The organism is Serratia nevei (assembly GCF_024160145.1).
GTDB lineage: Bacteria > Pseudomonadota > Gammaproteobacteria > Enterobacterales > Enterobacteriaceae > Serratia > Serratia nevei_A.
In genome coordinates this window covers 1-44,651 of sequence record NZ_JAMYWQ010000039.1, presented here as the reverse complement: position 1 = coordinate 44,651, position 44,651 = coordinate 1, and the positions used below count along the sequence as shown (strand labels likewise).

Sequence of the window (44,651 nt, the reverse complement as noted above, 5' to 3'; positions counted from 1 at the left end):
TCGCGAGTGCCAGACACCGGTTGAATACCAGCGTGCTGGAAGGGATGAACAATAAGATAAAGGTGATGAAGCGGATGGCTTATGGATACCGGGATAACGCTTACTTCTTCCTGAAAATCAAAGCAGCGTTCCCCGGTAAAACGCGATGAACCAAAAAAAAGCGCGGCCTCAGGCCGCGCTTTGTCGTTTTGCGCCAACGGCGAATTATTTCTTCTTCGGCGCGCGCGGTGGGCGGCCGACGGTGGCCTGATACACCTTGAAGCGGCCGTTCTGCGCCAGCACTTCGTGGCTGCCGAAGGTGGCGTCCAGAATGTCCGGGTACGGCAGGAAGGCGTTGGCGACGATGCGCAGCTGGCCGCCGATCGGCAGGTGTTTCACCGCGCCGCGGATCAGGGTTTCGGCGGCGGTCAGGCTGGTCTGCAGCCCGTCGTGGAACGGCGGGTTGGAGATGATCATGTCGAAACGGCCGGTGATGTCGGAGTAAACGTTGCTGACGATCACGTCGCCTTCGATGCCGTTGGCGGCCAGCGTTGCGCGGCTGGATTCCACCGCGGCGGCGTTGACGTCGCTGAGGGTCAGTTTCACCTTCGGCGACAGCTTGGCCATCACCGAGGCCATCACGCCGGCGCCGCAGCCGATGTCCAGCACCTTGCCTTTCATGTGTTTTTCCAGCGTCGACAGCAGCAGCGAGCTGCCGACGTCCAGGCCGTCGCGGCTGAACACGCCCGGCAGCGTTTTCACTTCCAGATCGTGCAGCTGATAGCTGTCCCACCAGTCGTTCAGGTCGAACTCGGTCTGCGCGTCCAGGCGGCCGTGATACAGGCCGCAGCGGCGCGCGCTGTCGATTTTCACCAGCGCCACGTGGCCTTCCAGCGTTGGCTCGGCGCTGCGCACGCCGCTGCGGTTTTCACCGACCACGAACACGTCTACGCCCACCGGCAGCAGCGCCAGGATGTTGCACAGCTGGAATTGCGCTTCCTGCTTGCTCTTCGGCCAGTAGTAAACCAGCGTGTCGCAGTCGGCGACGAAAGCGGGATCGACGGTCAACCCGAACTGCACGTTATCGCCCATCGTCCGGTTCAGTAACTGCCAGTGATGGTATTGCTGAGTGTGGACGCGCACGTCCGCGGCCTCGAATTGGGCCGGCAGGCTGTCCTGCAGGTCGCCGGCAAACAGCACGCGGCGTTCGATAAATTCATCACTGTGGCGCAGCATGACTTCACTGGCGGGGGTTAATGCAGACATCAGATATTGGCTCCTGGAAATGAGACCGGGGATTATAGAGCTTTGTGGCGATATGTTCGACGGGTTTGTTGGCGCGGGCTGCGCGGGTTTGTTAGCATAGCGCGGCGCATGGCAGGCATGGCGCACCACAACGGGTAGGAATCGGCATGGCATCAAAACGCGACTGGCTGTTACAACAACTGGGGATTACGCAGTGGACATTGCGCCGCCCGGGCGTGTTGCAGGGCGAAGTGGCGGTCAGCTTGCCACCCGAGGCGCGCCTGCTGGTGGTGGCGCAGACGCTGCCCGCGCCCGACGATCCGCTGTTTTGCGACGTGCTGCGCAGCCTGGGGCTGACACCGGCGCAAACCTGCAGCCTGACGCCGGAGCAGGTGGCGATGCTGCCTGAAGAGACCGCATGCAACAGTTGGCGGCTGGGCGTGGCGGAACCGCTCGCGGTCGCCGGCGCGCAGCTACACAGCCCGGCCCTGGCCGAGCTTTCCCAAGACGCGGGGGCCAAACGCGCCCTCTGGCAGCAGATTTGTCATCATGAACACGATTTCTACCCTGACGGCGGCCGACCTGGCCACGGCCTACAAGATTGAGCAAGCCAGCCACGCTTTTCCCTGGACGGAAACCACCTTCGCCGGTAATCAGGGCGATCGCTACCTTAACCTGAAGCTAAGCGCCGACGGGGAGATGGCGGGGTTCGCCATCACCCAGATCGTGCTGGACGAAGCCACGCTGTTCAACATCGCCATTCATCCGCAGTGGCAGCGCCGGGGTTTTGGCCGCCTGCTGCTCAGTGCGTTGATCGAACAGCTGGAGAGCCGTGGCGTGGTGACGCTGTGGCTGGAGGTGCGCGCCTCCAACCAGGCGGCGATCGCACTGTATGAAGATCTCGGTTTCAACGAGGTCACCGTGCGCCGCAATTATTACCCGAGCGCCCACGGCCGCGAAGACGCGATCGTGATGGCACTGCCGCTGGCGTAATCCGCCCGGCCGGTAAAAGCATTGATTGTCACCGGTTGGCAAATCGGCGAAAATGCCCGGCTGTTATCTTTTATTCACCGCTTTGCCCGGCGCCGCGATCGGCGCGTTCTGATGATGTCGCAGGGCGGACTAACCGTAGAACCTGAAAACCATGTCTCCTAGTGAATTTGCCCGCGAAGTCTCCAAAAGAAGAACTTTCGCCATCATCTCGCACCCCGATGCCGGTAAAACCACCATTACCGAAAAAGTGCTGCTGTTCGGACAGGCGATCCAGACCGCCGGTACGGTAAAAGGCCGTGGCTCCAGCCAGCACGCCAAATCCGACTGGATGGAAATGGAAAAGCAGCGTGGGATCTCGATCACCACCTCCGTGATGCAGTTCCCGTACCGCGACAGCCTGGTTAACCTGCTGGATACCCCGGGACACGAAGACTTCTCCGAAGATACTTACCGTACCCTGACCGCCGTCGACTGCTGTCTGATGGTGATCGACGCCGCCAAGGGCGTTGAGGATCGTACCCGTAAGCTGATGGAAGTCACCCGTCTGCGCGACACGCCGATCCTGACCTTCATGAACAAACTGGACCGCGACATCCGCGATCCGATGGAGGTGATGGATGAAGTCGAGCGTGAACTGAAGATCGCCTGCTCGCCCATCACCTGGCCGATCGGCTGCGGCAAGCTGTTCAAGGGTGTTTACCACCTGTACAAGGATGAAACCTATCTGTACCAGACCGGTAAAGGCCACACCATCCAGGAAGTGCGCATCGTCAAAGGCCTGAACAATCCGGAGCTGGATACGGCGGTGGGTGAAGATCTGGCGGCGCAGCTGCGCGATGAGCTGGAGCTGGTGCAGGGGGCTTCCCACGAGTTCGATCAGGAGGCTTTCCTGAGCGGCGAGCTGACCCCGGTGTTCTTCGGTACCGCACTCGGTAACTTCGGCGTGGATCACATGCTGGACGGTCTGGTGGCCTGGGCGCCGGCGCCGATGCCGCGCAAAACCGACACCCGCGAAGTGACGGCGGCGGAAGAGAAATTCACCGGCTTCGTTTTCAAGATCCAGGCCAACATGGATCCGAAACACCGCGACCGCGTGGCCTTCATGCGCGTGGTTTCCGGCCGCTACGAGAAGGGCATGAAGCTGCGCCAGGTGCGCACCGGCAAAGACGTGGTGATCTCCGACGCGCTGACCTTTATGGCCGGCGACCGTTCGCACGTGGAAGAAGCCTACCCGGGCGACATCATCGGCCTGCACAACCACGGCACCATTCAGATCGGCGATACCTTCACCCAGGGTGAAGACATGAAGTTCACCGGTATTCCGAACTTCGCGCCGGAGCTGTTCCGCCGCATTCGCCTGCGCGATCCGCTGAAGCAGAAACAGCTGCTGAAGGGGCTGGTGCAGCTGTCCGAAGAGGGCGCGGTACAGGTGTTCCGTCCGATCGCCAACAACGATCTGATCGTCGGTGCGGTCGGTGTGCTGCAGTTCGACGTGGTGGTGGCGCGTTTGAAGAGCGAGTACAACGTGGAAGCGCTGTACGAATCGGTCAACGTGTCGACGGCGCGCTGGGTCGAGTGCGACGACGTGAAGAAGTTCGAAGAGTTCAAGCGCAAGAACGAGATCAACCTGGCGCTGGACGGTGGGGACAATCTGTCCTACATCGCGCCGACCATGGTGAACCTCAACCTGACGCAGGAACGTTATCCTGACGTGACCTTCCGCAAAACCCGCGAACACTGATCGCTCGGCAGGGCGCCCAGTGCGCCCTGCACGCTTCTCCTATCCTCACTGCACTAATTAATAAATCTTCCTCATATTTTATCCTGCGAACCGCTATCGCCAGGCGATGTTCGTTAGCCCTGCGTTTTCCGTCTGATGGTCTATCTTTAACGAGATGTCCGCCCATCGCTTGAGAGTAAATCACTGTAATACGTTGCTTGTTTGGTGAGTTATTCTGATGTGTTGCCGATAGGAGACAGTCAGTGTCTTTAAATATCAATGAGATAGCTTTGTTTCAGTTTTGTGTAACTTAGCCTGTCGCCAATAGACGACGGTTTTTTGGCTAAAAGTTCGACTTCTGAATTTTTTTCTTTGATTTTTAAGGTGTTTTTTGAGTTGGCACGGCCGTTGCTATACTCCTGTCGTGAACGCTTAATCGTATAGCGATGATGAAGTATTTACCGAGAAGGCCGCGTGAAGGTGGCCGCAGGGTTCCGGCGCTCTGGCGCTGAGGGCCCCCAACAAAAGGAAGAGATCGATGAAAAAGACCAAATTTGCACGCTCGCTGATGGCTGTCGTATTGGGTTCTGTTTTGGTAAGCGGCAGTGCGCTGGCCGAAGACAGTCTGCTCAACAAGGCGTCTAACGCCGCGGACAGTGCCGGTGCCAAAATCGATAGCTCCATGAAAAAAGTTGACGGTTACATGGATGACAGCGCGATAACGGCTAAAGTTAAAAGTGCGTTGGTGGAAGATAAGACCATCAAAAGTTCTGACATTTCGGTGAAAACCGAAAAAGGCACCGTGACCCTGAGCGGGTTCGTCGGCAGCCAGGCGCAGGCGGAGCATGCGGTCGCGCTCGCCGGTAAGGTAGAAGGCGTCAAGACCGTCAGCGACAAGCTGCATGTGAAAGATGAATCCACTCAGTCGCTCAAATCGTATGCCGGCGATACCGCCACCACCAGCGAGCTGAAAGCCAAGCTGTTGGCCGATGACATCGTGCCGTCGCGCAATGTGAAAGTGGAAACCACCGATGGCGTGGTACAGCTTTCCGGTGAGGTGAAAACGCAGGCGCAGTCTGAGCGTGCGGAAAGCATCGCCAAGGCCATCGACGGCGTGAAAAGCGTGAAAAACGACCTGGTGATCAAGCAGTAATTCCGCCAGGTGCCCGTAACCAGCAACAACAAGCCGCATCTGCCGGGCCGTGAAGATGGCCCGGCATGTACCACCAAAAAAAGAAACTGATTTGCCGTTGGTCTCCCGTTGTCGGGGCGCTAGGCGGCAGCGAATTTTTTCACAATGGTAAGGAGAAGCTTATGTTTCGTTGGGGCATTATCTTTTTAGTCATCGCGCTTATCGCTGCGGCGCTGGGGTTCGGTTCGCTGGCGGGCACCGCTGCATGGGCCGCCAAAGTGGTGTTCGTCGTCGGTATCATCCTGTTCCTGGTCAGCCTGTTCACCGGCCGCCGGCGCCCTTAGCCGGCCGGCATTTTCCCGCAAACTGTAACAAAGCTTAACTCCTTTTCTCACGTCGGGGAGGGCCGGCCATGAACAGCGACATCATCGTCGGGCGCTGGAAACAGCTGAAAGGCCAGGTATGGCAGGCGTGGGCAGCAGGGGGCGGCAGCGATGGCGCCTGGCTGGCCGGCAGCAACGATTTCCTCGCCGGCGTACTGCAAGAGGATTACGGAAGAGCGCGAGACGCGGTATCCTCGGAAAAAACGTCTCACTGAGGATGCCAAGTTGGGATACAGAATACCCATCACGCTCGGTAATATAGAACCGCTGGCCTCTAAACCCTTTCGGCCAGGCAAGATGGCGCTGGTCTGCGAAGGCGGCGGCCAGCGCGGCATTTTCACCGCCGGCGTACTGGACGAGTTTCAGCGCGCAGGCTTTAACCCTTTCGATCTGCTGATCGGCACGTCGGCCGGCGCCCAGAATCTGTCCGCCTATATCTGCGGGCAGGTGGGCTACGCGCGTCGGGTGATCACCCGTTACACCACCTCGGCCCAGTTCTTCAATCCGCTGCGCTTCGTGCGCGGCGGGCATCTGATCGATCTCGATTGGCTGGTCGATACGGCGGCGGCGCAGATGCCGCTGGCGATGGACGTGGCGGAACAGCACTTTACCGACGGGCGTGAATTCCTGCTGTGCGCCTGCCGCAGCGATGATTTCGAGCCGACCTATCTGCCGGCGCAGCGCGAACGCTGGCTGCCGGCCATCAAGGCATCCAGCGCCATTCCCGGTTTTTATCGCCAGGGCGTGGAGTTGGACGGCGTCAGTTATCAGGACGGCGGCATCAGCGATGCGATCCCGGTGGAAGAGGCCTATCGTCGCGGCGCCGACACCATCGTGGTGATCCGCACCGTGCCTTCGCAGATGTACTATACCCCGCAGTGGATGAAACGCATGGAGCACTGGCTGAGCGACAGTAGCCTGCAGCAGATGGTGCGCATCCTGCAGCATCATGAGCAAAGCTATCACCGCATCCAGCGCTTTATCGAAAAGCCGCCGGGCAAGCTGCGCATCTTCGAGATATTCCCGCCGAAGCCGCTGGCCAGCAATGCGCTGGGCAGCCGGTTGGGTTCGCTCAATCAGGATTATCACCTGGGGCGCCGCTGCGGACGCTACTTCCTGGCCACCGTCGGGCAGTGGATGGCGCAGCAGGAACCGGACGGCATGAAGGTCAAAAAAACGCTGTCGCGTCGCCTGATCCAGCCGGAAAACGTCAGAATGCCTTCGCCGATCGTGACCGACATCGCCATGCCGCACGATTTGAGCGCGCAGCCGGAGGCCGCGGTAGCGGCGCCGAAGATCATTCTGCCGAGCGATCTGCCGCCGGGTGAAGGGGGCGCGCTGTGAGTTACGCCTTTACCGATACCCACTGCCATTTCGATTTTCCGCCCTTTACCGGGCATGAGGCTGAGAGCCTGACGCGGGCGGCCAGCGCCGGCGTGCAGCGCATCATCGTCCCGACGGTCACCGCCGATCGCTTTGCCCGGGTGTTGCGGCTGGCGCAGGATCACGCGCCGCTGTTCGCCGCGCTGGGGTTGCACCCGCTGTATATCGCGCAGCATCATGAGCCGCAGCTGGAACAGCTGGCAACGCTGCTGGCCGAACGGCCGCGCAAGCTGGTGGCGGTGGGGGAGATCGGGCTCGATCTGTACATGGACAACCCACAGTTCGAGCGCCAGCAAAGCGTGCTGCTGGCTCAGCTGAGGCTGGCGAAACAGCATGACCTGCCGGTGATCCTCCATTCGCGCCGCACCCACGATCAGCTGGCCGCGGCACTGCGGCGCGTGCAGCTGCCGCGCTGCGGCGTGGTGCACGGCTTCGCCGGCAGCCTGTCGCAGGCGCAGGCCTTTATCCGCCTCGGCTATTACATCGGCGTGGGCGGCACCATCACTTATGAGCGGGCGCAGAAAACGCGCGGCGTGATGGCGCAGCTGCCACTCGAGGCGCTGTTGCTGGAGACCGATGCGCCGGACATGCCGCTGGCCGGCTATCAGGGGCAGCCGAATCGCCCCGAACGCGCCGCCGAGGTGTTCCGCACGCTGTGCGAGCTGCGGCCGGAACCGGAAGACGAGATCGCCGCCCATCTGCAGCGCAATACTCAAGCGCTGTTTGCCATGCCAAATTGATGCAGTCATAACGTGACTTGCATCACGTTATAAGATTTTCATTTGCGTCTTGTTGTATGCATTTGTGACATAAATCGGTGCGAGGGTGACCTCGCCCAGTATAATCCCCCCCGAAACACTCCAATAGCAGACCTCTCTTCATGAGCAGGGATGTACTTTATTTTTTGCAACAGGGAAACTTTGCATGCAACTCATCATGAGTCTGGTCGGTATGGCGGTGCTGATCGCCATTGCGGTGCTGCTCTCCAGCAACCGCCGGGCGATTAAACTGCGCACCGTCGTGTGGGCGTTCATCATCCAGATCGGCATCGGCGCGCTGGTGCTCTACGTGCCGCTGGGCCGCAGCATCCTCGGCAGTATGTCTAACGGCGTGGCAAACGTTATCGCCTACGGCAATCAGGGCATTTCGTTCATTTTCGGTGGGCTGGTGTCCGACAAGATGTTCGAGGTGTTCGGCGGCGGCGGCTTCGTATTCGCGCTGCGCGTGCTGCCGGTGATCGTGTTCTTCTCCTCGCTGATTGCGGTGCTGTACTACCTCGGCATCATGCAGTTGGTGATCCGCGTGCTGGGCGGCGGCCTGCACAAGCTGCTGGGCACCTCGCGCACCGAATCGCTGTCGGCGACCGCCAACATTTTCGTTGGCCAGACCGAAGCGCCGCTGGTGGTGCGCCCGTATATCGCCACCATGAGCCAGTCAGAACTGTTCGCCGTGATGTGCGGCGGCCTGGCCTCGGTGGCCGGTTCGGTGCTGGCGGGCTACGCGCAGATGGGCGTGCCGCTGGAATACCTGATCGCCGCGTCCTTCATGGCCGCGCCGGGCGGGCTGCTGTTCGCCAAGCTGATGGTGCCGGAAACCGAGCAGACCCACGATAAAGACGATGCGATGAAGCTGATCGCCGAAGAGGATCGCCCGGCCAACGTGATCGACGCGGCGGCTTCCGGCGCGGCTTCCGGCATGCAGCTGGCGCTGAACGTCGGCGCGATGCTGCTGGCGTTTATCGCGCTGATCGCCTTGCTTAACGGCATTCTCGGCGGCATCGGCGGCTGGTTCGATTATCCGCAGCTGTCGCTTGAACTGATCCTTGGCTGGGTGTTCTCGCCGATCGCCTTCCTGATCGGCGTGCCGTGGAGCGAAGCGATGACTGCCGGTTCGTTCATCGGCCAGAAGGTCATCGTCAACGAGTTTGTCGCCTACATGAACTTCGGCGCCTATCTGCGCCCGGACGACGTGGTGGCGGCGGAAGGCCTGCAGGTGCTGTCGGCCCACACCAAGGCGATCATCTCCTTTGCGCTGTGCGGCTTTGCCAACCTCTCCTCGGTGGCGATCCTGCTGGGCGGTTTGGGCAGCATGGCGCCCAACCGTCGCCATGACATCGCGCGCTTCGGTCTGAAAGCCGTGGCGGCGGGCACGCTGTCCAACCTGATGAGCGCCACCATCGCCGGCTTCTTCCTGGCGCTGTAAGCCATCACGGGGCCCGCGACGGCGCGACCGATCGCGGGACTCCGCCTATACTCTAAGCAACGCGGGGGCTTGCCGTACCCGCGATCTTCAGCCGCTTCTTTAGCGAATTTGTGAACGATATCGCGTTATTTTGTGATGCTCTTCACATATAATTCCGGTCTGTTACAGTGCTATTTCATATAGTGTGACGATGAACGCGAATCGCCTCCGGCATTCGTGTTCAAATAGCTATTACTGGCCGGCCGCAAGGCGGAGGCCATGTGCGGTGAGAAGGATCTCAGTTGCCGCCGCGGGAACGCCGTTCCCCAGCGCTATCTTCATGGAACCAAGTCCGCTCGCCAACACCCAGGTACTCAGTTGGAGAGTTTTATGACCGAATTAACCGCAGCAGCGCAACGTGCGCTGAACCTGATGGATTTAACCACGCTGAATGACGATGACACCGACGAGAAAGTGATCGCGCTCTGTCGTCAGGCCAACAGCCTGGCCGGCCACACGGCGGCCATCTGCATCTACCCGCGTTTTATCCCGGTGGCGCGTAAGGCGCTGCGCGAGCAAGGCACGCCGGACATTCGTATCGCCACCGTGACCAACTTCCCGCATGGCAACGACGACATCGACATCGCGCTGGCGGAAACCCGTGCGGCCATCGCCTATGGCGCGGACGAAGTGGACGTGGTGTTCCCTTACCGCGCGCTGATCGCCGGTAATGAGCAGGTCGGCTTTGAGCTGGTGAAACAGTGCAAACAGGCTTGCCAGGCGGCCAACGTGCTGCTGAAAGTGATCATCGAAACCGGTGAGCTGAAGCAGGCCGATCTGATCCGCAAGGCGTCCGAGATCGCCATCAAGGCCGGGGCGGACTTTATCAAGACCTCCACCGGCAAGGTACCGGTCAACGCCACATTGGAGAGCGCCGAGCTGATGATGTCGGTGATCCGCGATCTGGGCGTGGCGAAGACGGTGGGCTTCAAGCCGGCCGGCGGCGTGCGCACCGCGGAAGACGCGCTGCATTACCTGCAACTTGCCGATCGTATCCTGGGTGAAGGCTGGGCCGACGCGCGGCATTTCCGCTTTGGCGCTTCCAGCCTGCTGGCCAGCTTGCTGACCGCGCTGGGCCACCAGACCCAGAGCGCCGGCGGCGGCTACTGATCGATTTCGTTGGCGGGCGCCAGGCGGCGCCCGTCTGCACCGACTCTCGGCGACACAGGGGGATGCCTTGTTCCTGGCTCAAGAAATTATTCGTAAAAAACGCGACGGCCAGCCGTTAAGCGAAGCGGAAATCCGCTTTTTCATCAACGGTATTCGCGACAACGCGGTGTCGGAAGGGCAGATCGCCGCGCTGGCGATGACCATTTATTTCCACGACATGAGCATGCCGGAGCGCGTGGCGCTCACCATGGCAATGCGCGATTCCGGCACCGTGCTGGACTGGAAGAGTCTGGCGTTGAACGGCCCGATCGTCGACAAGCATTCGACCGGCGGCGTGGGCGACGTGACGTCGCTGATGCTCGGCCCGATGGTGGCGGCCTGCGGCGGCTATGTGCCGATGATCTCCGGCCGCGGCCTGGGGCATACCGGCGGCACGCTGGACAAGCTGGAAGCCATTCCGGGCTTCAATATTTTCCCGGACGATAACGCCTTCCGCAAAATCATTCAGGACGTCGGCGTGGCGATCATCGGCCAGACCAGCTCGCTGGCGCCGGCGGACAAACGTTTCTACGCCACCCGCGACATTACCGCTACCGTGGATTCGATCCCGCTGATCACCGCCTCCATTCTGGCCAAGAAGCTGGCGGAAGGGCTGGATGCGCTGGTGATGGACGTGAAGGTCGGCTCCGGCGCCTTTATGCCGACCTATGCCCTGTCGCAAGACTTGGCGCAGGCGATCGTCGGCGTGGCCAACGGCGCGGGCTGCAAGACCACTGCGCTGCTGACCGACATGAACCAGGTGCTGGCCTCCAGCGCCGGCAACGCGGTGGAAGTGCGCGAAGCGGTGCGCTTCCTGACCGGCGAATACCGCAACCCGCGCCTGCTGGAAGTGACGCTGGCGCTGTGCGTAGAGATGCTGCTGTCCGGCGGCCTGGCGCAAGACGAGGCCGACGCGCGCGCCAAACTGCAGGCGGTGCTGGACAACGGCAAGGCGGCGGAGGTGTTTGGCCGCATGGTGGCGGCGCAGCAGGGGCCGATAGACTTCGTCGAACGCTACGATAGCTATCTGCCGGCGGCAACGTTGAGCAAGCCGGTGTATGCTGAAAAGCCGGGCATCATCAGCGCCATGGATACCCGCGCGCTGGGCATGGCGGTGGTTTCGCTGGGCGGCGGCCGCCGTCGGGCGAGCGACGCCATCGACTACAGCGTTGGCCTGACCGAGGTGGCGCGCCTGGGCGATAAGGTGGATACCCAGCAGCCGCTGGCGATGATCCATGCCAACGATGAAGAGAGCTGGCAGCAGGCGGCCGATGCGGTGCGCAGCGCAATGACGCTGAGCGACAAGGCGCCGGCGACGACGCCGGTGGTGTATAAGCGCATCACTCAAGCGTGATGACCCTCGTCTTTCAAGCCGTAGCGTTGTTGGCTGCACGCGTGCACCCCAGTCACTTACTTGAGTAAGCTCCTGGGGATACATGTGCTAGCCGCCTAGCTACAACTTGAAATCCATTGGGTATAAATTTAGAGAATAAGGGCGATTGCAGCTTTGCGGTCGCAATAGCGTGAGAACACGCAGGAGAGCACAGATGAAACGCACATTTATTATGGTATTGGACTCCTTCGGCATCGGCGCCAGCGAAGACGCCGAACGTTTTGGCGACCAGGGTTCCGACACTCTGGGCCACATCGCCGAGGTTTGCGCGCGCGGTGAGGCCAACGTGGGCCGCCAGGGGCCGCTGACGCTGCCTAACCTGAGCCGTCTGGGCCTCGGTAAAGCGGCGGAAGAGTCCACCGGCAACTTCCCGCAGGGGCTGGACCGCAACGCCGACATCATCGGCGCCTACGCATACGCCAGCGAGCTCTCTTCCGGTAAAGACACGCCGTCGGGCCACTGGGAAATCGCCGGCGTGCCGGTGCTGTTCGACTGGGGCTACTTCACGGACGAGCACAACAGCTTCCCGCAGGCACTGCTGGACAAGCTGGTTGAGCGCGCCAAGCTGCCGGGTTACCTGGGCAACTGTCACTCGTCCGGCACCGTGATCCTCGATCAGCTGGGCGAAGAGCACATGAAAACCGGCAAGCCGATTTTCTACACCTCCGCCGACTCGGTGTTCCAGATCGCCTGCCATGAAGAAACCTTCGGCCTGGATCGCCTGTATGAGCTGTGCGAAATCGCGCGTGAAGAGTTGACCGAAGGCGGGTACAACATCGGCCGCGTGATCGCGCGTCCGTTTGTCGGCGACAAACCGGGCCACTTCCAGCGCACCGGCAACCGTCACGATCTGGCGGTAGAGCCGCCGGCGCCGACCGTGCTGAAAAAGCTGGTGGACGAGAAGGGCGGCGAAGTGGTGTCGATCGGTAAAATCGCCGATATCTACGCCAACGTCGGCATCACCAAGAAGGTGAAGGCGACCGGCATCGACGCATTGTTCGACGCGACCCTGATCGAAATGGAAAAGGCCGGCGACAACACCATCGTGTTCACCAACTTCGTGGACTTCGACTCTTCCTATGGCCACCGCCGCGACGTGGCGGGCTACGCCGCCGCGCTGGAGCTGTTCGACCGCCGCCTGCCGGAGCTGCTGAAGCTGGTGAAAGACGAAGACATCATCATCTTCACCGCCGACCACGGCTGCGATCCGACCTGGCCGGGCACCGACCACACCCGCGAGCACATCCCGGTGCTGGTTTACGGCCCGAAAGTGAAGCCGGGCTCGCTGGGCCACCGCGAGACCTTCGCCGACATCGGCCAGACCGTCGCCAATTATTTTGGCCTGTCGCCGATGGATTACGGTAAGAGCATGTTCTAAGCCCTGTCTTTCAAGCCGCAGCGTTGTTAGCTTCACGCGTGAACCCCAGTCACTTACTCAAGTAAGCTCCTGGGGATTCACCCGCTAGCTGCCTGGCTGCAACTCGAAATTCAAGGCTTAGATGTTTGACGTTTTTATTAAATAAGATTTCTAAAGGAAGAAAATTATGGCTACGCCGCACATTAATGCTGAGATGGGTGATTTCGCTGACGTAGTACTGATGCCGGGCGATCCGCTGCGTGCAAAATACATCGCCGAAACCTTCCTGGAAGGCGCGGTGGAAGTGAACAACGTGCGCGGCATGTTGGGCTTCACCGGCACCTACAAAGGCCGCCGCATCTCCGTAATGGGCCACGGCATGGGTATCCCGTCCTGCTCCATCTATGCGCGCGAGCTGATCGCCGAATTCGGCGTGAAGAAGATCATTCGCGTGGGTTCCTGCGGCGCGGTGCGTGACGATATCAAACTGCGTGACGTGGTGATCGGCATGGGCGCGTGCACCGACTCCAAGGTGAACCGTCTGCGCTTCAAGGACAACGACTACGCGGCGATCGCCGACTTCGACATGGTGCGCAACGCGGTCGACGCGGCGGCGGCGCAGGGCATCCCGGCGCGCGTGGGCAACATCTTCTCCGCCGATCTGTTCTACACCCCGGATCCGGACATGTTCCAGGTGATGAAGAAGTACGGCATCCTGGGCGTGGAAATGGAAGCGGCCGGCATCTACGGCGTGGCGGCGGAGCTGTACGAAGAGTTCGGCTGCAAGGCGCTGACCATCTGCACCGTGTCCGACCACATCCTGCGTCACGAAGCGACCACGGCGGCGGAACGCCAGACCACCTTTAACGAAATGATCGTTATCGCGCTGGAATCCGTGCTGCTGGGCGACAAAGCCTAATACCCCGGCGGGCGTCATCATGGCGCCCGCCCGTCAATCTATTCATTCCGCTTGGCCAGTTTTGGCTAACGCTTTACCTTTCTGCCGTTTAACGCTATTACTTCCTCTATCAATCTATTCACCAATCTATTCATCCGATGATCACCGTTGAACAAGTTTTGCGTCATGGGCCGGCTACGGCTCGTCAACTGACAGAAGCGTTAGGCATCAGCCAGCCGACGCTATCGCGCCGTATCCGCGAACTGGCGGGCGCAGTATTGATCCTCGGTAAAGGTAAGGCGACGCGCTATGCGTTGCGGCGCGGGATCGGCGGCGAGAGGCAGTTTCCGCTGTATCGGGTTGATGAACGGGGTCAGGCGCACCTGTTTGCCACGCTTTGCCCGCTGTATCCTGCCGATAACTGTGCGGTGTGCGATGAGCGCAGCGGAGAGTGGCAGCTCTATGACGGCATGCCATGGTATTTGAACGACCTGCGGCCGATTGGCTTTCTCGGGCGAGCCTGGGGAAAAGCAGCGGCGCGCGAGTTGAATTTGCCGGAGGATGTGCGGCGATGGGATGAAGGTCAACGCCTGTTGGCGCTCTGCCGTTATGGCGAAGACATGACCGGCGATCTGCTGCCTGGTGCCGACAGCTACCAGCGTTGGTTAATGCGGGAGACTGCCGTCGCCATCACGGTGGAAGATAAAACCGAGCGTTACGCCGCATTGTCTGTCCAGGCGCTGGCCGGGGAACTGGTGGGCTCTTCCGCCGGTGGCGAGCAACCCAAATTTGCCGCCTATGCTGAGCTGGCGCCTGGGCGCCGTGCGCATGTGTTGGTGAAGTTCAGCCTGGCGCCGACGCATGTCATTGCACAGCGCTGGAGCGATTTGCTGATCGCCGAGTCGCTGGCGTTGCAGACGGTCGCCGCTGCAGGATTGCCTGCCGCATCGGCGCAAGTCCTGTTCGGCGCTGACCGGCAATGCTTTTTAGAGGTAGAGCGCTTTGATCGCATCGGTGAAGAAGGGCGGGTAACGATGGTGTCGCTGGAGGCGCTGGATGCCGAGTTCAGCGGCAGCGGCCATGCCAACTGGGTCGTGGCCGCCGAGCGGCTATTGCAGCAAGGGGTGATCAATCACTCAGCCTACCAACGGATTGCCCTGTATTGGGCCTTTGGCCGGTTGATCGCCAACAGCGATATGCACCAGGGCAACCTGTCGTTCTTGCGGATAACCCAGCGGCCGGTCATGTTGGCGCCTTTGTATGATATGTTGCCGATGGCTTTTGCCCCGGCAAGCGGCGGTAATCTGCGCCACGACGCGGTGGAGATCCGTTTGAGCAACGAGGTGAGCGGCGCCGTCTGGCGGCAAGCGGAGCGATTGGCTCTCGAGTTCTGGCGGCGAACGGCGCAACATGACGACATCAGCGAGGCGTTCCGGGCGATTGCCGAGCAAATGTTGGTGCAACTGCAGAAGCTGCACGAGCGCATTCAGCGCCTGGCCTGAGTTACCCCTTCTTCGGCGCTTCCTGTGTTTTCTCCGGCGCATCCTCTTCGTCGTCTTCCACCGTATTGCCTTCTGCCAACGGCGTGTTGGCGGTCAACAGGTACGGCGACTGCTGCCAGCGGCTGCGGCGGTGTTGCAGCAGGGTGCGCGCCAGAATGATGCCGATCGCCAGCGCCAGCAGGATCATCAGGCGCAGCAGGTTGGTGGTGTTGTCCACCTGCTTGGACTCGGTCGCCAGCACGTGGGTGTCGAGGGTGATGCGGATAAAGCCGATCGGCCCGTCTTTGCCCTGAATGGATTCAACCAACTGGTGGTTGAAGTAGCTGCCGGCGCGTTTGCCGTCGAGCGACAGGCGATCGCGTATACTTATCTGTTCCCCGGCGTGGGAGACCAGCGTGCCGTCCAACTGATACACGCTGACGTCGAGAATGCGGCTGTGATCGGTGAGCTGCTTGAGGATGGCGTCGATGCGCGGGGTGTTGCCGTCGTCGTCCAGCAACGGCGCCAGGCTGTAGGCGACCTGTTTGGTCAGCGTCTGCGCCAGTTCTTCGACCTGCTCGGATCGCGCCATTTGGTGACTCAGGCTAAAATAAGAGGCGCCCTGCATCAGCAGTACCAGTAAAGCCAGGCAAATCAGGATAATAGCGGTGCGGTGCAGGCGAAATTTCAGTTTAGCGCGAGCCATGCAGGTTCCTTGGGCATCGGGGACACTTTATGTTGCCAGAACCGCTGGCGATAGGATAGCTTGATGCGTCGTTTTATCATGCAGCGTTTTTGTCCATTCAGGAGTCAATGATGTCAAACAGTCTGACCTATTGCGATCTTCCGGCGGAGATCTCTCAATGGCCGGGTCTTCCCCTTTCGCTCAGCGGCGACGAAGTGATGCCGCTTGACTACCGGGCGGGCAATACCGGGTGGCTGTTGTACGGCAGGAAGCTGGACAAGGCGCGCATTACGCAATTCCAACGCAAGCTCGGCGCGGCGATGGTGATCGTCACCGCCTGGGGCGTGGACGACTATCAGGTGGTGCGGCTGGCGGGCACCCTGACGCCGCGCGCCAAGCTGCTGGCGGCGGAGAGCGGGCTGGACGTGGCGCCGCTCGGCAAGATCCCACACCTGCGCACGCCGGGGCTGCTGGTGATGGACATGGATTCGACGGCGATCGAGATCGAGTGCATCGATGAGATCGCCAAGCTGGCGGGCGTCGGCGAACAGGTGGCGGAAGTCACCGAGCGCGCGATGCGCGGCGAGCTGGACTTTACCGCCAGCCTGCGCCAGCGCGTCGGCACGCTGAAAGGGGCGGACGCCAACATCCTCAAGCAGGTGCGCGACGAGCTACCGCTGATGCCGGGGCTGACCAGCCTGGTGGGCAAGCTGCAGGCGATGGGCTGGCATGTGGCGATCGCCTCCGGCGGCTTCACCTACTACGCCGAACACCTGCGCAACCGGCTGCGGCTGGTGGCGGCGGCGGCCAATGAGCTGGAGATCCGCGACGGCAAGCTGACCGGCGAAGTGCTGGGGCCGGTGGTGGATGCGCAGTTCAAAGCCGAGACGCTGCTGCGGCTGGCGGAGAAGCTGGCGATCCCGCTGGCGCAAACCGTGGCCATCGGCGACGGCGCCAACGATTTGAAAATGATGCAGGCGGCGGGGTTGGGCATCGCCTACCACGCCAAACCGAAAGTGTATGAAAAAGCGCAGGTGGCGATCCGACATGCGGATCTGATGGGCGTGCTGTGTATTCTCACCGGCAGCCTGAAACACGAAGTGCGATAACGAAAGATTGAGGTAAGACGTGGCAAAAGCGGCAAAACGGGCATTTGTGTGCAATGAGTGCGGGGCGGACTATCCGCGTTGGCAGGGGCAGTGCAGCGCCTGCCATGCCTGGAACACCATCACGGAAGTGCGTTTGGCCGCGTCGCCCGCAGCGGCGCGCAACGATCGCCTCAGCGGCTATGCCGGCGACGCCGGCGTCAGCAAGGTACAGAAGCTGTCGGAAATCAGCCTTGAGGCGCTGCCGCGCTTCACCACCGGCTTTCTCGAGTTCGACCGCGTGCTGGGCGGCGGCGTGGTGCCCGGCAGCGCCATTCTGATCGGCGGCAACCCCGGCGCCGGCAAGAGCACCCTGTTGCTGCAGGTGCTGTGCAAACTGTCCGAACAGATGAAAACCCTGTACGTCACCGGCGAGGAGTCGCTGCAGCAGGTGGCGATGCGCGCTCACCGTCTGGGGCTGCCGACCGGCGGCCTGAACATGCTGTCGGAAACCAGCATCGAGCAGATCTGCCTGATCGCCGAGCAGGAACAGCCGAAGCTGATGGTGATCGACTCGATTCAGGTGATGCACATGGCGGACATTCAGTCTTCGCCGGGCAGCGTGGCGCAGGTGCGGGAAACCGCCGCCTATCTGACGCGCTTCGCCAAAACGCGCGGCGTGGCGATCGTGATGGTCGGCCACGTCACCAAAGACGGCTCGCTGGCCGGGCCGAAAGTGCTGGAACACTGCATCGACTGTTCGGTGCTGCTGGACGGCGATGCCGATTCCCGTTTCCGCACCCTGCGCAGCCACAAGAACCGCTTCGGCGCGGTCAATGAGCTGGGCGTGTTCGCCATGACCGAGCAGGGGCTGCGCGAAGTCAGCAACCCTTCGGCAATCTTCCTCAGCCGCGGCGATGAAGTCACCTCCGGCAGCTCGGTGATGGTGGTGTGGGAAGGGACCCGGCCGCTGCTGGTGGAGATCCAGGCGCTGGTGGATCACTCGATGATGTCCAACCCGCGCCGCGTGGCGGTGGGTCTGGAGCAGAACCGGCTGGCGATCCTGCTGGCGGTGTTGCACCGGCACGGCGGGCTGCAGATGTCGGATCAGGATGTGTTCGTCAACGTGGTCGGCGGGGTGAAAGTCAGCGAGACCAGCGCCGATTTGGCGCTGCTGATGTCGCTGGTCTCGAGCCTGCGCGACCGGCCGCTGCCGAACGATCTGGTGGTGTTCGGCGAAGTGGGGCTGGCGGGGGAGATCCGCCCGGTGCCGAGTGGCCAGGAGCGCATCTCCGAAGCGGCCAAACACGGCTTCAAGCGTGCCATCGTGCCGCACGGCAATATGCCGAAGAAGCCGCCGGCCAACATGCAGGTGTTCGGAGTCAAGAAGCTGGCGGACGCGCTGGACGTGCTGGAAGAGTTTTATTAATGTCGCCGACGGCGAAAAAGATATGCTATTTTGTTTAGTATACTAAACGGAGGTGGCCATGCCGCAATTTGATTACCTGAAGACGTCCATCAAGCAAAAGGGCTGTACTTTGCAGCAGGTGGCGGATGCCAGCGGCATGACAAAAGGCTATCTCAGCCAGCTGTTGAACGACAAGATCAAAAGCCCGAGCGCGCAAAAGCTCGAGGCGCTGCACCGTTTTCTCGGGCTGGAGTTCCCGCGTAAAGAGGTTAAAGTCGGCGTGGTGTTTGGTAAATTTTACCCGCTGCACACCGGCCACATCTATCTGATCCAGCGCGCTTGCAGCCAGGTGGATGAGCTGCACGTTATCTTGTGCCATGACGAGCCGCGTGACCGCGAGCTGTTCGAGAACAGTTCGATGTCGCAACAGCCGACGGTCAGCGATCGCCTGCGCTGGCTGCTGCAGACCTTCAAGTACCAGAAAAACATCCATATCCACTCGTTCGACGAGCAGGGCATCGAACCCTATCCGCACGGCTGGAACGTGTGGAGCGACGGCATGAAGGCCTTTATGGAACAGAAGGGCATCGTGCCGAGCTTCATCTATTCCAGCGAAGCGCAGGATGCGCCGCGCTACCGCGAACATCTGGGCATCGAAACCATTTTGGTCGACCCCGAGCGTTCGTTCATGAACATCAGCGGCAATCAGATCCGCCAGGATCCGTTCCGCTATTGGGACTACATCCCGACCGAGGTGAAGCCGTTCTTCGTGCGCACCGTAGCGATCCTCGGCGGCGAATCGAGCGGCAAGTCGACCCTGGTCAACAAGCTGGCCAACATCTTCAACACCACCAGCGCCTGGGAATATGGCCGCGATTACGTGTTTTCGCATCTGGGCGGCGACGAGATGGCGCTGCAGTACTCCGACTACGACAAAATTGCCCTCGGGCAGGCGCAATACGTGGACTTCGCGGTCAAGTACGCCAACAAGGTGACGTTTATCGATACCGATTTCGTCACCACCCAGGCGTTTTGCAAAAAGTACGAGGGGCGTGAACACCCCTTTGTGCAGGCGCTGATCGACGAATACCGTTTCGATCTGGTGATCCTGTTGGAGAACAACACGCCGTGGGTGGCGGACGGCCTGCGCAGCCTCGGCAGCACTGCCGATCGCCTGGCGTTCCAACGCTTGCTGGAGGAGATGCTGCACGCCAACAACATCGAGTACGTGCGCGTTGAGTCCAGCGATTACGAAGAGCGTTTCCTGCGTTGTGTCGAGCTGGTGCAACAGCTGCTGACGGCGGATGCCGGCCGGTTGGCGAGCGCGCTCGCCCATCGTCACGCCGCTGGCTGAGTAAAATTAGCGGAATGTGCGATCGCGGCCGCAGAAACGGTTGCCCGAGCACATATTTAACGGCTTGTTTAAACATGGTTCACGCGAGAGCGACTAAGTTAAGATTTTCTTTACAATAACGCTTAGAAGAAGACATGTCTTATCGCTTACTCGCTCTCTGGTTGATCTGCTACGCTGCAGCCTGGACGCTGCTGACTGTTCATCTCGATCCCACCCTGCCTTACGACGCCGTCGAGGCGCTCAACTGGGGCCTCAACGGCGAATGGGGCTCACCGAAAAATCCGTGGCTGGTCGGCGCGGCGATGCATCCGACGATCTGGCTGTCGTGGCTGCCGCTGAACGTTTACTGGTATGGCGGGCACTTCGTGGCTATCGCCATCGGCATGTTGGGCGTCTGGCTGTTGGCGCGGCGCCTGAGCGGCAGCACCTCGCTGGCCTGGATGGCGCTGCTGACGCTCAACCTGTCCGGTATCATCAATTTCGACATCATTCCCTATAACGACAATTACCTGCTGGTGATGCTGTGGCCGTGGATGGCGTTGTTCTTCCACATGGCTGTCTCGCGTTCGGCCAACTGGTGGCCGGCCTTCGCGTTGGTCGCCGGGCTGGCGATGATGGCGAAATACTCGACCTTCGCCTTCGTCTACTTCGTGGCGCTATCGACGCTGTTCGTGCCGCAGATCCGCCGCTGCTATCGCCAGCCGCAGTTTTATCTGGCACTGGCGATCTGGCTGGCGCTGGTGCTGCCGAACGTGTTCTGGCTGTGGAACCACGACTTTGCCGCCTTCAAATGGGTGGATTCGCAGATCAAGATGCGGCTCAACTTTGACATGCTGCAGTCGCTGCTGTTGGTGTTCTACCCGTCGCTGGTGCTGTGGCTGATCCTGCGGCGCAGCGGGGCGGTGCTGGCCTGGCCGAAGGCGTTGCCGATGCGGGTGCTGCTGTGGATCTACCTGTTGCCGCTCGGCATTATCACCTTCTGGTTCTCCTTCAACGTCGGTGGCCGGTTGACCGAGTGGCTGCAGCCGTTCTTCATGCTGGCGCCTGCGCTGCTGGTCGGCTGCGTGCGCCAGCCGCCGGTGCGTTCGCTGCGTGCGGCGACCATCGGGCTGATGTGCGCGGCGCTGGCGGTCTATCTGGGCTATGCTGCGGTGATGCTGGGCAACGTGCGCAATGCCGGCCAGAAGATGGTGGGTATAAAGGCGTTCAGCGCCGGGGTGGAGCGGCAGTGGCAGGAACGGTATGGCGTCAGCCTGCGCTACGTCGGCGGCGAATACCTGTCGCAGTGGATGACGGTATATGCCGGTTCACGGCCGCAAACCATTACGCGCTGGTCCAATCATACGCGGCCGAATATCTATAACGTCAACATCAGCTACCCGCAGATTGCGCAGCATGGCGTCGCTCTGTTTGGCCGTTTGGGTGAAGACTGCGCGCACAGCGACTTCGGCGGTGAACTGGCCCACTGGCCGAAGATGCGCCTCGATTGGCAGCAGAATCTGACGTTCCGCGCCGATCCGCATACCGACGAGCAGACGTTGTGCGTCGGCTTCGTTCGCCCGCAGTAACGGCGGCGCGGGGCGCCGCCGCGATGCGAGCTTAGTAAGCGATAACCAGCTTACCTTGCATGTGGCCGCCGAGCAGCTGTTGATGCGCGGCGGTCAGCGTCTCCACCGTCAGCCCGTGCAGGGTTTCGCTCAGCGTGGTGCTCAGCTTGCCCTCGTCCAGCAGCTGCGCCACCTGCTGCAGGATCCGGCCCTGCTGCGCGATGTCCGGGGTGGTGAACATGCTGCGGGTGAACATCAATTCCCAGTGCAGCGCGGCGCTTTTCAGCTTCAGTGCGCTTTGATCCAGCGGCTGCGCGTTCTCGACGATGGTGCAGATATGGCCCAGCGGGGCGACCAGCTCGGTCATCGCCGGCCAGTGGCCGTCGGTATCGTTCAGGCACAGGATGTAATCCACCTGCTCGATGCCGTGTTGCGCCAGATTGCCCTTCAGATCGCGGTAGTCCACCACCAGATCGGCGCCGCGTTCACGGCACCAGGCGGCGGATTCCGGCCTGGAGGCGGTGGCGATCACTTTCACCTTGCTGCGTAGCGCAGCCAGCGGAATGGCCAGCGAGCCGACCCCGCCGGCGCCGCCGATGATCAGTAGCGTCTTGTGCTCCGGCGCGTCCTGAATGTTCAGGTGTTCGAACAGCGCTTCCCAGGCGGTGAGGGCGGTGAGCGGCATGGCGGCGGACTCGGTCCAGCTCAGGCTGCGCGGTTTGTGCGCGGCGATGCGTGAGTCGATCAGCTGGTGGCTGCCGTTGCTGCCGGGGCGGGTGATGTCGCCGGCGTACCACACTTCATCGCCGGGCTTGAAGCCGCTGACGCCGCTGCCCACTTCTACTACCACGCCGCTGGCGTCCCAGCCGAGGATGCGCGGCTGCTGCAGGCCGCTTTTCTGCAGGCCGGCGTGCACTTTGGTATCCACCGGGTTGACCGACGCCGCTTTCACCTCCACCAACAGGTCGTACTGGCCGGGAACCGGCATCTCCGGTGAGATTTCGATGAAACCGGCGGGGTTCTGCGGATCTACGGCAATGGCTTTTATCGACATGATTCTACTCCTTTCAAATGATGGCCACAGTGTAGACCGGCGGCAGTGGGGTGATAAGATGGACAATATCTAACGGAGTGTTCGTATAAGGTGAACAATGCAATTCAAACAGCTGCAGGACATGGCGCTGTTTGCGCTGGTGGCGGAGTGCGGCAGCTTCACCGCCGCCGCGCAGCGCGTCGGGCTGCCGAAGTCCAGCGTCAGCCAGCGCATCAGCCAACTCGAGCAGACGCTGGGGCTGCGCCTGCTCAATCGCACCACGCGCCAGCTGAACCTGACCTTCGCCGGCGAGCGCTATCTGGAACATTGCCAGGCGATGATGTCTGCCGCCGAACGGGCCGATCTGGCGTTGCAGCGGCTGCGCGATAACCCGAGCGGCCGCCTGCGCATCTCGACGCCCGCCGGGCTGGGAGCCACTCTGATGGCGCGGCTGGCGGCGGATTTTCAGCGCCGGTACCCGGACGTTTCGCTGGAAGTGTCGGTGTCCGACGCGATGGTGGATCTGGTGCAGGAAGGCTTCGACGCCGCGCTGCGCACCGGCAAGCCGCAGGATTCCTCGCTGATCGGTCGCCGTCTCGGGTACGCGCCGCGCTATCTGCTGGCGGCGCCGTCCTATCTGGCGCAGCACCCGCCGATCGAACACCCGCAGCAGCTGCAGCAGCACCGCTGCATTGCCCACCGCGCCTGGACGGCCTGGAACCTGCGCTGCGGCGACGATGACTACCGTTGGCAGCTGCCGCTGGCGCACACCACCGACAACCTGCTGTATGCGCGCGAATGCGCCATCGCCGGCGCCGGCATTACGCTGCTGCCGGCGTTTCTCAGCCGCGAGGTGGTGGCGCAGAAGCTGTTGGTGGAAGTCTTGCCGGCGTGGCGCGCGGAGGGCAATGAGCTGTATCTGGTCTACCCGAGCCGCAAGCTGAATTCCCCGGCGCTGGCCTGCTTTATCGATGTGGTGCTGCAGCACCCGGCGTTTGACGACTACGCGCGCGAGCTGGCGCGGGAATAAAAAAAGGCGCCGCATGCGGCGCCTGGGGTATTACTTGGCGATCTTCTTGTACTTGATGCGGTGCGGCTCGAGCGCGTCGGCGCCCAGCGTACGCTTCTTGTACTCTTCGTACTCGGTGAAGTTGCCTTCGAAGAATTCCACCTTGCCCTCGTCCTGGTAGTCCAGGATGTGGGTGGCGATACGGTCGAGGAACCAACGGTCGTGCGAGATCACCATGGCGCAGCCAGGGAATTCCAGCAGGGCGTTTTCCAGCGCGCGCAGGGTTTCGATATCCAGGTCGTTGGTCGGTTCATCGAGCAGCAGTACGTTGCCGCCAACCTGCAGCAGCTTGGCCAGGTGCAGACGGCCACGCTCACCGCCGGACAGCTCGCCCACGCGTTTGCCCTGATCGACGCCCTTGAAGTTGAAGCGGCCGACATAGGCGCGGCTCGGCATCTCGGTGTTGCCGATGCGCATGATGTCCTGCCCGCCGGAGACTTCTTCCCACACGGTTTTCGAACCGTCCATGCTGTCGCGGAACTGATCGACGGACGCCAGCTTGACGGTGTCGCCCAGCACGATGCTGCCGGAATCTGGCTGCTCCTGACCGGACATCATGCGGAACAGCGTGGATTTACCCGCGCCGTTCGGGCCGATGATGCCGACGATCGCCCCTTTCGGCACCGAGAACGACAGGTCGTCGATCAGCAGGCGGTCGCCATAAGACTTGCGCAGGTTGCTGACTTCGACCACTTTGTCACCCAGGCGCGTGCCAGGCGGAATGAACAGTTCGTTGGTTTCGTTACGTTTCTGGTATTCGGTGTTGTTCAGCTCTTCAAAGCGGGCCAGGCGGGCCTTGCCTTTGGACTGACGGCCTTTGGCACCCTGACGCACCCACTCCAGCTCTTTCTCGATCGACTTGCGACGAGCGGCTTCGGCGGACGCTTCCTGCGCCAGACGCGCGTCTTTCTGCTCCAGCCAGGAGGAGTAGTTGCCTTCCCACGGAATGCCCTCGCCGCGGTCCAGTTCGAGGATCCAGCCGGCCACGTTATCCAGGAAGTAACGGTCGTGGGTGATCGCCACCACGGTGCCTTCGAAGTCGTGCAGGAAGCGTTCCAGCCAGGCCACGGACTCGGCGTCCAGGTGGTTGGTCGGTTCGTCCAGCAGCAGCATGTCCGGCTTTTCCAGCAGCAGGCGGCACAGCGCCACGCGGCGGCGTTCACCCCCGGACAGGTGGGCGATTTTGGCGTCCCAGTCCGGCAGGCGCAGCGCATCGGCGGCGCGTTCCAGCTGGGCGTTGAGGTTGTGACCGTCGTGCGCCTGAATGATCTCTTCCAGGCGGCCCTGTTCGGCGGCCAGCTTGTCGAAGTCTGCGCCTTCTTCTGCGTACAGCGCGTACACTTCGTCCAGGCGTTTCAGCGCGCCGACCACTTCCGCCAGCGCTTCTTCCACCGACTCACGCACGGTGTGTTCGAGGTTGAGCTGCGGCTCCTGCGGCAGGTAACCGATCTTGATGCCCGGCTGCGGGCGCGCTTCCCCTTCGATATCGGTATCGATGCCGGCCATGATGCGCAGCAGGGTGGACTTACCGGCGCCGTTCAGGCCCAGTACGCCGATCTTGGCCCCAGGGAAGAAGCTCAGGGAGATGTTTTTCAAAATATGACGCTTCGGCGGTACGACCTTGCCGACGCGGTGCATGGTATAGACGTATTGAGCCACGTTGCTCTAAGCCTCTCTATATCAGTATTTATAGGATGTCTGGCGGCATGAGTGTAGCCCGTTTCGATCTCGGATCCCAGACATCGCTCAGCGATCGCTAAGTATAACCGTTTATGCGCCGATAAAGGCGCATATTGGTGGCTTATGGCGTGACGACGATCGCGACGCGGCGGTTTTCCGCGCGGCCGCTGGAGGTGCGGTTATCGGCAACGGGATCGCGCTTGCCCATGCCGCGGGTTTCGATATTGGCGCGCGGAATGCCGACGCTGGCCAGCAAATCGGCCACCGCATCGGCGCGGCGCAGGGAGAGCTGGTCGTTATAGCTGTCTTCGCCGTAGTTGTCGGTATGGCCGTCCAGGCGGAACTTGGTGATGCCGACGCTCAGCAGCGCGCGGCCCATCTTCTGCACCGTCTCGGTGCTTTCCGGGTTCAGCTTGCCGATGTTGTTGCCGAACAGCACTTTATCCGACAGGCCGAACTCCCAGCCGTTGTCGGTCAATTTGAAGCCCTGCGATTGCAGCAGCGCGATCTGCTCGGGCGTCAGGCCCTGCGGTTTGCTCTGGCAGCCGGCGAGCGTCAGCAGGGCGACGAACACCATCGTCAGCAGTGAAAAACGACCTTTAAACAGTTGCTGTATCATAGTCAAAATCCCTAGTTCAAGTGTTATAGCCGGGGCTCTTATTTGTGTATAGCCAGCCGCCAGCCTCCGTTATAACGATGCTTTGCCTGATACATCGCATCGTCAGCTTCGTGCAAAAGACCCTGAGGCGTCGACGCGTGATCAGGGTACAGCGCAATGCCGATACTCAGAGAGGTAATGACCGTCTCGTCGTTCGGTAAAATGACCGGTTGCTTCATGCAGTCGATAATATTATCGGCGATCTGCAGGACATCTTCCGTGCCGTGTACCGGCGCCAGCAGCACGGCGAATTCATCCCCTCCCAGGCGCGCGACCAGATCGGTTTCGCGCAGCTGCGCGCGAATGCGCCCGGCGATAGTGGTCAGCACCGCATCGCCGGCGGCGTGGCCGTAACTGTCGTTCACTTCCTTGAAGCGATCGCCGTCGATAAACAGCACCGCCAATTTTGCCGGCGGTTCTATATCGCCCAGGGCGCGGCTCAGCCGGCCTTCGAAGAAGGCGCGGTTCGGCAAGCCGGTCAGGCTGTCGTGCGTCGCCCGATGGGCCAGCGAGTCGTTCTCCTGTTTCAGATGGGCCTGCCAGGCCTCCAGCTCGTCGAGCAGGCCGTTGAAATCGTTGCTGAGCTCATGCAGCTCGGCGATCGGCGCCGACGGCACCCGCAGGCCGAAGGTGCGATCGCGGCGCACCGCGTGCGCCACGTTGGCGATGTCGTCCAGCGAACTGACGATGCCGACCAGCATGCGGCGCGACAGCACCAGGGCGCACAGGGTACTGAGCACCATGCAGGCGATCATGCCCACCAGGCCGCGCAACAGGAAGCGCAACAGGCTGCCGCCGTTGCCGCTCAACCAGACCTGGCCGACCTGTTTGCCCTCGTGGGAGATAGGCAGGATGACCGGTTCGGGCAGCGCCCAGTGCGCGACGATTTGCTCCAGACCGTGCAGCGGGCCGTCGGTGGGATGACGCCAGCAGGCCAACATTTTGCCTTTATTATCCAGAATGCGCGCTTCCAGGATCTCTTCGTTGGAGGCGATCAGCATCAGCGCCTCGCGCGCGGCGGCGCCATCTTCAAACACCACGGCGGCTTCAACGGTATAGCTGATGGAACGCGCGATCAGGTGCAGGTTGTGATTGGCGTAGGCGCGCAACGCAAACAGCGCCACCAGCGTCAGAAAGATGCCGGCGGTACCGACGGCGATCAGCGCCAATCCAAGATGCACCCGCTGCAGCACCCGGCCCAGCGTCGGGCGCGCATTGCCCGAACGGTTTCTACGCAATAGCCTCATAGCGGCGGCGCCTGTTTGCGTGCCAACTGCAGCACGTTGGGGTGAACGCGCACGCCGCTGCGCGCCAGAGCGTCCAGGTTGACCTTGAAGCTGGCCTGGTCCCCATCGATCTGCAGGCAAAATGCGCTGCCGGCGGAGCATTCGCTATCGTTCTCACTGATGCTGAGAATGGAGTTGCCGGAAATGCGCTGCATGAAATTTTGTCTCTGCGCGGCGTTGATGTTCCCTAAATAGATGACATCACAGCCGGTAATCAGCTTCGGGCTGTCGAGCGGCACGCGTTCGGTTTTAATCGGACGCGGCGCGCTGAGCAGGATCGGATCGAACAGCCCTTCGGCATACTGAGTGGGTGCCGTCACGCACAACCGGATCGGATTGGGTTCACGCGACCAGCGGGCATAGCTGATGATGCCTACCACCACGGTCGTTACGGCGTGCGTGCGCTTTTGATAGGGATCATCGGCGGCGCGCGCAGGCCCGGGCAACGTCAGCAGCACCAACAAAACGATCAGCAACAGGCGGCCGATATTCAGACGTGCGGCAAGGAACCCCCGCGCGGGGTTTTTTGCGCAACGCATCGTTATCGCGGTATTATTTGCCATCTTCACCCGCCATTCCGGCCTGATCCACCGCCCACAGGGCGTGGCCCGACAAGGGAAAATCCGGCCCGCTTGAAGGGACTATCGTTTTGCTGAAAGCTGTCAGTCGCACTGCCTAATGAACACTATCTAACCCATAATTGGCGCGGATTGTATTATAAGATGTCTTCGTTGGGCGCTTTATGTGCTGTTTTCTCGGAATTATCCTACTTATTTTTGATAGTATAAAAATGCCTAACCGGGTTTGCCACCGCTTTTCTGCAAAGTTGGCGCGTTTGGCCAGCTGTCAGGCGATTTGCGCAACGGCGGCGGCGTCTCGCAAATGCAATAATGCGATAGCTAATAATTAAAAAATATTTTACTTTGCCAGGAAACGCCGATGCGGCTAATAAAAATCCGGTAGGGGGAAATATTCCGCCGGTCTGATTTGTCAGCCAAAGTAAACGTTTTTTACCTGGTTCCCGTCATGGCGATACACTTCTTCTTCTACAGTATTGAATGGATAAGCGATTGCGCTGTCTATGATAGATACCTGCGTCCGGGCCGTGCGCCCGGCTTTATTTTGTCCCGCGGCGCCCTGTCGCCGTGGTTGCCGGGGAGCTGGGCGGCTCCTGCGGCACAACCAGTGAGGAAAGAGCGAGGATGGTCAAGGTGGACAAGCGACGGCTGTTGGCGGTAGGACTGTGCCTGACGGCGTTTTCCGGCGCGGCGTTGGCGGATTCTCTGGATGCGCAACGTCAGCGCTACCAGCAGATCAAGCAGGCGTGGGACGGCAATCAGATGGACGTGGTGACGCAGCTGATGCCGACGCTGCGCGATTACCCGCTTTATCCTTACCTGGAGTACCGCGAGCTGACGCAGGATCTCAGCCAGGCGGGGTTCTCCGAAGTTAACGATTTCATCAAGCGCAACCCGACGCTGCCGCCGGCGAAATCACTGGCGCCGCGTTTCGTCAATGAACTGGCGCGGCGCGAAGACTGGCGCACCCTGTTGGCCTTCAGCCCGCAGCCACCCAAACCGGCGGCGGCGCGCTGCAACTATTACTACGCCAAATGGGCCACCGGCGATCAGCAGGCGGCCTGGAGCGGCGCCGACGAGCTGTGGCTGAACGGCAAAACGCTGCCGGGCGCTTGCGATCGGCTGTTCAGCGTTTGGCGCGGCGCCGGCAAGCAGACGCCGCTCGATATCCTGGCGCGCATGAAGCTGGCGTTGAAAGAGGGCAACAGTTCGCTGGTCAGCAATCTCTATAGCCAGCTGCCGGCCGACTACCAGACCATGGGCAGCGCCCTGGTGCGCTTGCAAAACGATCCGACCACCGTGGAGGCCTTCGCCCGCAGCGTGGGGCCGACCGACTTTACCCGTGCCGCCACCGGTATCGCCTTTGAGCGCCTGGCGCGGCAGGATGTGGAAAACGCGCGGGCGATGATCCCGACGCTCGCACGGCTGCAGAAAATGAGCGGCGACGAACGGCTGGGGCTGGAAGAGGCGGTGGCCTGGCGCTTGATGGGCAGCGATGCCACCTATGAACAGGCGCAGTGGCGCGATCAGGTGATTCTGCGCAGCCGTTCGCCTTCGCTGTTGGAGCGCCGGGTGCGCATGGCGCTGGGCAACGGCGATCGGCAGGGCGTGGCAATCTGGCTGGCCCGTTTGCCGGAAGAGTCGCGCAACAAGGATGAGTGGCGCTACTGGCGCGCCAGTCAGCTGATGGACGAAGGCAAGCGCGCCGAAGGCGAGGAGATGTTGCGCAACCTGATGACCGAACGCGGCTTCTATCCGATGGTGGCGGCGCAGAAGCTGAACGCCACGTATCCGGTGATGGTGGCGGTGGCGGCCAAGCCGCGCGCGTCGCTGGTCGACGGGCCGGAAATAGCCCGGGTGCGCGAGCTGATGTACTGGAATATGGACAACCTGGCCCGCAGCGAGTGGGGCTCCTACGTCGCCAGCCGCAGTCGGCCGGAACAAGAGGCGCTGGCGCGTTATGCCTTTGAGCAGAAATGGGCCGATCTGAGCGTGCAGGCGACCATCGTCGGCAAGCTGTGGGATCATCTGGAAGAACGCTTCCCGGTCGCCTGGCCGCAGGAGTTCCGCCGCGCCACCGATGACAAGGGGATCACCACCAGCTATGCGATGGCTATCGCGCGTCAGGAGAGCGCCTGGAATCCGAAGGCGCAGTCGCCGGTCGGCGCTTCCGGCCTGATGCAGGTGATGCCGCGCACCGCGCAGCACACGGTGCAGATGTTCAACATCCCCGGCTATGTCGGCCCGAGCCAGCTGTTCGATCCGCAGACCAACATCACCATTGGCACCAGCTATCTGGAGTCGGTCTATCAGCAGTTCGGCCGCAACCGCATCCTGTCAACCGCCGCCTATAACGCCGGCCCGTCGCGGGTGAACACCTGGCTTGGCAACAGCGCAGGGCGGATCGATCCGGTGGCATTTATCGAAAGCATTCCGTTCTCGGAAACGCGCGGCTACGTCAAGAACGTGCTGGCCTATGATGCGTTTTATCGCTACCTGACGCACCGGCCGGCCAAGGTGCTCACCGACGCCGAGTGGCAGAGACGTTATTGATTTTGACGGCCCTATGGTATGCTGCTGTACTAGTTAAATAGTATGGTGGCTGCCATGACGCAATTATCGTTAAACGACCCCGCTCTTTCAGAACAAGGCAATGAGGATTGGCTGCGCTTCGTCGCGCTGCTGCAGAATTCGTTTGCGCAAGACCTGCATCAGCCGCTGCTGCAGCTGATGCTGACGCCGGACGAGCGCACCGCGCTGGGTACGCGGGTGCGGATCATTCAGGAGCTGATGCGCGGCGAGATGAGCCAGCGCGAGCTGAAAAATGAACTGGGCGCGGGGATCGCCACCATCACCCGCGGTTCGAACAGCCTGAAGGCGGCCTCGCCCGCGCTGAAACAGTGGCTTGAGCAGCAGCTGCTGCACGACGCGCGCCGGTAGGTTCAGTGATGTTGCTGATAGATGGCGTTGTGGAACGGCACCAGCGCCAGCAGCAGCGCCTGATGGTAAACGCTGGTGCGGCTCAGCCGGCCATCGGTGAAGACGCCGATGGCGCCGCCCTGACGCTTCACCTCGGCGTTGCCGGTGATCGCCGCCATTTCGTTGCCCAATTCGCTGCCGGCGCGAATACCCTGTAAGATGACTTCCGGCAGCATCAGGCTCGCCGAACGGGATTCGCCGCGGATGTGCGGATTCTCGATGGTCATCCAGGCGAAGGTCATATTCTCTTCAATCCCGGCTTCCACGCCGACCCAAAAATCGGCCTCGGGCCTGACCTGGCGCGCTTCCATCACGCGCTGACGCGCGCCGGTGCGGGTTTCGTGATTGCCTATCGGCTGCAGCGAGACGCCGCTGGCGACGTCGACGGGTTCAATGCGGTACTGGCCCGCGCCGAAGACGTCATCGAAGGCCAGTTGAATAGCCTTGATCTTTGCCGGGTTGGTAGTTGCAGCGACAACATGGTACATAACGGGTTTGATATCCTTCTGGCCGATACGCCGGGCAGCGGCAAAAACGCCGCCGGGCCGGGGATAAACGCAAATTTCACGCAGTATAACGGAAAACAAAAATGTTACAGGTATACCTCGTTCGCCATGGCGAAACGGAATGGAACGCGGCCCGCCGCATCCAGGGTCAGTCCGACAGCCCGTTAACCGCCATGGGGGAACACCAGGCCCGTCTGGTCGCCAGGCGCGTCAGCAAAGAAGGCATTACGCACGTCATTACCAGCGATCTGGGGCGTACGCGCCGCACCGCGCAGATCATCGCCGAAGCCTGTGGCTGCGAAGTGATTAGCGATCCGCGTTTGCGTGAGCTGCACATGGGGGTTCTGGAAGAACGCCTGATCGACAGTTTGACGCCGCAGGAAGAGCAGTGGCGCAAACAGATGGTCGATGGTACTCCTGACGGCCGTATCCCTCAAGGCGAATCCATGGAGGAGCTGGGCGAGCGCATGCGCGCCGCGCTGGAGAGCTGCCTGATGCTGCCGGAAGGCAGCAAGCCGCTGCTCGTCAGCCATGGCATCGCGTTGGGGTGTTTGATCAGTACGGTGCTCGGGTTGCCGGCCTATGCGGAACGCCGCCTGCGCCTGCGCAACTGCTCACTGTCGCGCGTCGATCACCAGCAGAGCCCGTGGCTGGCTTCCGGCTGGATCGTGGAAACGGCGGGCGATGTCACGCACCTGGACATGCCCGCGTTGGACGAACTGCAGCGTTAACGCCGAATCGGGATCAGGTAATCGCACTTGATCTCGATAGGCGCCTGATGCGGACGGCGCTCGCCTTTCGGGTAGAAACGCTCGATGTCGTGCCCCTTGCGGCGCGTCAGCTGGAGTGCCGGCAGGCAGGTGCCATAGACCGTCAGGATAAAGTCTTGCAGCCCCTCGGTGGGGCCTTCGTAGCTGAACATCGCAAACTCACCGCCCGGCAGCACCAGCGGCTGCCCTTCCTGTACCTTGTCAGGCACCTGATCCGGCTCCAGCGCCGTGGTGTACAGCACTTCCTGTTCGTCGTCCTTCTCCTGGCTCGGGCGCGAGTGGTGCAGCCCGTAGAGCACCGGCGGCAAGGTATCGACATCACCGAGGAACTGGCGCCAGAACTGTGAGCGCAGTTCGGTGCGCACGGTGGTGATTTGTTCCAGCGTACAGGAATAGCTTTGGGTCAGGCCGACCAGGTGTTTATCCGGCAACGAGACGAATTCCGGCTGCGGCAGGGTGAAGGCCCCCAGACGGATCGGCGGGCAGATACCGAATGCGTTCCAGTCCTCGGCGCGGCGGTACAGCGCCGGCGTTTGCGCAAACTGTTTTTTGAAGGCGCGGGTGAAGGTCTGCTGCGAGTCGAAGCGATATTGCAGGGCGATATCCAAAATCGGCCGGCTGGTCAGGCGCAGCGCGACGGCGGCTTTGGACAGCCTCCTTGCCCGGATGTAAGCACCGATGGCGTTACCGGTAATATCTTTGAACATCCGTTGCAGATGCCATTTGGAGTAGCCGGCCTTGGCCGCCACATTATCCAGCGACAAGGGTTGGTCCAAATGGCTTTCCAGCCAGCTAAGCAGATCACGAATGATACCGGCTTGATCCATAGATCTTCCTCGTAAAGCTTGGGGGTAGGAACCCGAACTGTTGATTCGTCACGCTGGTGCTGCGCTATCAGACCGATCCATGAGCCATTATGCGTTGCACTCTTTGCCTCTGCTGCGCATGCCGCGCCAGAGTTGGATTGGGGTACACCGTAGTGGGCGCAAAGAAATAACGACGCCGCATCATAGCAATTTTTTTACTCCGCGACTCTCAAAGATTTTTGTCACGCTCTGTGCTAAAACGGACGGTGCGGACCCGTAAAAAACCGATTCCGTGAGCTTAGACATAAATAATGGTCATCGCCGAACCTATTTTCGCGACAAGGTTATATCGGAGTTAAGTAAATGAAAAAAGGCTGGATATTTTTATTCGGTTTGGTTTGCGCAACCGTTGGCAGCGCGCAGGCGGAGCAGGTGGGTTCCGTTGATACCGTGTTTAAACTGTTGGGGCCGGACCACAAAATCGTGGTGGAAGCGTTCGACGATCCGGATGTTAAAAATGTAACTTGTTATATCAGCCGCGCCAAAACCGGTGGCATCAAAGGCGGCCTGGGGCTGGCGGAAGACACCGCCGACGCGGCCATTTCCTGCCAACAGGTGGGGCCTATCGAGCTGAGCGACAAGATCAAGAACGGCAAGGCGGAAGGCGATGTGGTGTTCCAGAAACGCACCTCGCTGGTGTTCAAGAAGCTGCAGGTGGTGCGCTTCTACGACGCCAAGCGCAATTCGCTGATTTACCTGAGCTACTCCGACAAGGTGATCGACGGTTCGCCGAAGAACGCGCTGAGCGCGGTGCCGATCATGCCGTGGGCCGAGACGAAATAAAAAAACGGGGTTCAGCATGCTGAACCCCGTTTTCATGACGGCAGGCCGGAATTACTCTTCCAGATCGCCGCAGAAGCGGTAGCCTTCGCCGTGAATGGTGGCGATGATTTCCGGCGTATCCGGCGTCGATTCGAAGTGTTTGCGAATGCGGCGGATGGTGACGTCCACGGTGCGGTCATGCGGCTTCAGCTCGCGGCCGGTCATTTTCTTCAGCAGTTCGCCACGGGACTGGATCTTGCCCGGGTTTTCGCAGAAGTGCAGCATGGCGCGGAATTCGCTGCGCGGCAGCTTGTACTGTTCGCCGGCCGGGCTGATCAGCGAGCGGCTGTTGATGTCCAGCTCCCAACCGTTGAATTTGTAGCTCTCGACCAGGCGGCGTTCTTCGCCGAGGCTGCCCAGGTTCATGGTGCGCGACAGCAGGTTGCGCGCGCGGATGGTCAGCTCACGCGGGTTGAACGGTTTGGTGATGTAATCGTCGGCGCCGATTTCCAGGCCGAGGATTTTATCCACTTCGTTATCGCGACCGGTCAGGAACATCAAGGCGACGCTGGCCTGTTCGCGCAGTTCGCGCGCCAACAGCAGGCCGTTTTTGCCTGGCAGGTTGATGTCCATGATGACCAGATTGATATCATTTTCAGACAGGATATTGTGCATCTCTGCACCATCATTGGCTTCATGAACAATGTAGCCTTCCGCCTCGAAAATGCTCTTCAGGGTGTTACGAGTGACTAACTCGTCTTCGACAATCAGAATGTGCGGGGTCTGCATATTTGCTACCTAAAATTGCCAACAAAATAGAAAATCGGAAGTACAGAAGTCTCTGTTTTCTTAGAGGAGGGCAGAGATAGCGCCACGTTCCCTCTCAGCAAATGACTAAAGTACGTAAACTCGTTCTTGATGCACTTTCCATCTCATGTCAACAAGATCGCTAGCCTGGTGGGGATGCTGTTTCCTACAACCCCTTGGGGTGCCAAATCGGCGCATATCCTAACCCCATTAACAGCAATATAACAGCGCGTGCCGAATTCATCACCCAACAAAACTACGCTTTGTTGACATATATCAAATTCAATTGTAGCACGTTAACAGATTTGTGAAAAACACTTACAGAAATGCCAGTTTAAGTCACAGAACCTCAAATTCTGTGAACGATTCAGCATTATCCGGCCCGATAGGATACAATTATTCGCTTATTGATCATCGCCTTGTTTTAACTCATTGATAAATAAATGCAGTAAAACATAAGCACGAATAATGACTATTACGACGGGTTTATTAGCTCAACGAGCCGTTTAATCTTGTTTGTTGCTATTAACGCGTTTATTGTTACGCAATTGTAAATATAAGCGGGCGCTGCGCCACCGTCAAAACGCAGGCTCGCCTTCGGTGGAAGAGTGATGCAGCTTCATATTGTTTTAGTGGCTCCGGCGCGGCCGGAAAACGTCGGCGCGGCGGCGCGTGCGATGAAAACCATGGGTTTCGCTTCGTTGCGCATTGTCGACAGCGAGGCGCATCTGCAGCCGGCGGCGCGCTGGGTGGCGCACGGGGCCGGCGAGATCCTCGACGGCGTGCAAAGGTTCGCCACGCTGGAGCAGGCGCTGGCGGACGTGGATTTCACCGTCGCCACCACCGCCCGCAGCCGCGCGCGTTTTCACTACTACTGCACGCCGCCTGAGCTGCTGGAACAGCTGAGCGAGCGTAAGCAGTGGGTCGGCCAGGCCGCGCTGGTGTTTGGCCGCGAAGATTCCGGCCTGACCAACGAAGAGCTGGCGCTGGCGGATTTGCTGACCGGCGTGCCGATGCAGGCCGACTATCCGTCGCTCAACCTGGGCCAGGCGGTGATGGTGTACTGCTATCAGCTGGCGAGCCTGATGGGCGTCAGCACGCCGCAGGAAACGGCGGCGTCGGAAGGGCAGCTCAAGGCGCTGCGCCGCCGTGCCGATGCCTTGTTGAACGCACTGGATGTCGGTGATGACCAAAAATTGCGCGACTGGCTGCACCAGCGCCTTGGCGCGCTGCAACAGCGAGATACGGCGATGTTGCATACGCTGCTGCACGACATCGAAAAAAAACTCGCCAAGTGATAGCGGCTACATCAGGCGGCTAACCAGTGTGATCCACTATTAAATCGGCTTTAATTTGTTTTTTTGTTCTGTCATTTTGCTTTTTACCTCCGGTATCGCGCAATGTCGCCGCTGAACGGAAAATAAGCAAAAAAAAGAAATCGTTTGACTTGGGATAGCGATTGCTTTAACCAATAGAGGGGACAGAGTATTTCATGAGACAGACAGACAATATGCGCAACATCAGCCTGAAAACCACAATTATTACCACCACCGATACCACAGGTAACGGGGCGGGCTGACGCGCACAGGAAACACAGAAAAAAGCCCGCACCTAATCAGTGCGGGCTTTTTTTTCGGCTTAAATTCGGAGAGATCACACATGCGAGTGCTGAAATTTGGCGGAACCTCGGTGGCGAATGCAGAACGTTTTCTGCGCGTCGCCGACATCATGGAGAGTAACGCGCGTCAGGGACAGGTAGCCACGGTCTTGTCCGCCCCCGCAAAGATCACCAACCATCTGGTGGCGATGATCGACAAAACGGTGGCGGGCCAGGACATTCTGCCGAATATCAGCGACGCCGAGCGGATCTTTGCCGACCTGCTGAGCGGCCTGGTGCAGGCGCTGCCGGGCTTTGAATACGATCGCCTGAAGGGCGTGGTCGAACAGGAGTTCGCGCAGCTCAAGCAGGTGCTGCACGGCGTTTCGCTGCTGGGGCAGTGCCCGGACAGCGTGAACGCGGCTATTATCTGCCGCGGCGAAAAGCTCTCCATCGCCATCATGGAAGGGGTATTCCGCGCCAAGGGCTACCCGGTCACGGTGATCAATCCGGTGGAGAAACTGTTGGCGCAGGGCCACTACCTGGAGTCCACCGTGGACATCGCCGAGTCCACGCTGCGCATTGCCGCGGCGGCGATCCCGGCCGACCATATCGTGCTGATGGCCGGCTTCACCGCCGGTAACGACAAGGGTGAGCTGGTGGTGCTGGGCCGCAACGGTTCCGATTATTCCGCCGCGGTGCTGGCCGCCTGCCTGCGCGCCGACTGTTGCGAGATCTGGACCGACGTCGACGGCGTGTATACCTGCGATCCGCGTACCGTGCCGGACGCCAGGCTGCTGAAATCGATGTCATACCAGGAGGCGATGGAGCTCTCCTATTTCGGCGCCAAAGTGCTGCACCCTCGCACCATCACGCCGATTGCCCAGTTCCAAATCCCTTGCCTGATCAAAAACACCTCCAACCCGCAGGCCCCCGGCACGCTGATCGGCAAAGACAGCACCGATGACGCGATGCCGGTGAAAGGCATCACCAACCTGAACAACATGGCGATGATCAACGTCTCCGGCCCGGGCATGAAAGGCATGGTCGGCATGGCCGCGCGGGTGTTCGCCGTGATGTCGCGCGCCGGCATTTCGGTGGTGCTGATCACCCAATCCTCTTCCGAATACAGCATCAGCTTCTGTGTGCCGCAAGGCGAACTGCAGCGTGCCCGCCGCGCGCTGGAGGAGGAGTTCTATCTGGAGTTGAAAGACGGCGTGCTGGATCCGCTGGACGTCATGGAGCGCCTGGCGATCATCTCGGTGGTCGGCGACGGCATGCGCACCCTGCGTGGCATCTCCGCGCGCTTCTTCTCCGCGCTGGCGCGTGCCAACATCAATATCGTCGCCATCGCCCAGGGCTCTTCCGAGCGTTCAATTTCGGTGGTGGTCAGCAATGACTCCGCCACCACCGGCGTGCGCGTCAGCCACCAGATGCTGTTCAACACCGATCAGGTGATCGAAGTGTTCGTCATCGGCGTCGGCGGCGTCGGCGGGGCGCTGATCGAGCAAGTCTACCGCCAGCAGCCGTGGCTGAAGCAAAAACATATCGACCTGCGGGTGTGCGGTATCGCCAACTCGCGCGTGATGCTGACCAACGTGCACGGCATCGCGCTGGACAGCTGGCGCGACGAGCTGGCCGGCGCGCAGGAGCCGTTCAATCTCGGCCGCCTGATCCGGCTGGTGAAGGAGTATCACCTGCTGAACCCGGTGATCGTCGACTGTACCTCCAGCCAGGCGGTGGCCGATCAGTATGTGGACTTCCTGGCGGACGGTTTCCACGTGGTCACGCCGAACAAAAAGGCCAACACCTCGTCGATGAACTATTATCAGCAACTGCGCGCGGCCGCCGCCGGTTCGCACCGCAAGTTCCTCTACGACACCAACGTCGGCGCCGGGCTGCCGGTGATTGAGAACCTGCAAAACCTGCTGAACGCCGGCGATGAGCTGGTGCGCTTCTCCGGTATCCTGTCCGGTTCGCTGTCCTTTATCTTCGGCAAGCTGGACGAAGGGCTGTCGCTGTCGGCGGCGACCCTGCAGGCCCGGGCCAACGGCTACACCGAGCCGGATCCGCGCGACGATCTGTCCGGGATGGACGTGGCGCGCAAGCTGCTGATCCTGGCGCGCGAGGCCGGTTACAAGCTGGAGCTGAGCGATATCGAAGTCGAGCCGGTGCTGCCGCCGTCCTTCGATGCGTTGGGCGACGTGGATCAGTTCCTGGCGCGGCTGCCGGAGCTGGATAAAGAGTTCGCGCGCAACGTGGCCAACGCCGCCGAACAGGGCAAGGTGCTGCGCTATGTCGGCCTGATCGACGAAGGGCGCTGCAAGGTGCGCATCGAGGCGGTGGACGGCAACGATCCGTTGTATAAAGTGAAGAACGGCGAGAACGCGCTGGCCTTCTACAGCCGCTATTATCAGCCGCTGCCGCTGGTGCTGCGCGGCTACGGCGCCGGTAACGATGTGACCGCAGCGGGCGTGTTCGCCGATCTGCTGCGCACACTGTCATGGAAGTTGGGAGTTTAATATGGTTAAGGTGTATGCACCGGCCTCGATCGGTAATGTCAGCGTCGGTTTCGATGTGCTGGGCGCGGCGGTTTCGCCGATCGACGGCACGCTGCTGGGCGACTGCGTCAGCGTCGAAGCCGCCGAGACGTTCAGTTTGCAGAATGCCGGGCGCTTCGTCAGCAAGCTGCCGGCCGAGCCGAAAGAAAACATCGTTTATCAATGCTGGGAGCGTTTCTGCCAGGAGATCGGCCGCGAAGTGCCGGTGGCGATGCGGTTGGAAAAGAACATGCCGATCGGATCGGGGCTGGGTTCCAGCGCCTGTTCGGTGGTCGCCGGGCTGATGGCGATGAATGAATTCTGCGATCGTCCGCTGGATAACATGACGCTGCTCGGCCTGATGGGCGAGCTGGAAGGCCGCATTTCCGGCAGCGTGCATTACGACAACGTGGCGCCTTGCTACCTTGGCGGCCTGCAGCTGATGCTGGAAGAAGAAGGCATCATCAGCCAGGCGGTGCCGTGCTTCGACGATTGGCTGTGGGTCATGGCCTATCCGGGCATCAAGGTCTCCACCGCCGAAGCGCGCGCCATTTTACCCGCGCAATACCGTCGTCAGGATTGCATCAGCCACGGCCGCTATCTGGCCGGCTTTATCCATGCCTGCCACACCCGGCAGCCGCAGCTGGCCGCCAAATTGATGCAGGACGTGATCGCCGAACCGTACCGCACCCAGCTGCTGCCGGGCTTCGCGCAAGCGCGCAAGGCGGCGCAGGAGATCGGCGCGCTGGCCTGCGGTATCTCCGGTTCCGGCCCGACGCTGTTCGCCGTCTGCAACGACGGCGCCACCGCGCAACGCATGGCCGCCTGGCTGCAACAACACTATCTGCAAAACGACGAAGGTTTTGTTCATATTTGCCGTCTGGATACCGCAGGCGCTCGACTACTGGGATAACGCATGAAACTGTACAACCTTAAGGATCACAACGAGCAGGTCAGCTTCGCGCAGGCGATCAAACAAGGCCTGGGCAAGCAGCAGGGGCTGTTCTTCCCGCTGGCGCTGCCGGAGTTCGAACTGACCGAGATCGACCAGCTGCTGGAGCAGGACTTTGTCACCCGCAGCAGCCGCATTCTGTCGGCCTTTATCGGCGAAGAGGTACCGGAAGCGGCGCTGAAGAAACGCGTGCAGGCCGCCTTTGAGTTCCCGGCGCCGGTGGCGAAAGTGACCGAAGACGTCGCCTGCCTGGAGCTGTTCCACGGCCCGACGCTGGCGTTCAAAGACTTCGGCGGCCGCTTTATGGCGCAGATGCTGGCGGAAGTGGCCGGCGAGCAGCCGGTGACCATTTTGACCGCCACCTCCGGCGACACCGGCGCCGCCGTGGCGCACGCCTTCTACGGCCTGAAAAACGTCCGGGTGGTGATCCTCTATCCGCAGGGCAAAATCAGCCCGCTGCAGGAGAAGCTGTTCTGTACCCTGGGCGGCAACATTCACACCGTGGCGATCGACGGCGACTTCGATGCCTGTCAGGCGCTGGTGAAGCAGGCGTTCGACGATCGGGAATTGAAAGAGGCGCTGCACCTGAACTCGGCCAACTCGATCAACATCAGCCGCTTGCTGGCGCAGATCTGCTACTACTTCGAAGCGGTGGCACAGCTGCCGCAGGAAGCGCGCAATCAGCTGGTGATTTCGGTGCCGAGCGGTAACTTCGGCGATCTGACCGCCGGGCTGCTGGCCAAGTCGCTGGGTCTGCCGGTGAAGCGCTTTATCGCCGCCACCAACGCCAACGACACCGTGCCGCGCTTCCTGACCAGCGGCGAGTGGCAGCCGCACGCCACGGTCGCGACGCTGTCCAACGCCATGGACGTCAGCCAGCCAAACAACTGGCCGCGCGTGGAAGAGCTGTTCCGTCGTAAGGTCTGGCAGCTGAAAGAGCTGGGCCACGCGGCGGTCAGCGATGAGACCACCCGGGAAACGATGCGTGAACTGGCCGAGCTGGGCTATATCTCAGAACCGCACGCGGCCATTGCCTATCGTGCGCTGCGCGATCAGCTGCAGGAAGGGGAGTTCGGTCTGTTCCTCGGTACCGCGCATCCGGCCAAGTTTAAAGAGAGCGTAGAAGCGATCCTCGGCCAGCAACTGCCGTTGCCGAAAGCGCTGGCGCTGCGGGCCGATCTGCCGCTGCTGTCGCACACGCTGCCGGCCGGCTTTGCCGAGCTGCGCAAGTTCCTGATGGGGCTGCCGGCCTGAGATTCGGCAGGCTAGAATGCGAAAAGCCGTCTTGCGACGGCTTTTTTTATGCCTGCTCCGGGCGTTTGAACACCAGTTCATTGCCCTGCGAGGCGGCTTCGTCGAAGGCGTAGCCTTCCAGGTTGAAGTCCACCAGCTGCTCGCTGCGCGTCAGGCGGTTCTTGATGATAAAGCGGCTCATCAACCCGCGCGCTTTTTTGGCGTAGAAGCTGATGACCTTGTACTTGCCGTTCTTCTCGTCGAGGAAGATCGGTTTGATCAGCGCGCCGTGCAGTTTGGCCGGCTTCACCGCCTTGAAATACTCGTCGGACGCCAGGTTGACCACCACGTCGTCGCCCTGCTGCTCCAGCGCTTCGTTGAGTTTCTGGGTGATCTGATCGCCCCAGAAGCCGTACAGATCTTTGCCTTGCGGGTTTTCCAGCTTGATGCCCATCTCCAGCCGGTACGGCATCATCAGATCGAGCGGGCGCAGCACGCCATACAGGCCGGACAGCATACGCAGATGCCGCTGGGCAAAGTCGAAATCGGCCTCGTTGAAATCCTGCGCCTGCAGGCCGGTGTAAACGTCGCCCTTGAACGCCAGCAGCGCCTGACGGGCATTGTCCGGGGTAAATTTCGGCTGCCACTCGCTAAAGCGCGCGGCGTTCAGCCCGGCCAGCTTGTCGCTGATGCTCATCAGGCTGGCAATTTGCGCCGGCGTCAGCTCGCGGCAAATGTTGATAAGCCGCTGAGACTGGTCCAGCAGTTCGGGCTGCGTGAAACGTTCTGTCGCCAGCGGGCTTTCATAATCGAGAGTTTTTGCAGGGGAAATAATAACGAGCATGGCCAGATCCTGTTTATCCAAGTGGGGATACTGTAGCAAAAAGCGCGGGAAAAAGGGGCAATCGGTCCAATAGGCGGGGCGCGCATGGCACGCGCCCCGGAAAACTCAGCGCGGCGGCTGTTGGTCGTCCCACACGCCCGGCTCCAGCTGCGACTTCAGCTCCGGATAACGGTTGGCGTCGAAGGTCGGCAGCTTGCCCAAGCGGCGCTGGCGATGGTAGTCGTCGGCCAGTTTCAGCGCCACCCGCGACAGCAGCAGGATCGCCGTCAGGTTGGTGATCGCCATCAGCGCCATCGAGGTATCCGCCATTTTCCACACCAGCGGCAGCTCCGCCAGCGCCCCGAACATCACCATGCCCAGCGCCACGCAGCGGAAAATGATCAGGCCGCCCGGATGGTTGTGCTCAAGGAACACCAGGTTGCTCTCGGCGTAGGCGTAGTTGGCGATGATCGAGGTAAAGGCGAAGAAGAAGATGGCGATGGCGACGAACGGCGTTCCCCAACTGCCGACGGCGGTCGACAGCGCACGCTGGGTCAGATCGATGCCGCTGATGCTGTCGGTCGGCTGATCGAGGATGCCGGAAGAGAGAATGATCGCCGCGGTGGCGCTGCAGATAACGATGGTATCGATAAACACCCCGAGCATTTGCACGTAGCCCTGCGAAGCCGGGTGCGGCGGGTAAGGTGAGGCGGCCGCCGCCGCGTTGGGCGCCGAGCCCATGCCGGCTTCGTTGGAGAACAGGCCGCGCTGCACGCCCTGGGTCATCGCCTGGGAGATGCCGTAACCGACCGCGCCGGCCGCGGCTTCCTGCAGGCCGAAGGCGCTTTTGAAGATCAGCATCAGGATCGCCGGCATGTGTTCGATGTTATGGCCAATCACCCAGAGGGCCAGCAGCAGGTAGGCGCCGGCCATCAGCGGCACCACCAGCTCGGCCACTTTGGCGATGGAGCGGATACCGCCGAAGATCACCACGCCGCTCAGCAGCACCAGACCGATGCCGACGTGCAGCGGCTGCAAATGGAAGGCGACGGCGGAGGCCTGGGCGATGGAGTTGGCCTGCACGGCGTTGAACACCAGGCCAAAAGCGATAATCAGGAAGATCGAGAACAGCACGCCCATCCAGCGCATGCCGAGGCCCTTTTCCATGTAGTAGGCCGGGCCGCCGCGGTAGTTGCCGTTATCGTCTTTGGTTTTGTAGAGCTGCGCCAGTGAGCTTTCCACAAAGGAGGTGGCCATGCCGATAAACGCCACCACCCACATCCAGAAGATGGCGCCGGGGCCGCCGGCGGTCAGCGCGATGGCGACGCCGGTCAGGTTGCCGGTGCCGACGCGCGCCGCCAGCGTGGTGCACAGTGCCTGAAAGGAGGAAATGCCGGCGCTGTCGCTCTTGTTGCTGTTTTTCAACACCGAGAACATGTGGCTGAAGTGGCGAAGCTGGATAAAGCGGGTGCGCAACGTGAAATAAATGCCGGTGCCGAGCAGCAGATAAATCAGTACCGAACCCCACAAAATGTTGTTTATAAAGTTCATCAGGTCCGTCAAGGGATCCCTCCTCTTATCGTAATTTAATGCGCACCTTGCAGCATCCACCGCAGGTGAAAAACATTGGCCTATTTTTTACAAGAGCTTAGCTGGAATCAGTCCGGCGTCAGTCGATTAAGATTTTTCGCAGATTAGCGGACGAATTGCATCAATTTTTTCGAATTTAACATAATTTATTCGGACGATAGCACGTTATTGTCTTTTCATCCGCTCGGTAATGGCGAAAGATATCGGCGTAAACGGTTGCTCGCCCAAGGATAAAACAGATGCTTGCGCGCCGCGGTTTTCCAGCCTTGCACCGGGCTTGGCGCATGTTATTATCAGGGCAGGGCATGGTTGAACAATGCCAAAAGTTCATGCACAAACGATGAGATAATGCCAACATGACCGACAAATTAACTTCCCTGCGCCAGCTGACGACGGTGGTTGCAGATACGGGTGATATCGCGGCAATGAAGCTGTATCAACCGCAGGACGCCACAACCAACCCTTCGCTGATCCTCAATGCAGCCCAAATTCCTGAATACCGCAAACTGATTGACGAAGCCATCGCCTGGGCACGTGGCCAGAGCAGCGATCGCGAGCAGCAGATCGCCGACGCCGCCGACAAGCTGGCGGTCAACATCGGTCTGGAGATCCTCAAACTGGTTCCGGGCCGCATCTCCACCGAAGTGGACGCGCGTCTGTCTTACGACACCGTCGCCAGCGTGGCCAAGGCCAAGCGCCTGATCAAGTTGTACAACGAAGCCGGCATCAGCAACGATCGCATTCTGATCAAACTGGCCTCGACCTGGCAGGGCATCCGCGCGGCGGAGCAGCTGGAGAAAGAAGGCATCAACTGTAACCTGACGCTGCTGTTCTCCTTCGCTCAGGCTCGTGCCTGTGCCGAAGCCGGCGTTTACCTGATCTCGCCGTTCGTCGGCCGTATCCTCGACTGGTACAAAGCCAACGGCGACAAGAAAGAGTTCGCCCCACACGAAGATCCGGGCGTGATCTCCGTGACAGAAATTTACCAGTACTACAAACAGCACGGTTACCACACCGTGGTGATGGGCGCCAGCTTCCGTAACGTCGGCGAAATCATCGAACTGGCTGGCTGTGACCGTCTGACCATCGCCCCTGCGCTGCTCAAAGAGCTGGCGGAGAGCGAAGGCGCGCTGGAGCGCAAACTGTCTTACACCGGTGAAGTGAAGGCGCGTCCTGCCGCACTGACCGAACCTGAGTTCTACTGGCAGCACAACCAGGATCCGATGGCGGTTGAGAAACTGACCGACGGCATCCGCAAGTTCGCCGTAGACCAGGGCAAACTGGAAAAAATGATCGCCGACCTGCTGTAATTCCCGCAGATCGCGCAGCAAAAAGGTGGCTCGGGCCACCTTTTTTTATGCCCGTGACCCGTCCTAAATAGCGTTGACACATTTTACTCACGCACAGAGGAAAATGTGATGAACCAGTATGTTAAACGCACACAACGCGATTATTCTCTATCCTTTAAATTAGCCGTTGTCGAACAGGT

General features: G+C 60.7%; 42 protein-coding genes and 1 other annotated feature. Of the genes, 30 read left to right on the top strand and 12 right to left on the bottom strand.

The window, feature by feature from the left end; translation table 11 throughout:
- Nucleotides 1–149, top strand: a 149-nt coding sequence (locus M6G53_RS21000) for a transposase (protein ID WP_253330089.1), incomplete at its 5' end; no start/stop codon positions are given.
- Nucleotides 150–204: 55 nt separating this feature from the next.
- On the opposite strand, the gene rsmC is transcribed toward M6G53_RS21000, so the two are convergent.
- Entirely contained in the window at nucleotides 205–1,245 is a 1,041-nt protein-coding gene (rsmC, locus tag M6G53_RS20995) for a 16S rRNA (guanine(1207)-N(2))-methyltransferase RsmC (protein ID WP_110157290.1), read from the bottom strand.
- Nucleotides 1,246–1,391: 146 nt separating this feature from the next.
- On the opposite strand from rsmC, the gene M6G53_RS20990 reads away from it, so the two are divergent.
- The 14 genes from M6G53_RS20990 to yjjJ all read left to right on the top strand — a co-directional run bounded on the left by M6G53_RS20990 (nucleotide 1,392) and on the right by yjjJ (nucleotide 15,375).
- Nucleotides 1,392–1,829 (top strand): DNA polymerase III subunit psi, encoded by a 438-nt coding sequence (locus tag M6G53_RS20990; protein WP_253334254.1) that lies wholly within the window; start codon nucleotides 1,392–1,394, stop codon nucleotides 1,827–1,829.
- Nucleotides 1,774–2,217: a ribosomal protein S18-alanine N-acetyltransferase gene (gene rimI / locus M6G53_RS20985; protein ID WP_253334252.1), complete on the top strand. Its 444-nt coding sequence runs from the start codon at nucleotides 1,774–1,776 to the stop codon at nucleotides 2,215–2,217. The genes M6G53_RS20990 and rimI overlap by 56 nt, the downstream gene beginning before the upstream one ends.
- Before the next feature lie 151 nt (nucleotides 2,218–2,368).
- Entirely contained in the window at nucleotides 2,369–3,958 is a 1,590-nt protein-coding gene (prfC, locus tag M6G53_RS20980) for a peptide chain release factor 3 (RefSeq protein ID WP_060440800.1), read from the top strand.
- A gap of 517 nt (nucleotides 3,959–4,475) precedes the next feature.
- Nucleotides 4,476–5,090, top strand: coding sequence for a molecular chaperone OsmY (osmY, locus tag M6G53_RS20975; RefSeq protein WP_253334250.1), 615 nt, complete (start codon nucleotides 4,476–4,478; stop codon nucleotides 5,088–5,090).
- 161 nt (nucleotides 5,091–5,251) lie between these two features.
- Nucleotides 5,252–5,413 carry a DUF1328 domain-containing protein gene (locus M6G53_RS20970; protein ID WP_004933089.1) on the top strand — a complete coding sequence of 54 codons (162 nt, stop codon included), beginning with the start codon at nucleotides 5,252–5,254 and terminating at the stop codon, nucleotides 5,411–5,413.
- A 68-nt stretch (nucleotides 5,414–5,481) separates the two neighbouring features.
- Entirely contained in the window at nucleotides 5,482–5,667 is a 186-nt protein-coding gene (locus tag M6G53_RS20965) for a CsbD family protein (RefSeq protein ID WP_253334248.1), read from the top strand.
- Nucleotides 5,668–5,677: 10 nt separating this feature from the next.
- Nucleotides 5,678–6,796 (top strand): patatin-like phospholipase family protein, encoded by a 1,119-nt coding sequence (locus M6G53_RS20960; RefSeq protein ID WP_253334246.1) that lies wholly within the window; start codon nucleotides 5,678–5,680, stop codon nucleotides 6,794–6,796.
- Nucleotides 6,793–7,575, top strand: coding sequence for a TatD family hydrolase (locus tag M6G53_RS20955; protein WP_253334244.1), 783 nt, complete (start codon nucleotides 6,793–6,795; stop codon nucleotides 7,573–7,575). Before M6G53_RS20960 ends, M6G53_RS20955 begins: the two co-directional genes overlap by 4 nt.
- A gap of 184 nt (nucleotides 7,576–7,759) precedes the next feature.
- Nucleotides 7,760–9,037 (top strand): NupC/NupG family nucleoside CNT transporter, encoded by a 1,278-nt coding sequence (locus M6G53_RS20950; protein WP_253334242.1) that lies wholly within the window; start codon nucleotides 7,760–7,762, stop codon nucleotides 9,035–9,037.
- Nucleotides 9,038–9,406: 369 nt separating this feature from the next.
- Complete coding sequence (gene deoC, locus M6G53_RS20945) at nucleotides 9,407–10,186, top strand: deoxyribose-phosphate aldolase (protein ID WP_253334240.1); 780 nt, start codon at nucleotides 9,407–9,409, stop codon at nucleotides 10,184–10,186.
- A 67-nt stretch (nucleotides 10,187–10,253) separates the two neighbouring features.
- Nucleotides 10,254–11,579: a thymidine phosphorylase gene (gene deoA / locus M6G53_RS20940; RefSeq protein WP_253334238.1), complete on the top strand. Its 1,326-nt coding sequence runs from the start codon at nucleotides 10,254–10,256 to the stop codon at nucleotides 11,577–11,579.
- A 193-nt stretch (nucleotides 11,580–11,772) separates the two neighbouring features.
- Nucleotides 11,773–12,996: a phosphopentomutase gene (deoB, locus tag M6G53_RS20935; RefSeq protein ID WP_049198074.1), complete on the top strand. Its 1,224-nt coding sequence runs from the start codon at nucleotides 11,773–11,775 to the stop codon at nucleotides 12,994–12,996.
- Between the two features lie 166 nt (nucleotides 12,997–13,162).
- On the top strand, nucleotides 13,163–13,894 hold the full coding sequence (gene deoD, locus M6G53_RS20930; protein ID WP_004933059.1) for a purine-nucleoside phosphorylase: 732 nt from the start codon (nucleotides 13,163–13,165) through the stop codon (nucleotides 13,892–13,894).
- 137 nt (nucleotides 13,895–14,031) lie between these two features.
- The gene (gene yjjJ / locus M6G53_RS20925; RefSeq protein WP_253334236.1) at nucleotides 14,032–15,375 is read left to right on the top strand and encodes a type II toxin-antitoxin system HipA family toxin YjjJ; all 1,344 of its coding nucleotides are present in this window, start codon (nucleotides 14,032–14,034) and stop codon (nucleotides 15,373–15,375) included.
- A gap of 1 nt (nucleotide 15,376) precedes the next feature.
- On the opposite strand, the gene M6G53_RS20920 is transcribed toward yjjJ, so the two are convergent.
- The gene (locus M6G53_RS20920; RefSeq protein WP_253334235.1) at nucleotides 15,377–16,060 is read right to left on the bottom strand and encodes a YtjB family periplasmic protein; all 684 of its coding nucleotides are present in this window, start codon (nucleotides 16,058–16,060) and stop codon (nucleotides 15,377–15,379) included.
- Between the two features lie 110 nt (nucleotides 16,061–16,170).
- Between M6G53_RS20920 and serB the strand changes: the two genes are divergently transcribed.
- The 4 genes from serB to M6G53_RS20900 all read left to right on the top strand — a co-directional run bounded on the left by serB (nucleotide 16,171) and on the right by M6G53_RS20900 (nucleotide 21,454).
- Nucleotides 16,171–17,148 (top strand): phosphoserine phosphatase, encoded by a 978-nt coding sequence (serB, locus tag M6G53_RS20915; RefSeq protein ID WP_253334234.1) that lies wholly within the window; start codon nucleotides 16,171–16,173, stop codon nucleotides 17,146–17,148.
- A gap of 19 nt (nucleotides 17,149–17,167) precedes the next feature.
- Nucleotides 17,168–18,553 (top strand): DNA repair protein RadA, encoded by a 1,386-nt coding sequence (gene radA / locus M6G53_RS20910; protein ID WP_025159617.1) that lies wholly within the window; start codon nucleotides 17,168–17,170, stop codon nucleotides 18,551–18,553.
- Nucleotides 18,554–18,611: 58 nt separating this feature from the next.
- A complete protein-coding gene (nadR, locus tag M6G53_RS20905; protein WP_253334233.1) occupies nucleotides 18,612–19,886 on the top strand; it encodes a multifunctional transcriptional regulator/nicotinamide-nucleotide adenylyltransferase/ribosylnicotinamide kinase NadR in 1,275 nt (424 codons plus the stop codon).
- Between the two features lie 134 nt (nucleotides 19,887–20,020).
- Nucleotides 20,021–21,454, top strand: coding sequence for a glycosyltransferase family 39 protein (locus M6G53_RS20900; protein WP_253334232.1), 1,434 nt, complete (start codon nucleotides 20,021–20,023; stop codon nucleotides 21,452–21,454).
- 31 nt (nucleotides 21,455–21,485) lie between these two features.
- Here the strand turns inward: M6G53_RS20900 and M6G53_RS20895 are convergent, their stop codons facing one another.
- A complete protein-coding gene (locus M6G53_RS20895; RefSeq protein ID WP_253334231.1) occupies nucleotides 21,486–22,487 on the bottom strand; it encodes a zinc-binding alcohol dehydrogenase family protein in 1,002 nt (333 codons plus the stop codon).
- Nucleotides 22,488–22,584: 97 nt separating this feature from the next.
- Here M6G53_RS20895 and M6G53_RS20890 point away from each other — a divergent pair, with 97 nt between their 5' ends.
- Complete coding sequence (locus M6G53_RS20890) at nucleotides 22,585–23,496, top strand: LysR family transcriptional regulator (RefSeq protein ID WP_253334230.1); 912 nt, start codon at nucleotides 22,585–22,587, stop codon at nucleotides 23,494–23,496.
- A 30-nt stretch (nucleotides 23,497–23,526) separates the two neighbouring features.
- Here M6G53_RS20890 and ettA read toward each other — a convergent pair whose 3' ends face one another.
- From ettA to yfiR, 4 genes are all read right to left on the bottom strand, one after another.
- Entirely contained in the window at nucleotides 23,527–25,194 is a 1,668-nt protein-coding gene (ettA, locus tag M6G53_RS20885; protein WP_117188466.1) for an energy-dependent translational throttle protein EttA, read from the bottom strand.
- A gap of 142 nt (nucleotides 25,195–25,336) precedes the next feature.
- Complete coding sequence (yfiB, locus tag M6G53_RS20880) at nucleotides 25,337–25,834, bottom strand: outer membrane lipoprotein YfiB (protein WP_253334228.1); 498 nt, start codon at nucleotides 25,832–25,834, stop codon at nucleotides 25,337–25,339.
- 38 nt (nucleotides 25,835–25,872) lie between these two features.
- On the bottom strand, nucleotides 25,873–27,120 hold the full coding sequence (dgcN, locus tag M6G53_RS20875; RefSeq protein ID WP_253334226.1) for a diguanylate cyclase DgcN/YfiN: 1,248 nt from the start codon (nucleotides 27,118–27,120) through the stop codon (nucleotides 25,873–25,875).
- A complete protein-coding gene (gene yfiR / locus M6G53_RS20870; protein WP_436286544.1) occupies nucleotides 27,117–27,728 on the bottom strand; it encodes a regulatory sequestration protein YfiR in 612 nt (203 codons plus the stop codon). Before yfiR ends, dgcN begins: the two co-directional genes overlap by 4 nt.
- Nucleotides 27,729–28,361: 633 nt before the next feature.
- On the opposite strand from yfiR, the gene sltY reads away from it, so the two are divergent.
- Both sltY and trpR read left to right on the top strand, forming a co-directional pair.
- Nucleotides 28,362–30,290: a murein transglycosylase gene (gene sltY / locus M6G53_RS20865; RefSeq protein ID WP_253334224.1), complete on the top strand. Its 1,929-nt coding sequence runs from the start codon at nucleotides 28,362–28,364 to the stop codon at nucleotides 30,288–30,290.
- A 54-nt stretch (nucleotides 30,291–30,344) separates the two neighbouring features.
- Nucleotides 30,345–30,677, top strand: coding sequence for a trp operon repressor (trpR, locus tag M6G53_RS20860; protein WP_253334223.1), 333 nt, complete (start codon nucleotides 30,345–30,347; stop codon nucleotides 30,675–30,677).
- A 2-nt stretch (nucleotides 30,678–30,679) separates the two neighbouring features.
- Here the strand turns inward: trpR and yjjX are convergent, their stop codons facing one another.
- Nucleotides 30,680–31,204, bottom strand: a complete 525-nt coding sequence (yjjX, locus tag M6G53_RS20855; RefSeq protein ID WP_253334222.1) for an inosine/xanthosine triphosphatase — start codon at nucleotides 31,202–31,204, stop codon at nucleotides 30,680–30,682.
- Between the two features lie 101 nt (nucleotides 31,205–31,305).
- Here yjjX and gpmB point away from each other — a divergent pair, with 101 nt between their 5' ends.
- On the top strand, nucleotides 31,306–31,953 hold the full coding sequence (gene gpmB, locus M6G53_RS20850; protein ID WP_253334221.1) for a 2,3-diphosphoglycerate-dependent phosphoglycerate mutase GpmB: 648 nt from the start codon (nucleotides 31,306–31,308) through the stop codon (nucleotides 31,951–31,953).
- On the opposite strand, the gene robA is transcribed toward gpmB, so the two are convergent.
- Nucleotides 31,950–32,819 (bottom strand): MDR efflux pump AcrAB transcriptional activator RobA, encoded by an 870-nt coding sequence (gene robA / locus M6G53_RS20845; RefSeq protein WP_253334220.1) that lies wholly within the window; start codon nucleotides 32,817–32,819, stop codon nucleotides 31,950–31,952. The genes gpmB and robA overlap by 4 nt on opposite strands.
- 342 nt (nucleotides 32,820–33,161) lie before the next feature.
- On the opposite strand from robA, the gene creA reads away from it, so the two are divergent.
- Nucleotides 33,162–33,641 carry a protein CreA gene (gene creA, locus M6G53_RS20840; protein ID WP_038878540.1) on the top strand — a complete coding sequence of 160 codons (480 nt, stop codon included), beginning with the start codon at nucleotides 33,162–33,164 and terminating at the stop codon, nucleotides 33,639–33,641.
- A 51-nt stretch (nucleotides 33,642–33,692) separates the two neighbouring features.
- Here the strand turns inward: creA and arcA are convergent, their stop codons facing one another.
- Nucleotides 33,693–34,409, bottom strand: a complete 717-nt coding sequence (gene arcA, locus M6G53_RS20835; protein WP_004933003.1) for a two-component system response regulator ArcA — start codon at nucleotides 34,407–34,409, stop codon at nucleotides 33,693–33,695.
- Between the two features lie 629 nt (nucleotides 34,410–35,038).
- Here arcA and M6G53_RS20830 point away from each other — a divergent pair.
- The 5 genes from M6G53_RS20830 to thrC all read left to right on the top strand — a co-directional run bounded on the left by M6G53_RS20830 (nucleotide 35,039) and on the right by thrC (nucleotide 40,770).
- Entirely contained in the window at nucleotides 35,039–35,725 is a 687-nt protein-coding gene (locus tag M6G53_RS20830) for a tRNA/rRNA methyltransferase (RefSeq protein ID WP_253334219.1), read from the top strand.
- Between the two features lie 194 nt (nucleotides 35,726–35,919).
- Complete coding sequence (thrL, locus tag M6G53_RS20825; protein ID WP_071525951.1) at nucleotides 35,920–36,006, top strand: thr operon leader peptide; 87 nt, start codon at nucleotides 35,920–35,922, stop codon at nucleotides 36,004–36,006.
- Nucleotides 35,945–36,062, top strand: a sequence feature (Thr leader region). It overlaps the preceding gene by 62 nt.
- A 24-nt stretch (nucleotides 36,063–36,086) precedes the next feature.
- Nucleotides 36,087–38,546: a bifunctional aspartate kinase/homoserine dehydrogenase I gene (gene thrA, locus M6G53_RS20820; RefSeq protein ID WP_253334218.1), complete on the top strand. Its 2,460-nt coding sequence runs from the start codon at nucleotides 36,087–36,089 to the stop codon at nucleotides 38,544–38,546.
- A 1-nt stretch (nucleotide 38,547) separates the two neighbouring features.
- Nucleotides 38,548–39,477, top strand: coding sequence for a homoserine kinase (gene thrB / locus M6G53_RS20815; protein ID WP_253334216.1), 930 nt, complete (start codon nucleotides 38,548–38,550; stop codon nucleotides 39,475–39,477).
- 3 nt (nucleotides 39,478–39,480) lie between these two features.
- Entirely contained in the window at nucleotides 39,481–40,770 is a 1,290-nt protein-coding gene (gene thrC / locus M6G53_RS20810; protein WP_253334213.1) for a threonine synthase, read from the top strand.
- 46 nt (nucleotides 40,771–40,816) lie between these two features.
- On the opposite strand, the gene yaaA is transcribed toward thrC, so the two are convergent.
- Nucleotides 40,817–41,593 carry a peroxide stress protein YaaA gene (yaaA, locus tag M6G53_RS20805; protein ID WP_253334211.1) on the bottom strand — a complete coding sequence of 259 codons (777 nt, stop codon included), beginning with the start codon at nucleotides 41,591–41,593 and terminating at the stop codon, nucleotides 40,817–40,819.
- 105 nt (nucleotides 41,594–41,698) lie between these two features.
- The gene (locus M6G53_RS20800; protein ID WP_253334209.1) at nucleotides 41,699–43,135 is read right to left on the bottom strand and encodes an alanine/glycine:cation symporter family protein; all 1,437 of its coding nucleotides are present in this window, start codon (nucleotides 43,133–43,135) and stop codon (nucleotides 41,699–41,701) included.
- Between the two features lie 383 nt (nucleotides 43,136–43,518).
- On the opposite strand from M6G53_RS20800, the gene tal reads away from it, so the two are divergent.
- Entirely contained in the window at nucleotides 43,519–44,472 is a 954-nt protein-coding gene (tal, locus tag M6G53_RS20795) for a transaldolase (RefSeq protein WP_253334206.1), read from the top strand.
- Nucleotides 44,473–44,651 lie beyond the last annotated feature (179 nt).

Bases quoted from the DNA above. Each gene is read 5' to 3' on its own strand.
- rsmC (WP_110157290.1), bottom strand. From the start codon at position 1,245: ATGTCTGCATTAACCCCCGCCAGTGAAGTCATGCTGCGCCACAGTGAT.
- M6G53_RS20990 (WP_253334254.1), top strand. From the start codon at position 1,392: ATGGCATCAAAACGCGACTGGCTGTTACAACAACTGGGGATTACGCAG.
- rimI (WP_253334252.1), top strand. From the start codon at position 1,774: ATGAACACGATTTCTACCCTGACGGCGGCCGACCTGGCCACGGCCTAC.
- prfC (WP_060440800.1), top strand. From the start codon at position 2,369: ATGTCTCCTAGTGAATTTGCCCGCGAAGTCTCCAAAAGAAGAACTTTC.
- osmY (WP_253334250.1), top strand. From the start codon at position 4,476: ATGAAAAAGACCAAATTTGCACGCTCGCTGATGGCTGTCGTATTGGGT.
- M6G53_RS20970 (WP_004933089.1), top strand. From the start codon at position 5,252: ATGTTTCGTTGGGGCATTATCTTTTTAGTCATCGCGCTTATCGCTGCG.
- M6G53_RS20965 (WP_253334248.1), top strand. From the start codon at position 5,482: ATGAACAGCGACATCATCGTCGGGCGCTGGAAACAGCTGAAAGGCCAG.
- M6G53_RS20950 (WP_253334242.1), top strand. From the start codon at position 7,760: ATGCAACTCATCATGAGTCTGGTCGGTATGGCGGTGCTGATCGCCATT.
- deoC (WP_253334240.1), top strand. From the start codon at position 9,407: ATGACCGAATTAACCGCAGCAGCGCAACGTGCGCTGAACCTGATGGAT.
- deoB (WP_049198074.1), top strand. From the start codon at position 11,773: ATGAAACGCACATTTATTATGGTATTGGACTCCTTCGGCATCGGCGCC.
- deoD (WP_004933059.1), top strand. From the start codon at position 13,163: ATGGCTACGCCGCACATTAATGCTGAGATGGGTGATTTCGCTGACGTA.
- yjjJ (WP_253334236.1), top strand. From the start codon at position 14,032: ATGATCACCGTTGAACAAGTTTTGCGTCATGGGCCGGCTACGGCTCGT.
- M6G53_RS20920 (WP_253334235.1), bottom strand. From the start codon at position 16,060: ATGGCTCGCGCTAAACTGAAATTTCGCCTGCACCGCACCGCTATTATC.
- serB (WP_253334234.1), top strand. From the start codon at position 16,171: ATGTCAAACAGTCTGACCTATTGCGATCTTCCGGCGGAGATCTCTCAA.
- nadR (WP_253334233.1), top strand. From the start codon at position 18,612: ATGCCGCAATTTGATTACCTGAAGACGTCCATCAAGCAAAAGGGCTGT.
- M6G53_RS20900 (WP_253334232.1), top strand. From the start codon at position 20,021: ATGTCTTATCGCTTACTCGCTCTCTGGTTGATCTGCTACGCTGCAGCC.
- M6G53_RS20895 (WP_253334231.1), bottom strand. From the start codon at position 22,487: ATGTCGATAAAAGCCATTGCCGTAGATCCGCAGAACCCCGCCGGTTTC.
- M6G53_RS20890 (WP_253334230.1), top strand. From the start codon at position 22,585: ATGCAATTCAAACAGCTGCAGGACATGGCGCTGTTTGCGCTGGTGGCG.
- yfiB (WP_253334228.1), bottom strand. From the start codon at position 25,834: ATGATACAGCAACTGTTTAAAGGTCGTTTTTCACTGCTGACGATGGTG.
- dgcN (WP_253334226.1), bottom strand. From the start codon at position 27,120: ATGAGGCTATTGCGTAGAAACCGTTCGGGCAATGCGCGCCCGACGCTG.
- sltY (WP_253334224.1), top strand. From the start codon at position 28,362: ATGGTCAAGGTGGACAAGCGACGGCTGTTGGCGGTAGGACTGTGCCTG.
- trpR (WP_253334223.1), top strand. From the start codon at position 30,345: ATGACGCAATTATCGTTAAACGACCCCGCTCTTTCAGAACAAGGCAAT.
- yjjX (WP_253334222.1), bottom strand. From the start codon at position 31,204: ATGTACCATGTTGTCGCTGCAACTACCAACCCGGCAAAGATCAAGGCT.
- gpmB (WP_253334221.1), top strand. From the start codon at position 31,306: ATGTTACAGGTATACCTCGTTCGCCATGGCGAAACGGAATGGAACGCG.
- robA (WP_253334220.1), bottom strand. From the start codon at position 32,819: ATGGATCAAGCCGGTATCATTCGTGATCTGCTTAGCTGGCTGGAAAGC.
- creA (WP_038878540.1), top strand. From the start codon at position 33,162: ATGAAAAAAGGCTGGATATTTTTATTCGGTTTGGTTTGCGCAACCGTT.
- arcA (WP_004933003.1), bottom strand. From the start codon at position 34,409: ATGCAGACCCCGCACATTCTGATTGTCGAAGACGAGTTAGTCACTCGT.
- M6G53_RS20830 (WP_253334219.1), top strand. From the start codon at position 35,039: ATGCAGCTTCATATTGTTTTAGTGGCTCCGGCGCGGCCGGAAAACGTC.
- thrL (WP_071525951.1), top strand. From the start codon at position 35,920: ATGAGACAGACAGACAATATGCGCAACATCAGCCTGAAAACCACAATT.
- thrA (WP_253334218.1), top strand. From the start codon at position 36,087: ATGCGAGTGCTGAAATTTGGCGGAACCTCGGTGGCGAATGCAGAACGT.
- thrB (WP_253334216.1), top strand. From the start codon at position 38,548: ATGGTTAAGGTGTATGCACCGGCCTCGATCGGTAATGTCAGCGTCGGT.
- thrC (WP_253334213.1), top strand. From the start codon at position 39,481: ATGAAACTGTACAACCTTAAGGATCACAACGAGCAGGTCAGCTTCGCG.
- yaaA (WP_253334211.1), bottom strand. From the start codon at position 41,593: ATGCTCGTTATTATTTCCCCTGCAAAAACTCTCGATTATGAAAGCCCG.
- tal (WP_253334206.1), top strand. From the start codon at position 43,519: ATGACCGACAAATTAACTTCCCTGCGCCAGCTGACGACGGTGGTTGCA.